The organism is Bacillus sp. RIT 809, assembly GCF_016892495.1.
Classification (GTDB): Bacteria; Bacillota; Bacilli; order Bacillales; family Bacillaceae_G; genus Bacillus_A; species Bacillus_A cereus_U.
Genome location: NZ_JAFEMR010000019.1, coordinates 1 through 57,671, shown reverse-complemented (window position 1 = coordinate 57,671; position 57,671 = coordinate 1). Strand labels below are relative to the sequence as shown.

Here is a 57,671-nt window from a genome sequence, read left to right as displayed (position 1 = left end):
TGTGGCGTTTGAAATTGGTGTAGGGCAAGGTGAAGATGTGAAAGCATTATTACAGGAAACTTTCCCGCGCGCTCAAGTTGAAGTTGTATTTGACATTAATGGAAAAGATCGCATGGTATTTGCAGAGATGGAGTAAGGTATAAGCCTTACTCTATTTTTTGTATGAAAAATTCGTAACTACTCAGCCATACATTTCATTTAGAATTTTGGTAAGGAGTATTATTCCAGTGAAAATACGCACCTTATTACCTATAGATTGCTGTCATAAAGATAAAAATGGACATACACTTTGTTACCTGTCTTTGTTTTAAAACTTTGTGCGTGGCAGGAAAAGGCCCTGACCGCTCCTATACATAGCCAGTCCCTCTCGCCAATTAAAAAAATCCTTTTCTATCGGTTTTTAATATAGATTTTGAATTTAATAGTTTAGAAAGAAGTAACTTTGTCCACACTGTTTCTAGAGGGGACGGTGGAGGAAATGAAAAAACAAGTTATTGCTTATTTTCTTTTACTATTAATTGGTGCACAGTTACTTGTGCAGTTTGGATATATGAAAGCTGATGCAAAAGGGCCTACTGTTATTCCGAAAGAGGCCGTTCGATTACGTATTTTAGCTAATAGTGATTCCGATAAAGATCAGGCATTAAAACGTAAAGTACGTGATGAAGTGAAAGCGCAAATTGATGGATGGGTAGCGGATTTAACGTCATTTGAAGAAGCTCGAAAAGTAATTCAAAATCATATTCCTGAAATTGAAAAGACAGTGGAGAATACGCTGAAAAGAGAAGGAAGTAAAGAGGCGTTTCAAGTGAAATTCGGTAAGAATGTGAAGTTTCCTACAAAGGTATATGGGAATTTTATTTATCCGGCAGGAGAATATGAAGCGGTACTTATTACAATTGGAAAAGGTGAAGGTGCAAACTGGTGGTGTGTATTATTTCCACCGATGTGTTTCTTAGATTTTTCAAGTGGTACAGCTGTAAGGAAAGAAGAACATGTTGTGAAAGCTGAATCTCCTGAAGAGGAGCAGGTGAGACAACCAGATGAGGAAGTAGTGGATGTACCGGAGAAGAAAGTGGATAAGGTGAAAGAAACGAAAGTAGTAAAGCCGGAAAAAGCTGAAAAAGTAAGAGCCCAGGAAAAGAAAGTAGTAAAACATGAAACGCAAGTAGAAGAACAGCCTGTAAAAAAAGTAGAAACAACAACTGTGGAAAAAGTGGAAAAACCTGTGGAGCAAAAACAAGAAAAGGAAAATGAGTATGTAACAGTAGAAGAGGAAGAAGAAAAACCAGAGGTTAAATTATTTATCGTCGAAGTTTTTACATCTTTATTCTCTAAATAGTACTATTACTAAATCCTTCCTCATATATATCAATGAGGAGGGATTTAGTATGAAGAACGTGTATTTTGCTACGAAAGCAGATGTAGAAAGATTGCATTCTTTTTTCGGACAAGCTAATAAGAAAGATGATAAAATAAATGAGTTGTACGCACAATTTATGATCTTGGAAGAGGCGGGAGAAATACGAGCGGTAGTTGGATATGAACAAGGTGGGGAAAATGCACTTATCCGTTCTTGTTTATTCACACCTAATGTGGATAAACAGACTTTCTTATATTTTTTTGAGATGTTTTTGCAGTATATGAAAGAAAAAGATATTCGACAATTGTACTTACTCACAAATCATCCACAATCTGTGACAATCTTTCAGTTTTTTAACTTTGTCATTATAGAGAAAGAGGAAGTGCCAGAGGAAATTCGACAGTTAGAACACTTTTGTAAAAATATAAAAGAGCTAAATGCAATAATACTAAATTGTCAGCTATTCACAAAGTTATCCACGGATTAACAAGGTTTATCCACATTTTGTGGATAAACCTTGTTTGTCTTTTGGATAAATCTCATAGTAAACTAAAAATAGACAAGTATTTCATGGTAGAAAAGGACGTGGGAAAAAATGCATACAAATATGTGGGTTGTGGATAATGTTGTGGAAAGAAAAAAATATTATCCACAATTAAAAGAAGCAGCGAGATTATTAAGAGAAAATGAAGCGGTGGCCTTCCCAACGGAAACGGTATATGGGTTAGGAGCAAACGCAATGGATGATGAAGCGATAGCGAAAATTTTTGAAGCGAAAGGGAGACCGAGCGATAATCCACTGATTGTCCACGTAGGAACAAAATCTCAGTTAGATGGTATCGTAAGAGAAATTCCGCCGGTTGCAGAAAAGTTAATGGAGCATTTTTGGCCAGGACCATTAACAATCATTTTACCGAGAAAAAAAGGGATTTCAGAGAGGGTTACGGCCGGACTTAATACAGTCGGAGTGAGGATGCCAGATCATCCAGTAGCGCTCGCTCTTATTGAAGAGGCAAACGTGCCTGTTGCGGCACCGAGTGCGAATCGTTCAGGACGCCCAAGTCCAACGTTAGCTTCTCATGTATATGAAGATTTAAATGGAAAAATTGCTGGTATTGTTGATGGCGGGGCAACAGGAGTAGGAGTTGAATCAACTGTAATTGATTGTACGAGCGAGGTTCCGACGATTTTACGTCCAGGTGGGATTACGAAGGAGCAATTAGAAGCAGTGATAGGAAGTGTTTCTTTAGATCCAGCTTTAAAGGATGAGAAAGAAAAACCGAAATCACCTGGAATGAAATATACACATTATGCACCGAAAGCGCCACTTAGTATTGTTGAAGGGTCCCGTGAGTTTATTCAACGTATTGTGGATGAGAAGAAGAAAGAAGGGTTTAAAGTAGGTGTATTAACGACAGAAGAGTATCAACATGTATATAGTGCAGATGTTGTATTGTCTTGCGGTGTGCGAAGCGATTTAGCCAGCGTTGCGACTAAGTTATATGATGTGCTTAGAACGTTTGATGCAAGTGAAGTAGATGTTATTTTTAGTGAATCATTCCCAAATGAAGGAATAGGAAATGCAATTATGAATCGTTTAACAAAAGCTGCGGGACATCAGATTATTATTGAATGATAATGTACCTTTAGCAAACAGAATATTTCTCCTTGGATAAGCATATTGTGAAGTAGCACGTCCGAGGGGGGATATGAATGACACTTGAACAATTAATACCTTTAATAATTATGGCATTCGCCCTGGGGATGGATGCATTTTCAGTGAGCCTCGGTATGGGGATGGTGACATTAAAGTTAAGACAAATCCTTTATATCGGTATGACGATTGGGATATTTCATATTATTATGCCATTTATCGGAATGGTACTAGGACGTTTTCTATCAGAGAGGTATGGGGATGTCGCGAATTTTGCAGGAGCTATTTTATTAATTGGGCTAGGGTTTTATATCGTATATTCGTCTATTTTAGAAGGGGAAGAGACTAGAACTGCTCCAATTGGAATTAGTTTATTTGTATTTGCATTTGGTGTCAGTATAGATAGTTTTTCAGTAGGTCTTAGTCTTGGAATTTACGGAGCAGAGACAATTATTACGATATTACTGTTCGGACTAATAAGTATGTTACTAGCTTGGATGGGTTTATTGCTTGGTAGCCATGCCAAAAATATGCTTGGTACATACGGTGAAATAGTAGGTGGTATTATTCTTGTTGGATTTGGATTGTATCTCCTTTTTCCTATATAATTTTATGTAAGGATAAATTGCTGAAAATGGTATGTAACATTTTTCCCAAGGTGGTGACGCCGACTTATCGTTTGGGGCGTTATTTTACAAATTGCGGTTCTCGGCTGGATTAAATTGATTCGTGAATGATGAGATATTTCCTTTTTGTACATAGTTGCGTTTGCGCTATATTCATTTAAATAAAAAAATCATTATATAGAAAGGATAAGATGAATGACGAGAGTAAAACAAGTTTTTGGTATTATTATTAGTTTTTTTGTTTTTTGGTTTAGTATGCTCGGTGTACAAATGTTTGCTGAGTTTTTAGATATCGAGTCATTAAAATTTGTTGCGGGAAAAACTGAGGCAGCGCGTGCGTTTTATTCACCGTATCCGTTTTTAATTGTTTTTCTTATTACGTTACTTTCCTTATATTTCTTTGTAATAAAGCTTAGTAGATCTAAAAAAGAGAAATTCCCGTCATTAGAGGAGAAGAACGAAGAATTACGATAAAAAATCCCCCGCTTTCAGCGGGGGTTATGTTTAGGTGATGGAAGTGAACGGGCCCCTTGCGCTTTTAGGGGATATATCCAGTTCCAGTGGCCAGCTAAGAACCTTCCCCACGAGAAGATAAAAAGCATCTTCTGTGAGGAAGAACCTTAGCCACCGGGCCTGGGCAGTCGGTTCCGCTTTTAAATGTATCCAGCTCCAGCGGCTAGAATGGTCGGTGGCTTCGCGTCTTCCTGCGAGGCAAAAAGCGCCTCTACGTCAGAAGATCCATCCCCCTCTCATTCTGAACGAGCCGCCTCCACTTTTAAATAGTATCCAGCTCCAGCGGCTAGAATCTCCGGCCATTTCGCTCTCTCACTCGAAGCAAAAAGCGCTTCAAGGTCGAGAGCTTGAAGTGTCCTGCGATTCTAAACGAGCCGCTTCCACCTTTAAATTGGCCTCACTAATTCAAATTGTTCTCCTAGTTTTGCGTAGTTGTGTCCTGCTAGGCGGCTTATTGGTTTTAGTTCTTCGGCGTGAATTCGACCGTTTTCGTATAAGTGTTCTGCGACGTGGAAGCGAACGACGCGGCCAATTAGTAGATCACAAGCTGGTGAGTCTTCGGTTCCGCCGAGCGGGATAGCGCGTTCTAATACGCATTCCATTCGAATGTTTGCTTCTTTCACCCCTGGTACTGAAATGACATCACTGTCGATTGGTGTTAGTTTTGCTAATTCGATTTCACTTTCATTAGGAGGTAGGTTGGCTGCTGTTTCATTGATCGCTTCTACGTAAGATTCATCAGAAATATGTACGACAAATTCCCCTTTTTCGATTGCGTTTCGGGAAGTGTCTTTCGGTTTTCCTTCTTTGCGTTGTACGGAAACCGAGATAAGTGGTGGATTGGCAGCGACGATATTGAAATAACTATATGGCGCACCGTTCAATACACCATCTTTAGTTACAGAAGTAACGAATGCAACAGGACGTGGAATGATACTTCCTGTTAGTAATTTGTAATTATCTTTTTCGGTTTGTTCGTTTGGATTAATGGATAACATGTTGTAATCCCCTTTCTAAATATGAATACTTATTGTTTGTTTACAAGATATCAATGGGAATCTCCTGCTGAAAATAATATTTTTTTGATGATGTAAAAAAGAGATTACCTCAATTTGAAGTAATCCCTTTTTTGGTAAATATCTCGAAATAGAGATAAATATTAAAGTAAAACGTAAGCACCAGGGCCGATTAAAGCTACACCAACTGCAACGGCGATTAACATTAAATTATACTCAAATCCGTTTTGTGTTACCCAGTAACCATTTTTTCCGTGAACTGTGAAGATTGCTACTAACATTGTTCCTACGATAAATAATGAACCAACTACAGTGAAAATACCTGCTGCGAATAAGAAACCACCTAATAGTTCAGTTGCGCCAGCCATAAATGCCATAAATACACCAGGGCGTAAACCGATTGATTCCATCCAGCCACCTGTTCCTTTCAGCCCGTAGCCACCAAACCAACCGAATAATTTTTGAGCACCGTGACCCATGAATGTAATTCCTATAATAAGACGAATAATAAGAAGACCGATATCCATCATTTCAAAAACCTCCTAAAAGTTATTAACTTATCTTATGTAAGTAATAATAAAATAGTTACTTACTTTAGTCAAGTTAATTTCAACGAAAATTCGAAAGAAATTTTACAAATTAACAACAAAAAATAAAATGTAGTAAAGACCTCTAGACAAGTAAGTGAAAAAAAGAGAAAATATAAGTAGAAGTTAACTTCTTATTGTTATTCAGACAATCAGAATTGACTGGAATTTTGTGAGGCGCTACAATAAGAGTCTAGTAGTAATGACATGATTTATTTCGAAAGCGTTTTTTCAGTATAACATTCGAAGTATGAAGTCTTACGTGTATTTCGATCTTGAATAGAGATTGCCCTATAAACTTTTAGGTAAATTATAAGGAGGACTATCCTATGTTTAAAAAATTATTCGGTTTTGGTTCAAAAACAAATGAAGAAACAATCGTAGCTCCATTAACTGGAGCAGTGAAAAATATTGAAGAAGTACCAGATCCAGTATTCGCTGGTCGTATGATGGGTGACGGTGTTGCAATCGATCCTACTGAAGGTGTAGTTGTATCTCCAGTTGATGGTGAAATCGTACAATTATTCCACACGAAACATGCTATTGGAATTAAAGCGAAAAACGGTACAGAAATTTTAATCCACGTTGGATTAGAAACTGTAAAAATGGAAGGTGAAGGTTTCGAAGCTCACGTTTCTGAAGGACAATCTGTAAAAGCTGGAGATAAATTAATCTCATTCGACTTAGAATTAATTCGTGAAAAAGCGAAAAGCACAATTACTCCAATCGTTATTACAAACACAGATGCAGCTGAGTCTATTAAGACAACTATAGGTGTAACAGCTACAAAAGGTTCAACAGAAGTAATGAAAGTTACAATGAAATAATTATTGTATGAAAGGAATCTGTTTCGTATGAAATGGATTCCTTATTTTGTTTCGTAGTGTGTTCATTATGTATGGTAAATACTTTGGGCGCTTGGAAATAGGGTTTCACATATATGTGGATAAGGCGCATTTTTCTTAGAAAAAATATAAGAGAAATGCGCCTTTCGTATATTCACATTTCTTTTGTTCTATTCTAATGTACGCTATGATAAAGTGAAACTTTAATCAGTGGAGGGTGTTCATCCCCTCCTGATTATTAGCCTTCATCAATCGGGGATAAATGGTAGGAAACAGAAAAAAAGGGGTGGGTTTGGATGAAACGGGTGTTATTTGTTTGCACTGGAAATACATGCCGTAGTCCGATGGCTGAGGCTTTGCTTCGTCATTATGGAGAAGGTAAATTTGAAGTGCAATCTGCTGGTGTTTTTGCCTATCCTGGAAGCGATGCGTCGGTACATGTAAAGGAAGCTTTAGCTGAAAAAGGAATTGTAATCGACCATGCTGCACAGCAGGTAAACGATACTTTAGTTGATTGGGCGGATATTGTAGTAACAATGACGGAAAACCATAAGCAAATTGTACTTGGGCATTATCCGAGTGTTGAAAAGAAATTGGATACATTATATGGATTAACTGAGGGTGTAAGTAAGGATATTTCAGATCCATTTGGTGGATCGCTTTCTATTTATAAAGAAACGTTAGAAGAGATGGAAAAACTTGTACAAACTTTACTGAAAAAACATTCAGAAGGTTGATGTTTCGTGTATAATACGATATTGGAGATCACTTCGTTCCATTAAGGTAGCGAGTGTGAAATGAAGATAATTGATTGAAACTTTGGAGGGGTAAAAATGAAAGTAGTGGTAGCATCTGATCACGGCGGTATGAATATCCGTAAAGAACTTGTAAGTTTATTAGAAGAGTTAAATATTGAATATATTGATTTAGGTTGTGAATGTGAAGCTGGTTCTGTTGATTACCCTGATTTTGCGTTTCCGGCAGCAGAAATGGTCGCAAATGGTGAAGTGGATCGTGGCATTTTAGTTTGCGGGACGGGCATTGGTATGTCAATCGCAGCAAACAAAGTAAATGGTATTCGTTGTGCATTAGTTCATGATACTTTCAGTGCGAAAGCGACGAGAGAGCATAATGACACTAACATGTTAGCAATGGGCGAGCGTGTAATTGGAGCTGGTCTAGCGCGTGATATCGCAAAAATTTGGCTAACAACTGACTATGAAGGTGGCCGTCACGAAAACCGCGTAGGAAAAATTAAAACGTACGAAACAAAGTAATAGATTCTAACTATAAGTAGTATGAAATATAATTTGGTGAACCAACTTGTGAAAGGAAGAGGCGTAATGACAGAAATCGTAAAGGTAAGAGAACAGCTGCAAATGTCGCTTTCTGATTTCCAAGAACAAGCTTCACTGCAAAGAGGCCAAATTTTTGTAGTGGGGTGTAGCACGAGCGAAGTGCTAGGTGAAAGAATTGGAACATCAGGAACGATGGAAGTGGCAGAGGCGATTTTTTCTGAATTTAAACAATTTCAAGAACGAACAGGTATTGAATTGGCGTTTCAATGTTGTGAGCATTTAAATCGTGCTTTAGTAGTTGAGAGAGATGTAGCGATGAAATATCAATTTGAAATTGTAACAGTTACGCCTGTTAGATCAGCAGGTGGTGCATTAGCGACGTATGCGTATCACAATTTTAAAGATCCGGTAGTAATTGAGTTTATTACAGCAGATGCAGGAATGGATATCGGTGATACATTTATCGGTATGCATTTAAAGCATGTAGCTGTACCGGTTCGTACAAGTGTGAAGGAAATAGGAAGTGCGCATGTAACGATGGCGAAAACACGTGGGAAACTAATAGGTGGAGCACGTGCTGTTTATGCGGCAAATGAAGAAGCTATTCCTTGTCGTTAAACATGAAAAATTATAAAGTCTTATAACAGCTTTATATCGAAAGGTAAAAGGTATGTAGTCTGACTTTATAATAGAAGAAAGAAAAGACCAATTTTGGTCTTTTTTTTTCTTTTATGATATAGAAAGTCATGTTAGAATGTAGTTGAAAACATGAAGGTTCGAAAGAATTACAACCTGAATTTTCGTTTTTTCTGAATAAATGAGAAAAAACTATTGGGAATTGATGTAATTCGTTCAGAAAAGGGGGATTTTGGTGAATCATTTAAAACGTCAAGATGAAAAGGTATTTGCTGCAATTGAGGCAGAACTAGGAAGACAGCGTTCAAAGATTGAGTTAATTGCTTCGGAAAATTTCGTAAGTGAAGCAGTAATGGAGGCGCAAGGTTCTGTTTTAACGAATAAGTATGCTGAAGGATATCCTGGAAAACGTTACTATGGTGGTTGTGAACACGTAGACGTAGTAGAAGATATCGCACGTGATCGCGCGAAAGAAATTTTTGGCGCAGAGCATGTAAATGTTCAACCACATTCTGGTGCACAAGCGAACATGGCAGTATACTTCACGATTTTAGAGCAAGGCGATACAGTACTTGGTATGAATTTATCTCATGGTGGTCACTTAACACACGGAAGCCCTGTTAACTTCAGTGGAGTACAATATAATTTCGTAGAATATGGCGTGGATGCTGAATCTCATCGCATTAATTACGATGATGTATTAGCAAAAGCGAAAGAACATAAACCAAAATTAATCGTTGCAGGTGCAAGTGCATATCCTCGTGTTATCGATTTCAAACGATTCCGTGAGATTGCAGATGAAGTGGGTGCATACTTTATGGTTGATATGGCACATATCGCTGGTTTAGTAGCTGCTGGTTTACATCCAAACCCAGTACCACATGCACATTTCGTTACAACGACAACACATAAAACATTACGTGGTCCACGTGGTGGTATGATTTTATGTGAAGAGCAATTTGCAAAACAAATTGATAAATCAATCTTCCCTGGTATTCAAGGTGGTCCACTTATGCACGTAATTGCTGCAAAAGCTGTTGCATTTGGTGAGACACTACAAGATGAGTTTAAAACATATGCACAAAATATCATTAATAATGCGAACCGCTTAGCTGAAGGTCTTCAAAAAGAAGGACTTACACTTGTTTCTGGCGGAACAGACAATCATTTAATCTTGATTGATGTTCGTAACTTAGAAATTACAGGTAAAGTAGCAGAGCACGTATTAGATGAAGTTGGTATTACAGTGAACAAAAATACAATTCCATTTGAAACAGCAAGCCCATTTGTAACAAGCGGCGTACGTATCGGTACAGCAGCTGTAACATCTCGTGGTTTCGGTTTAGAAGAAATGGATGAAATTGCGGCACTTATTGCTTATACATTAAAAAATCATGAGAATGAAGTTGCATTAGAAGAAGCAAGTAAGCGTGTAGAAGCGTTAACGAGCAAATTCCCAATGTATACAGATCTATAATAGATTGAAAAAGACTGCTGAAACGTAATTGTTTTGGCAGTCTTTTTTGTGGACATATATTATTTTTAAAGTATGTATACAAATGATGAATAAATTTTGGCGATATAATGAAGGATACAGCTCCCATAATTGGTAAAGATACTAGATAGATTCATTCTAATTCACGATTTTACCAAATTTGCCCTTGAATATTAGTAGCGTTTTCTTTACAATCGTAAATAGTGCAAAAAAGCGTGTAAACGCATGAATATCATCTAAAGGAGAGATTCACATGGGAAAACTGTATGTATTTGATCACCCGTTAATTCAACATAAGATTACATATATTCGCGATAAGAATACAGGTACAAAAGATTTTCGTGAATTAGTGGACGAAGTAGCAAGCTTAATGGCTTTCGAAATTACTCGCGACCTTCCACTTCAAGACATTGAAATTGAAACACCTGTAAGCAAAGCGACAACAAAAGTGATCGCTGGTAAAAAACTTGGTTTAATTCCGATTTTACGTGCAGGTTTAGGAATGGTTGATGGAATTCTGAAATTAATTCCAGCAGCAAAAGTAGGACACGTTGGTTTATACCGTGATCCTGAAACATTGCAACCGGTAGAATACTATGTGAAACTTCCAACGGATGTAGAAGAGCGTGACTTTATCGTACTAGATCCAATGCTAGCAACAGGTGGTTCTGCGGCTGAAGCAATTAATTCTCTGAAAAAGCGCGGTGCAAAGAACATTAAATTAATGTGTATCGTAGCTGCTCCAGAAGGAGTAAAAGTAGTACAGGAAGAGCATCCTGATGTTGATATTTATATAGCAGCATTAGATGAGAAATTAAATGACCATGGTTATGTAGTTCCAGGTCTTGGTGATGCTGGTGACCGTTTATTCGGAACGAAGTAAGACAACAGACGAGAGGGGGATTCCCCTCTCGTTTTTTTTCGCCCTTAGCGCACGGGGGAGGGGGAGATAAATATACAGGGTATATACAACATAAGTTATATACACATCACATATAATATAGAAGTCTTACGTCTAGAGAACACTATATTATGGAAGGAAAGCGCTATATCTTAAAAATATAATAGTGACAAACTTGTGAACATTTTCTTCTATTATAAAGAGAGAGCTGTTAGAAATTGCATATCTCTAACCAGTATTTAGAAGGGGAACGTTTTCATTTTTGGGAGGAAATGCCTAATACTCAAATTTTTTGATTTTTTACGATTTCTCGTTGACACTGTTAATACCCTATTGTATGCTAACAACGGGGATAGATGGTAGGGCTTTCAGTGACAAAAATGCATCTATTCCGTGACGAAAATGTAAACTTTTTATTTTGTATAGAATTTATGCAGAAAAATGAGTTATTATTAACACATCGTGAATGAGGGTTACATATTGGAGGGATGAATCCTTGCAAAAAAACGATCGCAGCCATATAAAAGCGTATGCTTTAATGTCAGGAATACTTGCTCAGTTAGTTGGTTCTATTCTTATTGGAATCTTTGGTGGGCAATGGATTGATAATAAGGTTGGAACGTTTCCGTTGTTTCTTATTATAGGGTTATTACTCGGGTTAGGAACAGGGGTATACGCAATGATTCGACTCATTCAACATTACTATTCGGGAGAGCAATGATGATAGACGTACATGGACTTGTCCAAAGACAAAAGAAATATATGTACTACTTGCTTGCGCTTCTAGTGCTAGGATGGGGAATTACCTCTTACAAGGATGTATTTCTTGGGCTGATTATCGGAACGATTTTCAGTTTTCTTAGTTTGCGCATCATTGCACGTAGAACAGACAAGCTATTAGATCGCGTAACAAATGGAGAAAACGTGAAGTTTAAGGCGACAGCGGTAAGTACATATTCAAGATTCGCCACGATTGGGTTATTAATTTTATTTGCAGCCAAATATCAAGAGTTAATTGCGATGTGGGGCTTAGGTGTAGGATTGCTGACAGGATACCTTGTCATGATCATAGATTTTCTTTATTTAGAGTATACGAGCAGGGAAGAGAGGTGAATTACTAGTGGAACACGGTAAATTAGTTAAATTTCTAGGTTTAACGTTCGATTTGTCATCAGTTATGATGGTTACTGTAGCAGCAGTTATTGTTTTCTTAATCGCTGTTATCGGAACTCGCAGCTTAGCGCTTCGCCCAACCGGAATGCAAAATTTCATGGAATGGGTGTTTGACTTCGTGAAAGGGATTATCAATAGTACGATGGACTGGAAAACAGGTGGACGTTTCTTAACGCTTGGCGTTACGCTTATCATGTTTATCATCGTATCGAACTTCCTTGGTTTACCATTCATGTATTCAACAGTTGAGGCTGGCGAACATATTGCATGGTGGAGATCACCAACGTCTGATCCAGCAGTTGCATTAACATTAGCCGTGATGGTAGTTACCCTCACCCATTATTATGGAATTAAGATGAAGGGTACGAAAGAATATGCTAAAGGTTATTTCCAACCTATGAAATTCTTATTCCCATTAAAGGTTATTGAGGAGTTTGCTAACACATTAACGTTAGGTCTTCGTTTGTTTGGTAACATTTATGCAGGTGAAATCTTATTAGGATTACTTGCTAAGTTAGGCGGAGCATCATTCCTTGGAGCATTAGGTGCACTTGTACCGATGTTAGCATGGATGGGATTCAGTGTATTCGTTGGATCAATCCAGTCATTTATTTTCGTAATGTTAACGATGGTTTATATGGCTCATAAAGTAAGCCATGACCATTAATATAATTTAAGTAAGAAAAAATTTATTTTTTTATAATACAAAGGAGGACAAATTAAATGAGTTTAGGTGTAATCGCAGCTGCAATTGCAATTGGTTTATCAGCATTAGGTGCAGGTATTGGTAACGGTCTTATCGTATCACGTACAATCGAAGGTGTTGCTCGTCAACCAGAATTAAAAGGCGCACTTCAAACAATTATGTTCATCGGGGTTGCATTAGTTGAGGCACTTCCAATTATCGGTGTAGTTATTGCTTTCATCGTAATGAACAAATAAGGGAGACTCCCCTTACATAGATGGCGAAGAGTGTTTTTCCGAACTTTCTTCGCCATTGCTTTATGAACGAAATGTATGTCTTTTTTTTTCATAGGATCAATTTAGATATTTTGAAGGGAGTGAATCCTTGTGCCAACTTTATTATTAGGTGCTTCCATTCCATTTGGAACGATTGCTTATACATTGTTCATTTTCTTACTTCTATTAGTAATGCTACGCAAATTTGCGTGGGGTCCTTTAATGGGAATTATGAAAGAACGTGAAGAGCATGTTACTAATGAAATCGACGCTGCAGAAAGAAGTAACATTGAAGCGAAGAAGTTAGTAGAAGAACAACGTGAAATGTTAAAACAATCGCGTGTTGAAGCACAAGAGTTAATCGAAAGAGCGAAAAAACAAGCTGTAGATCAAAAAGATGTTATTGTTGCTGCTGCGAAAGAAGAAGCAGAATCAATTAAAACATCTGCTGTACAAGAAATTCAACGCGAAAAAGAGCAAGCGATTGCTGCTTTACAAGAACAAGTCGCTTCTTTATCTGTTCAAATTGCTTCTAAAGTAATTGAAAAAGAGTTAAAAGAAGAAGATCAAGTGAAGTTAATTCGCGATTATATTAAAGAAGTAGGAGAAGCGCGATGAGCAATGGGATTGTAGCAAAACGTTATGCTGTCGCTCTTTTCAAAATTGCAAAAGAAAAACACGTATTAGAAATGTTTGAAGAGGAATTACGCCTTGTACAAAACGTTTATGTAAAGAACGGAGAACTACATAGCTTTTTAACGCAACCGAACATTTCAAAAGAGCAGAAGAAAACGTTTCTTGCAAACGTATTCGCATCTGTTTCTGAATCTATTTTAAATACGTTATATATTTTAATTGATAACAAGCGTATTGATATTCTACCTGAAATTGCAGATGAATATGTTGTTCTTGCTAATGAAGAACGTAACGTAGCGGATGCAACTGTATATTCTATTCGTCTTCTATCAGAAGAAGAAAAACTTAACGTTGCAGAAGCATTTGCAAAAAAAACAGGAAAAGATGCAATTCGCGTGAAAAATGTTGTAGATGAAGATTTACTAGGCGGCATTAAAGTACGTATTGGAAATCGCATTTACGACGGAAGCTTACAAGGAAAATTAGCACGTATTCAGCGTGAATTAATGAAGAATAGATAGGGGTGAAGCACATGAGCATCAGAGCTGAAGAAATTAGCGCACTGATAAAGCAACAAATCGAGAACTATCAGTCTGAAATCGAAGTTAGTGATGTTGGTACAGTTATCCAAGTTGGTGACGGTATTGCGCGTGCTCATGGTCTTGATAACGTTATGGCTGGTGAACTTGTAGAGTTCTCTAACGGCGTTATGGGACTAGCACAAAACTTAGAGGAAAACAACGTAGGTATCATTATTTTAGGACCTTACACAGAAATCCGTGAAGGTGACGAAGTTCGTCGTACTGGTCGCATCATGCAAGTACCAGTAGGAAAAGAACTAATCGGTCGTGTTGTAAACCCATTAGGTCAACCAGTTGATGGTTTAGGCCCAATCAATACAACAAACACTCGTCCAATCGAAAGTCCAGCACCAGGTGTAATGGATCGTAAATCTGTTCATGAGCCACTTCAAACAGGTATTAAAGCGATCGATGCTCTTGTACCAATTGGCCGTGGTCAACGTGAGTTAATCATCGGTGACCGTCAAACAGGTAAAACAGCAGTTGCACTTGATACAATCATTAACCAAAAAGATGAAGATATGGTTTGTATCTATGTAGCTATCGGACAAAAAGAATCAACTGTACGTAACGTAGTAGAAACACTACGTAAGCACGGTGCATTAGATTACACAATCGTTGTAACTGCATCAGCTTCTCAACCAGCTCCATTATTATACCTAGCTGCTTATGCTGGTGTAACAATGGGTGAAGAGTTTATGTACAATGGTAAACACGTATTAGTAGTATATGATGACTTATCTAAACAAGCAGCGGCTTACCGTGAGCTTTCATTACTATTACGTCGTCCTCCAGGTCGTGAAGCATATCCAGGGGATGTATTCTACTTACATTCTCGTTTATTAGAGCGTGCAGCAAAATTAAGTGATGCAAGAGGCGGCGGTTCTTTAACTGCACTACCTTTCATCGAAACACAAGCAGGGGACGTATCAGCTTACATCCCAACCAACGTAATCTCTATTACGGATGGACAAATCTTCTTACAATCTGACCTATTCTTCTCTGGCGTACGTCCAGCGATCGATGCGGGTACTTCTGTATCTCGTGTAGGTGGATCTGCTCAGATTAAAGCAATGAGTAAAGTATCAGGTACACTTCGTCTTGACCTTGCATCTTACCGAGAGTTAGAAGCGTTCGCTCAGTTCGGTTCTGACCTTGATAAAGCAACACAAGCGAAATTAAACCGTGGTGCTCGTACAGTTGAGGTATTAAAACAAGGATTACACAAACCGTTACGTGTAGAGAAACAAGTTATCATTCTTTACGCTTTAACACGTGGATTCCTAGATGATATCCCAGTAGTAGATATCACTCGTTTCGAAGAAGAATTCCATGCTTGGTTAGATTCAAATGCAGCTGACTTATTAAGCGAAATTCGCACAACTAAGAAACTTGCGGATGACGACAAATTTGCAGCAGCAATTAACGGATTTAAAAAAGTATTCGTAGCTTCTGAATAATAAATAAAAGCGGAAGCGGCTCGTCCTGAATGTGAGGGGGATGGAGCTTCTGACGAAGAGGCGGTTTTGCCCCGTAGGAAGAAGTGAAGCCACCGAGCATTCAAGCCGCTGGAGCTAGATCATATAAAAGGCATCTCAGCTTTTGAGATTGCTGACGGTTATGTAAAGGAAAAGAGTAGGTGCACCTATTCTTTTCCTTCAATCATGAGCAAGAATATCTTGCAACGTAGATTAGGAAGAGGATTCTTACTAATCGTGCCAACTTCCGGAAAAAAGGTGGTGAAAACTGTGGCATCTTTACGCGATATAAAAGCGAAGATTAACTCGACAAAGAAAACGAGTCAAATTACGAAAGCGATGGAGATGGTATCTGCATCTAAGTTAAACCGTGCAGAGCAAAATGCTAAATCTTTCGTTCCGTATATGGAAAAGATTCAAGAAGTAGTAGCGAGCATTGCGCAAGGAAGTAAAGGGATTAATCATCCAATGCTAAATGCGCGTCCTGTAAAGCGTACAGGATACATCGTTATTACATCTGATCGCGGACTAGCAGGTGGTTATAACAGTAACGTATTACGTACAGTAAGTAACGTAATTCGTGAACGTCATAATATGGATTCAAACCAATATTCAATTATTGTGCTTGGACGACTAGGACGTGATTATTTAAAACGTCGCGGCTTTAACATCATTGATGAAGTAGTTGGATTATCTGACCACCCATCATTTATTGATATTAAAGATATTGCTTCTCGAGCAATTGCGATGTTCGCAGATGGTGCTTATGATGAGCTGTACATTTACTACAATCATTATGTAAGTAAAATTTCACAAGAAGTAACGGAGAATAAAATTTTACCGCTTACGGATGTGGCGTCTGACAAACCGACGACAGCTTATGAATTCGAACCTTCTGAAGAAGAAATTTTAAAAGTATTATTGCCACAATACGCAGAAAGCTTAGTGTACGGTGCATTACTAGACGGTAAAGCAAGTGAGCACGCGGCGCGTATGACAGCAATGAAGAGTGCTACAGACAACGCAATGGAAGTTATCGATTCACTTACACTTTCATTCAACCGTGCACGTCAAGCAGCGATTACGCAAGAAATTACGGAAATCGTTGGTGGAGTAGCAGCGTTAGAATAGTAATAAAAAGCGTAGGCGGTTCGTTCAGAATGAGAGGGTGATGGAGCTTTTGACGTAGAGGCGATTTGTGCCTCGCAGGAAAAAGCGAAGCCACCGAACATTCTAACCGCTGGAGCTAGATTCAATAAAAAGCGTAGGCGGCTCGTCCAGAACAGGAGAGTCGCGTAAGCTATAAACTAATAAAAATTAAAAGCCGACTTCTCTTAGAAAGCTGGCTAATTAAAAGAAAGCTAGGAGGGAACCCGATGAATAAAGGGCGCGTTACGCAAATCATGGGTCCGGTTGTAGACGTTAAGTTTGATGGCGGAAAGCTACCAGAAATCTACAACGCCCTTACGGTAAAACAAAGCAACGAAAACGGAGCAAGCATTAACTTAACATTTGAAGTTGCACTTCATTTAGGTGATGACACAGTTCGTACAGTTGCGATGTCTTCCACAGATGGACTTGTTCGTGGCACAGAAGTAGAAGATACTGGTAAAGCAATCTCTGTACCAGTTGGTGATGCAACACTTGGTCGTGTATTTAACGTATTAGGTGATGCAATTGACTTAGATGGTGAAGTTCCTGCCGATGTACGTCGTGATCCAATTCACCGTCAAGCGCCTGCATTCGAAGAATTATCTACTAAAGTAGAAATTCTTGAAACTGGTATTAAAGTAGTAGATTTACTTGCCCCTTACATTAAGGGTGGTAAGATCGGTCTATTCGGTGGTGCCGGTGTAGGTAAAACAGTATTAATTCAGGAATTAATTAACAACATCGCACAAGAACACGGTGGTATCTCTGTATTCGCTGGTGTAGGTGAGCGTACTCGTGAAGGTAACGACTTATACCACGAAATGAGCGATTCTGGCGTAATTAAGAAAACTGCGATGGTATTCGGACAAATGAACGAGCCACCTGGAGCACGTCAACGTGTTGCATTAACAGGCTTAACAATGGCTGAACATTTCCGTGATGAGCAAGGACAAGACGTACTATTGTTCATCGATAACATCTTCCGTTTCACGCAAGCAGGTTCTGAAGTATCTGCCCTTCTTGGTCGTATGCCATCTGCGGTAGGTTACCAACCAACACTTGCAACAGAAATGGGTCAATTACAAGAGCGTATTACATCTACAAATAAAGGATCTATCACGTCTATCCAAGCGGTATATGTACCAGCCGATGACTATACGGATCCAGCACCAGCTACAACATTCGCTCACTTAGATGCAACAACAAACTTAGAGCGTCGTTTAACACAAATGGGTATTTACCCAGCCGTAGATCCATTAGCATCTACATCTCGTGCACTTTCTCCAGAAATCGTAGGAGAAGAGCATTATGGAGTAGCTCGTCAAGTACAGCAAACTTTACAACGTTATAAAGAGCTTCAAGATATCATCGCTATCTTAGGTATGGATGAGTTATCTGAAGAAGATAAGTTAGTTGTACATCGTGCTCGTCGTATTCAATTCTTCTTATCTCAAAACTTCCACGTAGCTGAGCAGTTTACAGGTCAAAAAGGTTCTTACGTACCTGTAAAAAATACAGTTAGTGGTTTCAAAGAAATTCTAGAAGGAAAATATGATGACCTTCCAGAAGATGCATTCCGTCTTGTTGGTAGCATTGAAGATGTTATTGAAAACGCGAAGAAAATGATGGCGTAAGGCCTTAGGAGGGACGAATTATGAAGACATTTCCAGTCAGTATTGTAACTCCTGATGGACCGGTTTACGAAAAAGAAGTAGAAATGGTAAGTGTAAAAGCAGAGAGTGGGGAAATGGGGATCTTACCAGGTCACATTCCAACTGTTGCACCGTTAAAAATTAGTGCAGTTCGTCTGAAACATGATGGGCACACTGATTATGTAGCAGTAAGCGGTGGCTTTATCGAAGTTCGTCCAGATAAAGTAACTGTATTATCATCATCTGCTGAAGAAGCAAACCATATCGACATCCATCGTGCAAATGAATCGAAACGTCGCGCTGAGCAACGTATGCAAGAGAAACAAGCACATGTTGACTTTAGACGTGCAGAAATGGCCTTACAGCGTGCTGTGAACCGTTTAAACGTTTCTGATATGAAGTAAAAAAATCCGTAAGGGCTCTTGCCTTTACGGATTTTTTGTTATGGATATAAATTAAAAGAGGAAAAGACGCCTTTTTTTAGGTAGGAGAGAGCATCTAGCCATGCATAGAAGCGGTCAGGGCTTTTTTCTGCCCCATGCCAGGTGAAAATCAAGAAATAAAAAGAACTGCAGGTTAGTTATTTGTTATGCATAGCTGTGTTTTATTTAAATGTCGAAACTGGAACTGAATTTAATGGATGGAATAAATTTGAAAAATCGGTATAATTATATTGTTGTTCGTATAAGTAGAGAATGTACAACAATTTATATTTCATAAAGGAGATGAATCAATGATCGGTGAAATGAAACGAGAAGCGTTGCACTCTTTAAAGGGAAAATGGGGACTAGGTGTTGGATCAACGATTTTATATTTTATTTTAAGTTATGTTGTTTCAATGGCCGCAATGCTTATACTTTTAATTCCAGGACTTATTATATTTTTCTTATTTGCTGGTTTAACAGGCTCACTTGAAGAGGAAACAATATCAATCGGAGCAGGTGTTACATTTGGGATCTTTTATTGCATAATGATCATTTTGAGTAATGCATCTTATGGTATTACATCGTACGGTTATACGAATGTGTTGCTACAAATTAGTAAACGAGAAGATGCTAGAGTAGATTATTTATTTGAAGGATTTCGCGGCTTTAAAAGAATGATGAAAACAATGTGGGCAATGCTTGCGATTTTGTTATATACAGGTACATGGATTCCGATGTTGTTACTAGGTTTATTCGCGTTTTTGGGTGAAGAAGGGAATACGTCGTTTGCAATTGCTTTCTTCGTACTATTAGCTATTTCGATTGTTGTAATGATTGTGATGTATTTTTCTTATGCGATGACGTATTATGTGATGATTGAAAATCCAGATTATAGCGTTTCACAGGCGATGAAAGAAAGTAAGAATCTTATGAAGGGACATAAACTAGATTTATTTCTTCTATGGCTTAGCTTCATAGGGTGGGCTATTTTAGCGATTCTTACTCTTGGAATAGGGTTTCTTTGGCTTAGTCCATATGTAGGTACAACGACAGCACATTTTTATCGCTATATTGCAAAAGGTGAATTGCAGTAGGAACATGCTATACTAATGGAATTGTTACGTATAGGAGGCTAATTATGATTAGTGATTTAAAAGGAGAAGCGCTAGATTCACTAGAAGGAAAATGGGGCTTAGCTGTTGGGGCAACATTACTTATTTCGATTCTTACTTCAGTTTTTAGTTTTAGTATTCAGTTCATTCTCTCTCAGGTTTGGGAGTGGAAAGAAGTGAATAGCTCACTTTCAATAGAGGTTATTACAATATTGCTGTTGGGGCCTTTAACGCTAGGGGGTTATTGTTTAGCGCTACATATAATTCGTGAAAAAGAAGCGCGTATTGGGCATATATTCAGATGGTTTACAGAAGGAAGTAAGTTTATAAAGTCATTTTTATTATATATAGTAGTAAACATTTATATTTTCTTATGGTGCTTACTATTTATTATTCCAGGCATTATTAAATCATTTTCTTATGCGATGACGTATTTTATTATAAATGATCATCCTGAGTATTCAATAAATCAAGCTATTACAGAAAGTCGTCGTATGATGGCTGGACATAAGATGGAGTATTTCATTTTATGTTTAAGTTTTATTGGTTGGTTTATATTAAGTTGTATTACATTAGGGATTGGATTTTTATGGTTGATTCCATATTTTTATACAACGGCAGCAGCTTTTTACGAAGAGATTGCAGAGGAATATTACGAAAAAAAAATTCCAACACTTTAAAAAAACACCCAGTGTGAACTATTGGTTCATACTGGGTGTTTTTTGTAAAAATTTTATAAACTGTTTACTCGTTAGAGGTTTACTGAAATAGTAACCTTGCATGTATTTACAGTTGTTTTTTTGCAGAAACTTAAGCTGTTTTTCTGTTTCAATTCCTTCAGCAACGACAGAGAGATTTAAAGTATTTGCAAGAGAAAGGATAGTGGAAACGATGGCTCTCTCTTCAGGTCGATGATCGGCTAGTTGTGTAAATTCTTTTGGTACCTTTAATGTATCGATAGGGAAAATTGATAAATAAGCAAGAGAAGAGTAGCCGGTACCGAAGTCATCAAGGGACGTTTGAATACCATATTCTTTTAATTGCTTTAGTCTCGATAATGTTTCCTTTTCATCAATCATCGCAATTCGTTCTGTTAGTTCAAGTGTTACATCTTTCGGGTCAATCTTTACGTCCTTTAGTATTCGTGAAATATTTTCGATGAATTGATTTTGTGTAAATTCTTTCGCTGATAAATTGACACTCATTTTTAAGTCTGTGTATCCAAAACTTTGCCATATTTTTAGTTGACGACAGGATTCTTGTAGCACCCAATGTCCAAGTGGGATGACCTGCGGAGTCTCTTCCACAATTGGAATGAACTCACATGGTGAAATGTCACCTAATAGTGGATGTTTCCAACGTATTAATGCTTCAGCACCGATAATTTTATTTGTTGTCGTATCAATTTGTGGTTGATAGACGAGATAAAATTCGTTGTTTACTAAAGCGAGTGGCAAATCTTTTTCGATTCGAGCTTTACGTTCCATTTTCTTATATAGTTCTTTCGTGTAAAGAGAGCTACGATTTTTCCCTTTATTTTTTGCCTCATACATGGCCATATCGGCATGTTGTAAAATAGACAGTGGGTCTTCTCCTGCTTCAGGGTATATGGCAATCCCGATACTCGGTGAGATTCGTAAATGTTGATTTTCGATTTCGAATGGTTCGTTCATGGCTACTACAATCATATCAGCTATCCTTTTTACATCTGTCCTTTTTTGATAATTTTCGATAAGGATTGTGAACTCATCCCCAGCTAGTCGAGCAAGTTTCATATTCTGTGTTGATATTCGTTCGAGCCTTTTTGCTACTGCAATTAATAAGAGATCTCCTACCCGGTGACCGAGTGTATCATTAATAACTTTAAAGCGATCTAGGTCTAGAAACATAACAGCAAAAGGTCTTTTCGATATTTTTGCTCGTGCAAGTGCTTCTTCTAACTGCTGATGAAATGAACGGCGATTTGCAAGTTCCGTTAAAGTATCGTGATATGCTAGGAAATTAATTTGTTCTTGTTGATGCTTGCTTTCTGTAATATCTTTAATCATTAAATAGGCCCCAGAAATATGTTCCTTTAAAAAGATGGGAACAGCTGTAACATGCAAGTAGTAAATATCTCTATTTTTATGATATGCCCGTATTTCTAAAGAAATAGATTTCCCTTTTTTAACGTGACGAAAGGCATTAATGATCTCTTCCAAATCTTCTTTATACATAAGTGAATAGTATGGTTGGTTTAATAATTCATTCGTTTGATAACCGAGTAAAGTAGTTCCAGCGTTGTTCACATTGAGGAAATTACCGTACAAATCTAATGTGAAAATTGGATCTGGATGATGCTCGTATAAAGATTTAAACATTTGTTGGTTATGATATAACTCATTTTTTTGTTCTACTAAATCTTCTGTACGTAGTTCGATTTGTTTCTCGAGTTCTAAGCTGAATTGCATTTGTGCTAGCAATAATATTTTATTTTGTCTTCGAACTAACATATGGCGTATGAGAACGAAGGCGAAAGTTACTATAAGTCCAATTACTACGATAGGTGCAAAAACATTTTCGACCAATATAAAAACAATAAGCATCACTACAGAAATATACGGTAATGATAATCGGATTGATTCACCGAGTTGAGGTGTTAGTAATACTTGTTCTTGTTTTTCAGGCTCTTTTGTGTGAAGTATACAAGCGATTGCTACTAATACTAGGGTTACTTGATATAATGGGGCAACTGTGAACATAGAGTGCTCGGGCTGGAAGTATTTGATATAAGCATAAATAGCATCCGTAGTAGCATACAAAATTAAAGAGCTGCCAAGAAGAGCGCCAACTTGTTTTGGTAGTAAGAATAATGGCCTGAATAAGAGGTTGATTCCTATTAAAAGAAAGAGTAAATCAGCCATGGGATACGTGAGTTGAACAAACATGTCGATATATGATGTTGTAAAAATATGAATGGTTCTTTCAATAAGCAAATAGTAGCTTAAAGTAAATTGAGCTGTAACAATAATACAAATATCACATATCGTAAAAAGCTGCTCCAATAAGTCTCGGCCATAAATAATTTCATATAGAAAGGCAAATGTAAAGCTAATTAAAAATAATAAGTAAAAAAAGTCTGATGGATCAACGAATGTATAGTAGTCATGCAAAATTAAGCGTTGATAAGCAACTACTATATCGCCGATGAAATAAGAGAAAGATCCGATAGTTAATATCATCCAAAATAAACGAGCTAACCCTTGTTTCATATTGGAAAAGTAAAATATATAACTACAAATTGTAATATCAATTAATATGGTACTTATTCCAGTTAATATTTGAAATGGAAGTGCGTATTCATATAAAAAGGGCATTGATACGTAATGAATAGTTATATACAACAATGCAATGCTTATTAGAATACTTACATGTGTTTGTTTTTTCATTTATATCACCCACTGTATATACATAAGAACCACCTTTTTGTAGTTTATGTTTTTTAGGATTGCTTGAAAAACATATAGAACTTCTATATTTATTTTACACATTTATTATGAGTTGTAAAAATAGATTTGCTCAGTAAGTATTAATTGTTGTTTCTGTTCCCAATATATCGACATAGGAATTTGAAGTTTGCTATAATGGACTAAATAGTTGCATTATTTAGAAAAATTTAAAAATAATAAATAATGCAAGTAAGACATATTGTTTACTATGTGAACTTGTTCTTAATTCAGGGGGGAGGGTTTCACAATGGCAAGTGTATATGAAAATAGTTATATGATCGTTTTGATTTTCTTGCTATTAGGTATATTGCTGCCGGTAGTGGCTCTTACATTAGGAAAAATGCTGCGTCCAAATAAACCGAGTGCAGCGAAAGCGACGACGTATGAGAGTGGAATTGAGCCTTTTCATGATGCAAATATTCGGTTTCATGCTCGTTATTATATTTTCGCTTTATTGTTCGTCATCTTTGATGTAGAAACTTTATTTTTATACCCATGGGCTGTTGCATATGACAAGCTGGGTTTATTTGCACTGATTGAAATGCTCATTTTTGTTGTGATGTTGCTAGTTGGATTAGCGTATGCTTGGAAAAAGAAGGTGTTACAATGGTTATAAATTTTGAGGAATTACACCCGCGGGATCGAGCGGAATTAGAAAGAAATATCTTTTTTTCTACATTGGAACAGTTGAAGGGATGGGCGCGGAGCAACTCTTTATGGCCGATGACATTTGGACTGGCATGCTGTGCGATTGAAATGATGGGAGTAGGCTCATCACATTACGATTTAGATCGATTTGGGTCATTTTTTCGGACTTCACCAAGACAATCGGATGTCATGATTGTGTCAGGAACGGTAACGAAGAAAATGGCGCCTATTGTTCGGCGCTTATATGATCAAATGCCTGAACCAAAGTGGGTAATTGCGATGGGGTCTTGTGCAACAGCCGGTGGTCCGTATGTGAATTCGTATGCTGTTGTGAAAGGTGTAGATCAAATTGTACCAGTTGATGTGTATATTCCTGGATGCCCTCCAAATCCTGCTGCTTTAATTTATGGAATTAATAAATTAAAAGAAAAAATTCGTTACGAGGCGAGGACCGGGAAGCAGGTGACGAATAAATGAGTGATCCAAATAAAGACTTAGAAAGTATGAAAAGAGAAGCAGCCCGTCATGCGAAAGAGGAAGCGCGAAAACGTCTTGCTGCGAAACATGAGGCGGAAATGTCTAAACTTGAAGAACATCGAGAAGAAGAGAAAGCGCTACCAAAAGATAAGGGGATTAATGTAGAAGAAGCGAAGGCGAAAGCCGCAGCAGCAGCCAAAGCAAAAGCGGCGGCACTAGCGAAGCAGAAGCGAGAAGGAAACGAAGAAGTAACGGACGAAGAAAAAGTCAAAGCGAAGGCGAAAGCCGCAGCAGCCGCCAAAGCAAAAGCGGCGGCACTAGCGAAGCAGAAGCGAGAAGGAAACGAAGAAGTAACGGACGAAGAAAAAGTCAAAGCGAAGGCGAAAGCCGCAGCAGCCGCCAAAGCAAAAGTAGCGGCACTAGCGAAGCAGAAGCGAGAAGGAAACGAAGGAGTAACGGACGAAGAAAAAGCAAAAGCGAAGGTGAAAGCCGCAGCAGCCGCCAAAGCAAAAGCGGCGGCACTAGCGAAGCAGAAGCGAGAAGGAAACGAAGAAGTAACGGACGAAGAAAAAGCAAAAGCGGCGGCACTAGCGAAGCAGAAGCGAGAAGGAAACGAAGAAGTAACGGACGAAGAAAAAGCAAAAGCGAAGGCAAAGGCTGTAGCAGTTGCAAAAGCAAAAGCGGCAGCGTTGGCGAAAGTGAAATCCTCGCAAGGTGATGGGGATTCTGGAGATGAGAAAGCAAAAGCAATTGCAGCCGCAAAAGCGAAAGCCGCAGCAGCGGCAAGGGCAAAGGGAGCTGTAAATAAGATAGAAGATGAACCGCAGCAGGAAGAACCATCAGTTAACCAACCATATTTAAATCGCTATGTGGAGATTGTTAAGGAGAAGATAGGGGAATATGCATTAGTAGATTCCTATATTAATAAGCTTTCAAAAGATGTTCCAACGCTTGTGGTGGAGCCTTCAAAATATTATGAAGTGATGGAATTGCTACGATCCCATGAGGGACTTGCTTTTGATTATATGTCAGAGCTACATGCGACGGATTTTGTGACACATATGGAAGTGTATGTTCATTTATTTTCATATGGAAAGAAACAGTCAGTAGCAGTGAAGGTAAAGCTGGATAGGGAAGCGCCGCAAGTAGAATCGGTGACGCCGCTTTGGAAAGGGGCAGATTGGCCGGAGCGTGAAGCGTATGATTTGCTCGGTATTGTATTTGAAGGTCATCCTAATTTATCTCGCATTTTAATGCCAGATGATTGGGTAGGGTATCCGCTTAGGAAAGATTATGAACCGTATGATGTGGAGGTGTAGCTTGTGATCCGTACGGAAGAGATGCTCTTAAATGTAGGACCGCAGCACCCGAGTACACATGGTGTGTTTCGGCTTGTAATTAAGATTGACGGGGAAATTATTAAAGAGGCTACACCGGTTATCGGATATTTGCATCGCGGAACAGAAAAGATCGCTGAGAGCTTACAATATACGCAAATTATCCCGTATACAGATCGAATGGACTATCTATCAGCGATGACGAATAATTACGTCCTTTGCCATGCTGTAGAGACGATGATGGATCTTGAGATTCCAGAGCGTGCTGAATATTTACGGGTGCTTGCGATGGAGCTTGGGAGAGTTGCGAGCCATCTCGTCTGGTGGGGAACGAACTTGCTTGATATAGGAGCGGTTAGTCCATTTTTATATGCCTTTCGTGAACGAGAGATGATTATAAATTTATTAAGTGAATTGTGCGGTGCAAGGCTTACTTTCAACTATATGAGAGTCGGCGGCGTGAAGTGGGATGCGCCAGACGGTTGGATTGAAAAGGTGAAAGAGTTTGTTCCGTATATGAGAGAGCAATTGGCAGGTTACCACGACCTCGTTAGCGGAAATGAAATTTTCTTAAATCGTGTGAAGGGCGTTGGCGTATATAACGCCGAAGAGGCAATTTCATATTCTTTAAGCGGAGCGAATTTACGGTGCACGGGGGTAAACTGGGATCTTCGTAAAGATGAGCCGTATTCTATTTACGATCGTTTTGACTTTGATGTTCCTGTTGGGAGCACGGGAGATGCTTGGGATCGTTACGTTTGCCGGATGGAGGAAATTGAGGAGTCATTGAAAATTATTGAGCAAGCAGCCGAGCAGTTCCCGAAAGACGGCGCTGTGCTGGCGAAAGTCCCGAAAATTATTAAAGCACCTAAGGGAGAAGCGTTCGTCCGTATAGAGTCACCGCGTGGAGAGATTGGCTGTTATATTGCTAGTGATGGAAAGAAAGAGCCGTACCGTTTGAAATTTCGTAGACCGTCTTTTTATAATTTGCAAATCCTACCGAAATTATTGAAAGGTGAAAATATCGCCAATTTAATTACGATTTTAGGTGGGGTTGATATTGTACTTGGGGAGGTTGACGGCTAATGATTGAGACGCTCTTACAATCACCTTCAAGCTGGACGAATTTCTTCATTTTTTTCGGGTTAGCGGTGCTTCTATTATTTGCAGTCCTTGGCTTCGTTACATACGGTATTTTGGCAGAACGGAAAGTGATGGGATTTATGCAAGGACGGATTGGGCCAAACCAAGTTGGGGGCCGGTTCGGTTTACTCCAAACGGTAGCTGATGTTTTGAAACTGTTATTAAAAGAAGATAGCATTCCGAAAGCTGCTGATAAACCGTTGTTTATATTAGCGCCTGTTATTGCATTTGCACCAGCATTTATGGTGCTTGCGGTTATCCCGTTTACCGATAAATTTCAGTTCGCGGATATTGGCGTAGGGTTACTGTATTACATTGCTGTTTCTGGGATTACGACGATCGGCGTCGTAACTGGGGGATGGGCATCAAATAATAAATATTCCCTTTTAGGAGGGATGCGAGCGGCGGCACAAATGATTTCTTATGAGATTCCACTTGTGATGAGTGTAATTGGTGTCGTTTTGTTAGCTGGTAGTCTTAACTTGAATGAAATTGTAGCGGCGCAGGAGAAGGTATGGTACATTTTCGCACAGCCAATCGGTTTCGTCATTTTCTTAATCGCGGCAGTTGCAGAGTTAAATAGGACGCCGTTTGATTTACCAGAAGCGGAGTCAGAACTTGTTTCAGGATACCATACGGAATACTCAGGGTTTCGCTGGGCGTTTTTCATGCTTTCAGAGTATGTATATTTCTTCGGAATGGCATCTTTAATTACAGTACTCTTTTTAGGCGGATGGAATCCAGTTATGTTCCTTGGATTTATTCCAGGAGCCGTATGGTTTGCTTTGAAATTTAGCAGTGTGGTCTTTCTATTGATTTGGTTCCGCGTTACGTTCCCTCGTATAAGAGGTGACCAGTTAATGGAGTTTGGATGGAAAGTATTATTACCAATCGCACTTGCAAATATTTTCTTAACGGCATTGATTAAGGAGCTATTCTTCTAATCTATGAAGGGGGTGCCAGCAAGAGATGAAAGGACTATTTAAAGGGTTAAAATATACGCTTAGTAATTTGAGTAAGAAAAAGGTGACGTATGATTATCCAAATCAACCGTTGCCATTACCAGACCGCTTTCGAGGTATTCAAAAGTTTTATCCAGAGAAATGTATTGTTTGTAATCAGTGTTCCAACATTTGTCCGACAGATTGCATTCAATTAACAGGAAAAAAACATCCTGATCCTACAAAAAAAGGAAAAATTATCGACACGTATGATATTAATTTTGAAATTTGTATTCTTTGCGATTTATGTACAGAAGTTTGCCCGACAGAGGCGATTGTAATGACAAATAACTTTGAACTCGCAGAGTATTCACGTGATGATTTATTTAAAAATTTGCAGTGGCTTGACGAGAACGACGAGAACGTCAGGAAGGAGAATAAAGCATGAATGGCGAGTTTGTAGCTTTCTTTATATTATCCTTGTCTGCGATTATCGGCGGCGTTCTTATGCTGAATTTAACGAAAGTAATGCATATGATGCTGGCCCTTGTGCTTACGTTCCTTAGCATTGCGGGTTTGTACTTTCTCTTATCAGCCGAATTTATCGGAGTTGCACAAATTTTACTTTACTCTGGTGCGATCACTATTATTATGATTTTTGGCATTATGTTAACGAAACATAACGCGGAAAATGAATCGCGCCTTACTCTTCGAAAATGGATTATCTTCTTTGCGGTTGTAGCATTTGGAGCAGTTATGTATTTCGCTGTTAATAGTATCGATTTTTCAAATCAAAGCACACAAGGAAGTTTACCTCTCCATGAAAACAACACACTTCAAATCGGTACACTTCTCTATTCAAAATATATTATTCCATTTGAGTTAACCTCAGTTCTTTTACTTGTAGCACTTGTAGGAGCGATTATCCTTGCGAAGAAGGATGAGGGAGAGGAGGATTCCCATGAGTAGCGTTCCAGCTTCTGCGTATTTAACACTTGCGATTATTTTGTTTTGCATCGGCTTATTTGGAGCTTTAACAAAGCGAAATACAGTAATTGTATTAGTTTGTATCGAATTGATGCTAAACGCCGCCAATTTAAATTTAGTAGCGTTTAGTAAATTAGGCTTGTTTCCGAATTTAACAGGACAAATTTTTTCGCTGTTTACGATGTCTGTAGCGGCAGCGGAGGCAGCGGTAGGTCTTGCAATTTTGATTGCTTTGTACCGTAATCGCCCGACAGTTCATGTAGATGAGATGGATACGCTCAAAGGATAGCATTGTGACCGAAAAGGGGGAAGGAAACAATGATTGATTATGCATGGCTCATACCGCTTTTCCCGCTTGTTTCATTTTTGTTACTTATTGTGTTCGGGAAGAAAATTAGAGAGGGAAGTAGTGTACTAGGTATTTTCTTTACCTTTCTTTCCTTTATATCCGCGGTAGTGGTACTAATAGAACGGTTTTCATCCGAGGCAGTGAAGCATAAGTGGGTATGGCTTAGGGTAGGAGATATAGATATATCATTTGGTTTTGAAGTTACCGCATTAGGAGCTTTAATGTTGTTTATCGTTACGCTTGTGAGTTTTCTTGTACATGTGTACTCAAAAGGTTATATGAAAGGTGACACCAGATTATCAACCTTTTATGCATATTTAGGGCTCTTTACCTTTGCGATGCTTGGGCTAGTTATATCGACGAATTTATTACAGCTTTATATATTTTGGGAGTTAGTCGGCCTTGGTTCGTTTTTACTTATCGGTTTTTATTTCTTTAAAGAAGAAGCGAAAGCTGCTGCGAAAAAGGCTTTTATTATGACACGCATTGGGGATGTTGGGCTATTTGTTGGGATGATTTTAATTTTTTGGCACGCAGGTAGTTTTGAATATGACGCGATTTTTAAAGCGATTCATACGGGCGACCTCTCTCCTTCTATGATTACAATAACGGCGATATTAATTTTTATCGGTGCGATGGGGAAATCGGGTCAGTTCCCGCTTCATACATGGTTGCCAGATGCAATGGAAGGACCGACGCCTGTTTCAGCGCTTATTCACGCGGCAACGATGGTTGCGGCCGGCGTATATTTAGTAGCAACGATGTTTCCGCTATTTTCAGCAAGTGCGGTAGCGATGCAAACTGTGGCAATCGTTGGGGCTTTCACCGCAATCTTTGCGGCCTCTATTGGTCTAGTGCAAACAGATATTAAGAGGGTTCTTGCTTATTCTACAGTTAGTCAGCTCGGGTATATGATGCTTGCGCTAGGCTCTGCTGGTTATGTAGCTGGTATCTTTCACTTAACGACACATGCCTTTTTTAAAGCATTATTGTTTCTGGCAGCAGGAAGTGTAATTCATGCAGTCCATACGCAAAACATTAATAAAATGGGCGGTTTACAGAAAAAGATGAAAGTAACCGGTACACTATTTTTAATAGGCACACTTGCAATTAGTGGTGTTCCTCTTCTTTCCGGATTTTTTAGTAAAGATGAAATTTTAGCGGCGGCTTGGATGAATGGTAATTACTTTCTATTCGTTTTAGCAGTAATTGCGGCATTTCTAACAGCATTTTATATGTTCCGTCTATACTTTCTTGTCTTTACAGGGGAAACAAAGACGAAGGAAGAGGTGCATGAATCGCCTCGCACCATGACGTATCCGATGATTGTCCTTGGTGTTCTTGCGGTAGTGGCAGGCTATATAAATACACCGTGGTTCGGGACGTTTCTTGGGGATTGGCTGACGAAGGATATAGGATTCAAGGTGAAGGAAGTGCATGGACCTGTTTGGATTATGGTTGTTGCGACACTCGTTTCATTTGCTGGAATTGCCCTCGCATATTTCATATATGGTAAGAAATCTATCTCTAGAGATTGGGCCGGCGGAGAAGGGACGCCACTTTATAACCTTTTGAAAGAAAAATATTATGTGGATGAACTATACAATGTGACGGTGCTTCCTATTACGAAAGGAATCGCTCATGTGCTTCGCTTATTTGAAGTATACGTTGTAGAAGGAATCGTAGTTTTAATTGCTGGACTCGTTAAAGGTATGAGTGGCCTAGGATCACGGCTTCAAAACGGGAATGTACAAGTGTATGGAACTGTAACAGCAGTTTCGCTCGCAGTGCTCCTAATTATTTTGTTATATACGGGAGGGGATTTACGTTGAGTGGATTGCTATTAACGTTCTTCATTTTTTCCCCACTTTTAGGAATTCTCTTGCTTTTATTAACGCCGAAACGAGAATCGCGTACAGTGCAGGCGCTTGGTTTATTCGGAACGGCGCTTCCATTTGGAATTGCTATCGTCCTCGCTTGTACATACGCTTCAGGAAAGAGTTTATCGATATTTGATGAAAAAGTGAAATGGATTAAATTTGGGGATTTCACAGCAGTGGACAAAAGGTGGTTTTCAATTTATTACGAGCTTGGTATTGATGGTTTATCGCTTGTAATGATGGTGCTCACAGCCCTTCTAGCGATGCTCGCAGCTATTGCGGCATTTTCTATTAAAAGAAATTTGAAAGCATTCTACATGCTGTTACTCATGTTAGAAATAGGCATGCTCGGTGTCTTCGCTGCTCAAAATTTAATACTGTTCTTCATCTTCTTTGAAATTACGTTGCCGCCAATGTTTTTATTAATTGGCAAGTGGGGGAAATTGTCGAGTGAAAAGGCTGCATATAGTTATTTAATATATAACGGTATTGGATCAGCTATTTTACTTATCGTTTTCTCGGTTTTATTTGCGAAAACAGGTACGACAAATATTACGGAGCTTAAAGAAATATTAACGAGTGTAGGTGCTGGGGGAGGAATGGCCGTCTCAAGTAGCTTACAGTTCGGCTTGTTTCTTGCCATAATGATTGCTTTTGCGATTAAACTCCCTGTTTTCCCTTTGCATCGCTGGATGGTCAATGTACACATAGAAGCGCATCCTGCTGTAGTTATGCTTCATGCGGGGGTTTTGCTGAAGATTGGCGCATACGGTATTGTTCGCTTCGGGAAAGGATTATTCCCAGAATATTTTCGTGATTTTGCAACGCTAATCGCGATTTTAGGAGTCATTAATTTATTGTACGGGGCCTTTCTAGCACTCATCCAAACGGACTTTAGAAAGGTACTTGCTTACTCTAGTATTTCGCATATGGGCATTGTATTAATGGGTCTTGCGGCGTTAAATGCACCAGGTACACAAGGAGCGCTGTTCCAAGTTGTGTCTCACGGTTTAATTGCGGCCTTACTCTTCTTCTTGCTTGGCATTATTGAAGAGCGTTTCGGGACTTCGGATATTACAGCACTTGGTGGACTTGCAAAAAGTGTTCCGGTGCTTAGCGGTTTCTTCCTAGCGGGCGGTATGGCATCGCTTGGAATGCCAGGGATGTCTGGATTTATTAGCGAATTCCTTGCCTTTCTCGGTTTATTCCAAGGAAAACCGGTTATCGCTGCCGCAGGTGTACTTGGGATTATTTTGACCGCTGTATACGTATTAAGAGCGACACTTCAAGTGACATTTGGTAAGAAAGAATGGGAAGCAAAATCTGATATACACGGATGGGAATACGTTCCTGTTATAGTGCTTATCGTTTGTATTATTGCAATTGGGGTAATGCCAGAACTACTAGGGGATCCGCTTCAAACTACATTGAAAACATTGGGGGTGAAGTAGGATGGATATGAACACATTACTTAGCTTATCATGGCATTTCATGGTACCAGAATTCATTATTCTCGGGGCAGCCATCCTTCTTTCCGTATGTGATTTGTTTTTTAAGCTGAACCATAGGTACGTTGCGATTGGTGCAATTGCCGCTGTCTTGTTAGCGATAGTGTCATTAATTTCGCTATACAGCGAACCGGCAGGAGATATTTTAAATGGGTCGTTTGTGTTAGATGGATTTTCAAAAGGATTTAAAACGTTGTTATTAATCGGAGCAGCTCTCATTTTATGTATGGCAATGAGCGATGATGAGAAGGAGCCTATTCAAGATAAGGGAGAATATTATTATTTAATTTTAATGGCGCTTCTTGGAGCGATGTTCATGGCTTCAAGTGTTGATTTCATCACACTATTTGTAGGTTTAGAGTTGCTTTCGCTTTCTTCCTATATTTTAGTAGGAATCCGAAAAAGAAACCGCGCATCGAATGAGGCTGCAATGAAATATGTCATTAACGGAGGAATTGGAACAGCAATTACACTCTTTGGAATGAGTTATTTATACGGTATTACAGGGTCGACCAACATAGTGGAAATGCAAAAGGCATTTACGCAAGGATTGGCCGGGGGCATTCAATTATTGTTAGCTCTCGCATTTCTACTTCTGCTCGTTGGACTCTCATTCAAAATTGCAACAGTGCCATTTCATATGTGGGCACCAGATGTGTATGAGGGAGCGGCTACACCTGTCACTGCTTTCCTCGGAACGATTTCTAAAATTGCTGGATTTCTACTCATTACGCGTTTGTTTCTTATGGTGTTTGCAGGCGTGGCAGTCCAAGGAGACGCACAATCTTTGTACGGGCGTATGAGTATATACATTGCTGTACTAGCTAGTATTACGATGATTGTTGGGAATGTAGTAGCACTAAAGCAATACAACGTAAAACGTCTATTTGCCTATTCAGGTATCGCGCATGCTGGGTATTTGCTAGTCCCCCTTGTAGCGCTATCACAGTTTACGATGGATAGTATGTGGTTTTATATGCTTGCATATATGCTTATGAATATAGGAGCATTTGCAATCATCCACGGATTAATCTTACAAAATGATAAGGAAAATATGACGATTTTTACAGGGTTATATAAGCGATCTCCCTTTACAGCTATAGTGATGACGATCTTTATTTTATCGTTAGCTGGAATACCGGGGACAGCAGGTTTCATCGGGAAAATTAACATCTTTTTAGGAGCACTTCATGTTGAACCTGCTCATTACGTATTAGTTTCTATTATGATGGGGACAACAGTTATTTCATTCGTATATTACTTCCGGATATTACAGCAAATGTTTTTCCGCACGGGAGAGACAGAAGAAAAGCTTCGGTTACCGTTAAATATAAAGATTGTCATGAGTCTTTGCGCAATTTCAATTGTAATACTGGGGATTATGCCGATGATTGGTTACAATTTCTTCTATGAATATTTTCCATTAATGAAAGATTTCTTCTTCTTAGGGAACGTGGTACAATAGTAAAAATAAAGGGTGTAGAGTCCGTACTCTACGCTTTTTATTTTGGAGTAACAGCAAATGAAAACACCTATAGGTATATGTTTTTTAACAGAAAATTACGATGTAAAATGTAAGATGCTTATTTGCGTGTGAAAAAGTGTGGCTCCTACTTATTTATGGTATCGTTTTTTACATTTTGCGTAAGTAGTAGCCAAGCAAAAAAAGGGGTCGATTTTTTGGCACATCTTTTAGGGCAACAAGCACTGATTGCCATTGTTTCACATTTATTATTTATTACCATTACGTGGTGGGCCTTACAAGGTATTCACATTGAGCGCTTAATGAAATCTGGGAAAGTGATGCAGACGAGAGTATTACTCATCCTAATTACAATTACAATTGGGACATCTGTAAGTAACTTTTTCCTTGATTATTTAGGCTATTCAAAGAGTTTAACGTATTTAGTAAAGTAAGTGTATAGAACCTCATATCTCCGTTAACAATGGGGATAGGAGGGGATGAAATTGAAGTTTAAAGCCATTCTTATCGTTATCGTAAGTGTTGTTTTATTTTTGGTTGGATATAAAGAGATGAAACCTATAAGCGATGAACAGAAAATGGAGAGCATGATTGCAGCTTTAGAGAAGAACGATGCAAAAGTAGAGCGGTGGTCATGGTTAGCGCGAGAAACGAAAACAATTTCTAATATACATACGTTTCAAAAACTGTTAAACGATGTGAAGGAAGAGGCAAACATCGAAAGTTGGGAATTAGAACAATCTCCAGATGGATATAAGGCTACATCCTATAAAAAATCTTCTTCACATGAAGAACGAATAGTAGTAACTTGGAGTAAGGAAAATACTAAAGAAAACACTTTTATTATTTTTGAAGTGAGCGGGGCGAAATGGGACCCAAAGTATGTTCAGAGAATGAATGGGATTTTTAGCGAAAAACCTATAATTTACACTTGTGTTCAAGGTGTATTGAATGATAAGATTGAAGGTGTTTTGCAAAATAAAACCAATCAGGTTTTGAAAGATCTTTCAGCAAGAGCGATCGAGCAGATAGAAGAAAGAGCATTTGTATCAGTCTCCGCATATAATAAAAAGTGGAATGACGCTCTTTCAACAAATAGAGAGAAAATAAATGTGCAAATAGCAATACGTTCTACAAACAACAAAGATACAATTGTGGTTGGCACACCGATCATAACTTCTGAGTATTGAGTGAATAGATACTGAAAAAAGGACACGGAGGGGAATAATTTGGAAAAGATCATCGTCCGTGGCGGAAAGCGGTTAAGCGGCACAGTGCGTGTTGAGGGCGCAAAAAATGCTGTATTACCTATAATCGCTGCAGCCCTATTAGCGAGTGACGGAAAGAATGTACTATCTGAAGTACCAGTATTATCTGATGTATACACAATTAACGAGGTATTACGTCATTTAAATGCTGAAGTCGTATTTGAAAATAACCAAGTAACAATCGATTCTTCTAAAGAATTAAACATTGAAGCACCATTTGAGTATGTACGTAAGATGCGTGCATCTGTTCAAGTAATGGGACCATTATTAGCACGTAACGGTCGTGCTCGTATTGCACTTCCTGGTGGATGTGCAATTGGTTCACGTCCAATTGACCAACATTTAAAAGGCTTCGAAGCAATGGGAGCGAAAGTAAAAGTTGGTAACGGATTTGTTGAGGCACACGTAGAGGGAGAACTAAAAGGAGCTAAAATTTATTTAGACTTCCCAAGCGTAGGCGCAACAGAAAACATTATGTCTGCAGCTACATTAGCAAAAGGGACAACAGTCCTTGAAAACGCAGCGAAAGAGCCAGAAATCGTTGACTTAGCTAACTTCTTAAATGCAATGGGAGCGAAAGTACGCGGTGCTGGAACTGGAACGATTCGTATTGAAGGCGTTGAGAAATTATATGGTGCAAACCACCCTATTATTCCTGACCGTATTGAAGCAGGAACATTCATGGTTGCAGCGGCAATTACAGGTGGAGACATCTTAATTGAAAATGCTGTGCCTGAACATTTACGCTCAATTACAGCGAAAATGGAAGAAATGGGTGTTAAAATTATTGAGGAAAATGAAGGTGTGCGTGTTATCGGCCCAGATAAGTTAAAAGCGGTTGATATTAAAACTATGCCTCATCCAGGTTTCCCAACAGACATGCAATCACAAATGATGGCATTATTACTACATGCTGATGGAACAAGTATGATTACAGAAACGGTATTCGAAAACCGCTTTATGCACGTTGAAGAATTCCGTCGTATGAATGCTGATATTAAAATCGAAGGTCGTTCTGTAATTATGAACGGTCCAAGTAGCTTACAAGGTGCTGAAGTAGGCGCAACTGATTTACGTGCTGCAGCAGCATTAATCTTAGCTGGTTTAGTATCAGAAGGTTATACTCGTGTAACAGAGTTAAAACATCTTGACCGTGGTTATGTAGATTTCCATAAGAAATTAGCTGCATTAGGTGCAACTATTGAACGTGTAAACGAAAAAGTAGAAGAAGTGAAAGAACAAGAAGTTTCTGATCTTCACGCTTAATTGAAGTAGTCTCTATGTCTTTTGACGTAGAGGCTATTTTTTTTTGGGTTATTACTGTTATAGTCAATAAATTCTATACTTATGCACGTCTCAGTGAAAATATTTAGAAAATTTTCTTTTTATCCCGCTATTTGTGTTCATTAAGACTCCCACCTCAAAACTCCACCTCATTAAAGTTTCACTTTATATCGATACCTCCAAGTATGTTCTAAAAAATCCCGTAGTTCCATAAGAATGAAAGGAATCCAACTTTATATTGGGGGAATAGGATGAAATTTTCAAAGCCACTTTTCATTACAGTAGCGCTCCTAATAGCGCTCGTTATCATTGTACCTGCTGCTCTTGTTATTCCGTTTGCGAAAGCAAAAGTAGGGGAAGAAGCAGCTTCTAAAACTCCTCCAGCGATAGAAAGTATACCAGCTCCAGGGAAAGTGGATACAGCGGTTCAAGTTGCTGTATATCGTGATCAGCAGAAGAAGGTAGAAACATTACCTATGGAGGAGTATGTGACCGGTGTAGTAGCTTCTGAGATGAATGCCAGCTTTGAAATAGAGGCGCTAAAGGCGCAGGCATTAGCAGCAAGAACATTTGTAGTGCAGCGTATGCTAAGCGGTGGTAAGAAAAACAATGCGGACGTGACAGATACGGTGAAAGATCAAGTGTACAAAAGTAAAGAGGAATTGAAGAAACAATGGGGTAATAACTACGAAAGTAATTTAAAGAAAATTGAGGAAGCCGTTTCGAAAACCGCAGGACAAGTTTTAACGTATGAGGGAAAACCAATTTCAGCATCCTTCTTCTCAACGAGTAACGGTCGAACAGAAAATGCAGCTGATTATTGGGGGAATGATTATCCGTATTTGAAAAGCGTAGATAGTCCGTGGGATCAAGCCTCTCCGAAATTTACGAGTGAACAAACATTCACAGTAGCTGACTTTCAAAAACGCCTCGGTGTGAAGGTGCTGGCAGACGGAAAGGTTGGAAACATTAAGGACCTTACGGAAGGAAAGCGTGTAAAGGATGTAGCATTTCAAGGGAAAACATTAACGGGAAAGCAAGTTCGTGAAAAGTTAGATTTACGCTCCTCAGACTTTACGTGGAAACAAGAAGGAGATAACATCATCGTTAAGACGAAAGGTTTCGGTCACGGCGTTGGTATGAGCCAGTATGGTGCGAATGGTATGGCACAAGAAGGTAAGAAATATACAGATATCGTCGCTCATTATTATAAAGGAATCGAAATTAAAACGATGAACGATTATGAAGGGAAATTGATGGTGAAAAAATAGAGATGATGATGCACATACACCTTTATTATATAGGTTGCTACTATTGTAAAACTTTGTCGGTAAATCGATATTCCTCGTCGAATCGTTGATATATTGTGAGTAACGATAGATATATTTAAAAAATCGTTGATATATTGTAAGTTATGATAGATATATTCGAAAAATCGTTAATATAATTTCAGTTGCTATGGTATTGTTCAGCAAGGAGAAAATATAAAGGGTTGTCGCCTAGTCGGAAAGTTCGACTTATGGGGCACCCCTTTTGTCATTATTTATAGAAAAAAATGGAAGGTACTCTTTATGTCAGATGATATTTTATTCGTAAATGAAATTCCGAAAACATCTGTAGGGAAATTCTTAAAAAGAGCACTTCGTGATCAGTTGAAAACTTATATGGTGGAGCAGAAATAGAGAAGAAGGCTATCCTTTAACATGGATGGCCTTCTTTGTTGACGTATTTTAAGTGACGTTGTATAAAATATCATAATTTTCCATTAATTGTTTGGTATAATAAGATAAAAAACATTTGGGGGAGACAGAATGGCGTTACTGGAGTTGAAACAGTTAGGGAAGACGAACCAGTTACCGGCAGTTGAACTGGAGGTTGAAAAAGGACAATGTGTTGTTTTGCAATGCAATAATCATACAGCTAAAGTGTTGCATCGCATTATTATCGGAGAAGAAGAGGCTTCTTCGGGCAGTGTGTTATTTGAAGGGGAGCCGATTGGAAAGAAAGTATATTCACGCATCGGTTTTTGTTTTTTGAAAGATGAAGCATACGACCGTTTGAAGGTGAAGGAGTACTTCAAGTTTATATTAGGGCTTTATGAATCTAACATGAGTATGGAAGAAGTAGTACAATATGTCGGTCTCCTAGATAAGTTGAACGTTAAAATAGAAAAATTGTCATTTTCAGAGAAACGCCGTCTTCATCTTGGGCGAGTTATGATTCATAATCCGGATTTAGTTATTTTAGAAGAGCCAGAGCAAAATGTGGATACAGAGAGTACGATCATTATTCGAAAAGCGATTATGAAAATGAAAGAGCAAGGAAAGGCAATCTTTATTACGTCCTCCTTTTTATCAGATGCCCTTTCGCTGACAGAAGATGTGTACATATTAAACAACGATGGTGTGAAAAAGATAGAAATAGAGCAAGAGGAAGTTGAAGAAGTCGATGAAGAAAAAGTAGTTCAAATGATTCCGCAAGTGAAACTTGAAAGAATTCCAGCGAAAGTGAATGATAAAATCATTTTACTGGATCCGATGGAAATCCATTTCATTGAAACACAAAATGGAGTGACACATATTCATGTGCGCGAAGGGGATTTCGTATGCGCATTAACATTAAGTGAACTAGAAGTGAAATTAACAGGATTTGGATTCTTTAGATGTCATCGCTCGTACCTCGTCAATTTACAAAGAGTACGAGAAGTTATTACGTGGACACGTAATAGTTTTAGTTTAATTTTGGATGACGAAAGAAAAAGTTCAATCCCGCTTTCAAAAGGACGAATGGATGAATTAAAAGGTGTAATTGGGCTATAAAAATGCTCCGATAAGCTCAAAATACGATTCATTCACCGGTAAAAATACTCCTTTTACCGGTATTTTACTGCGTAACCCCTTTGTTTTTCATATGATTGAGTCAAGAAAAGCGAAACAACCAAATCGAAACTTGCGAAAGCAAATTTCATCTATATAAGAAAAACAAAGGGGATGACGAAATGACATTGGCAATTGAAATGAAAGATGTAATGAAAAGTTTTAACGAAAAAACAGCACTTCGAAATGTAAATATTGAGGTGAAGCAAGGAGAAATTTTCGGATTCCTCGGACCGAGTGGATCTGGGAAAACGACAACAGTAAAAATATTAACTTCTCAATTGCTTCATAGCGTTGGAACCGTAAGAGTATTAGGTAAAGACATTACAGGACCAAGCAGCATCGATTACAAACGAATCGGTATTTTAACAGACAATAGCGGCTTATATGAAAGACTTAGCATTTATGATAACTTACTACTATTTTGTGACTTATACGATTGCAAAAAAGAACGAATTGATGAAGTGTTAGCACAAGTGAACTTATTGGATGATAAAAAAACACAGGTGAAAAAATTATCAAAAGGAATGAAGCAGCGCGTCACATTAGCGAGAGCAATTCTTCATAAACCAGATATCCTCTTCCTAGATGAACCAACATCTGCACTTGATCCAGTAAACGTACAAAACATTCATAAAATCTTAAAAGACTTAAATAAAGAAGGAACAACCATTTTCTTAACGACGCACAACATGGACGAAGCAGAGACGCTTTGTAACCGTCTTGCCTTTCTATGCGGCGGAGAAATTGTAGCGCTTGATACACCAGAAAACCTTCGCCTACAATACGCGAAAGATCAAATACAAGTCGTATTAAAAGATAAGCAAAAAGAAGTAGTGCAAAAAGACGAATTAGGTGCAAAACGTATTTCAGAATGGATGAAAAAAGGTGAATTACTATCCATTCATTCACACGAACCAACGCTAGGCGATATCTTTATTGAAGTTACTGGGAGGGGATTATAATGACATTTTCAATGAGACGTGTATCAGCTATTTTTAGGAAAGAAGTACAAGATTTTAAGACAAATTCGCAAGTGTTGTTAATGGCATCTTTACCACTTATATTCTCGGTTATATATAGCAAATTTGGAGTGGGCAAGCAAGTGTTGGGTACTACTACTATAATGTCTCTCCTGTTTGTCGCAGGTTTTGTTCAATCTATGGTAATTGCAGAAGAAAAAGAAAAACATACATTACGTGTGTTAATGTTATCGCCAGCATCTTCTGTTGAAGTTCTTCTTGGAAAGAGTTTATTAACAGCGGGCCTGACGATGGTCATTTGCGTTGCGAATTTATTCATTTTAGATCAATTAAATATAAATCTTCCATTGGTAGGATTGATATTCTTATGTGGAATTATTTTATTTATCGCGATGGGAACAATGATTGGATTACTTGCATCTTCTGTGCCGCAAACATCATTAATTGGAATGCCTATTTTAATGACGATGTATTTAGCTGTACAATTTGAGGCATTTGTTGAAAATACAACAATTAAGACGATGATTGGATATCTCCCAACATCTCATATTACAAAAGCGATGAACGGTTTAGTAGATGGAGCAGGCTTTAGTAGTATGGGTGGTCATGTGTTGAACATTACAGTTTGGTTTATCATTTCGCTTGTTGTATGTTTAATCGTATATAAGAAGAAACAATTAGACTAAAAACTGAGCTGAAACGCTCAGTTTTTTCCTTTTTCTATCATTTCCTCGGAAATTTTGCAATTCCTATACATATTTTTACAGATTTTGTCGAAAAGTAATTAGTTATAGGTTGTATAGGATGAGTGAATATTGTTCAAAATGATTGCTGAGGTGATGATGGAATGCGAGGAAGAAATAGTAAAAAGTCACAAAAGGTAGTACATTTATTTCAAAAAAGATGGGTGTTTCCGGCACTATACATTGCTTGTGCGGCGGTAATCTTAATGGTTGCGCTATGGTTCCAGGGGGCTAATCCAAAGAAAGCTCCGAACCAAGATCAAGCAACACCGTATACACAATCGGAAGATCCAGCAGTACCGGTAACAAAATCTTCAGAAGTAGTGAAAATGCCAGCTGCAGTAAATGCAGAAGTAGTAGTACAGAAGAAATTCTATGAAGATGCAGCATCAGAGGCGGAACAAGAAAAAGCACTTGTCTTTTATAACAACACATATTCCCCGAATAAAGGAATTGACATTGCTGCGAAAAACGGAAAAGAATTCGATGTTACAGCTGCTTTAAGTGGTACAGTAACGAAAGCTGAAAAAGATTCACTTCTTGGTTATGTTGTAACGGTAGATAGCGGAAATGGTGTAGCAGCATCTTATCAAAGCTTAGGCAGTGTGAAAGTAGAAAAAGGTGCAAGAATCACGCAAGGTGAAGTGTTAGGAAAATCAGGTCTAAATGCAATGAATAAAGAAGCTGGTTCTTACGTTCACTTTGAAGTACGTAAAGACAATGTGGCTGTGAACCCTGAGCGTTACTTAAATAAATCAGTAGCAGAAATTAAAGCTGATGCAGGTGCTGCAAAGGCGACAAATGCTTCTGGTAAAAAAGCTGATGACAAATCTCAAAAAGAAGAAAAGTCAACAAGCACGAAACCAGAAAGTAAAACAGAAGATAAGTCTCAAAAAGAAGAGAAATCGACAAGCGGCTCGACTAGTGATAAAGAGACGAACGGCAAACAAGGTGAGAAATCTCAAAAAGAAGAGAAATCAACAAGCGGCTCGACTAGTGATAAAGAGACGAACGGTAAACAAGATGAGAAATCTCAAAAAGAAGAAAAATCAACGAATGGTTCTACAGAATCATCTAACGGTTCTTCTTCACAAGAATAATAAAGTAAAAAAATCAGTTCTCATTAGGAGAGCTGATTTTTTTATTTTCACCCCGCATTAACGGGCAGTAAGACCCCCACCTCAAAATTCAGCGAAAGCAAAGAAGTTAGGTGGGGATCAACTGTCCGTAAAAGCCCGATTGGTTCAACTAATAATCAGTGGGGGTGAAGAGAACCCCCACTGATTAAAGTTTCACTTTATATAAAAATAATCAATTTCGAGAAAAAAGTTGCAATAACAAGGAAAAATGACGAGATTCTCGAATATATATTACAAAAGGGAGGGGATACTGTGTCATTTTTATCTGTTCTGTCGATTGCTATCATTTTATTGTTTGTTTTATTCGCTTTATATTATTATATTGCCGGTAAGAAAGAAGTCCCCCACCATCAGTTGTTAGAAGAAGAGTATGAAAGAGAAGAGTGACACCTTTTATAAAGAGGTGTCACTTTTTTTCGCCATAATTGTCATTGTTAACGTATTTCTCACAAAAAAACGTAATTTTTCTTAACTTAGTCCGCAAAAATAGTGAACATGTAGCATATATCAGTAGTGCGGGCAATACAATGGTATAAACCAATGCAAAGAGAGTGTTTGAGGTGAGAAATCGTGAATCATTTCATTATAAATCCAAGAATGTTTAACGCTTACAAACAGCACTCACATTTACTTCATAGTCGTATGCAGCGAGTCTCATTTCACACTTCTCACATCCAATTTAGGGAGGCGAGTGGTGTGCACGATTACATCAAAGAGAGAACTATCAAGATTGGCAAGTATATCGTGGAGACAAGAAAGACAGTGCGTGTAATCGCAAAGGAGTTTGGGGTATCAAAGAGTACAGTCCATAAAGACTTAACAGAACGTTTGCCAGAAATTAATCCAGAGCTCGCAAATGAAGTGAAGGAAATTCTTGATTATCATAAGTCTATTCGTCATTTAAGAGGAGGAGAAGCAACAAAGCAGAAGTATCGAAAAGAAGATACAGAAAACCCTGTGCGCCAATAAATCTAAAATAGCAAACATTCCTTGCGAATTCGGTAATAATTTTCAGAAGAATTCTTTTTGCGAATATTACGTTTCTGTTAAATTTATGATAAAATCAGAAATTAGGTGTAAAAGAATTCGGGTGTAACCTGATTTTGAATATCGAGGAGGAAATGACGGGAATGTTTGCGCGAGATATCGGAATTGACCTAGGTACGGCTAACGTATTAATTCATGTTAAAGGTAAGGGTATTGTATTAAATGAGCCATCTGTTGTGGCAATTGATCGTAATAGTGGAAAAGTATTAGCAGTAGGTGAAGAAGCAAGAAGTATGGTGGGACGTACACCTGGTAATATTGTGGCAATTCGTCCACTTAAAGATGGTGTAATCGCAGATTTCGAAATTACAGAAGCAATGTTAAAGTATTTCATTAACAAATTGGACGTGAAGAGCTTCTTTTCAAAACCTCGTATTTTAATTTGCTGTCCAACAAATATCACATCTGTAGAGCAAAAAGCAATTCGTGAGGCTGCTGAACGTTCAGGTGGTAAAACAGTATTTTTAGAAGAAGAACCAAAAGTAGCCGCAGTTGGTGCTGGTATGGAAATCTTCCAACCAAGCGGAAACATGGTTGTTGATATTGGTGGAGGTACAACAGATATTGCCGTACTTTCTATGGGTGATATTGTTACCTCTTCCTCTATCAAAATGGCTGGCGATAAGTTTGATATGGAAATCTTAAACTACGTTAAACGTAAGTATAAGTTATTAATTGGAGAACGTACTTCAGAAAATATTAAAATTAAAGTTGGTACAGTATTCCCAGGTGCACGTAGTGAAGAGCTTGAAATTCGCGGACGTGACATGGTAACAGGTTTACCACGTACAATTACAGTATGCTCTGAAGAAATTACAGAAGCACTAAAAGAAGACGCAGCTATCATTGTACAAGCTGCAAAAGGCGTACTAGAGCGTACACCACCAGAACTATCTGCGGACATTATCGACCGCGGTGTTATTCTAACAGGCGGTGGAGCTTTATTACACGGTATCGACATGCTTCTAGCAGAAGAATTAAAGGTACCAGTATTAATCGCTGAAAACCCAATGCAATGTGTTGCTATTGGTACAGGTATTATGTTAGAGAATATCGATAAATTACCACGTCGTGCATTGAAATAAAGTGAAACTTTAATCAGTGGGAGGTTCATCCCCCGCTGATTATTAGCCTTCACCAATCGGGATAAAGTGAGAAGGACTAAGGTATCAAACCTTGGTCCTTTTTATTTTTTTATATCTTTATATTTTTTTAATTTATTAAGAAAATAGAAGAAAAATAAAGAAAAATAGAGAAAACAGGTAAAATATTCATATATATGGTTAAATTTAATATTTTCATATTTGAAAACGTTTGTAATATAATGAGTCGAATACGACATTAAGGCAAAAAATGTTCGAATACATATTGCCTTTCCCTAATTTGGGCATACACTCTTTTCTACCTCCGTGTCAGTTGCTGAGAAGTGCAACTATTTTAATGGAATAGAGTGTGTGCATTTTTTTATAATAGGAAGTAAAGTATTAGTTTATCCCGCTATTTGCCGGGCAGTAAGACTCCCACCTTAAAATTCGGTGAATACAAGGGAGTTAGGTGGGAGATCAACTGCCCGTAAAAGCCCGATTGGTTCAACTAATAATCAGTGGGGGATGGCCCCCCCACTGATTAAAGTTTCACTTTATAATGACAAATAATAAACTAAATGGGATAATAACAATATGTCCAAGTGGTAAGACCAATATTGCAAAAGGGGCGATTGTTACATGCTAAATATAGAACAAATTAAAGAAATCATTCCTCACCGCTATCCATTTTTACTTGTTGATAAAATATTAGAGGTGGATGAGGGGAAAAGAGCAGTTGGAATTAAAAATGTATCTGCAAACGAGGAGTTCTTTAATGGACACTTCCCAGACTATGCGGTTATGCCTGGTGTACTTATTGTAGAAGCATTAGCACAAGTTGGTGCAGTTGCTGTATTAAAGAAAGAAGAAAACCGCGGCAGACTTGCTTTCTTCGCAGGCATCGACAACTGTCGTTTCAAAAAACAAGTACGCCCAGGTGATCAACTTCGTTTAGAAGTAGAAATGACGCGCGTACGTGGTCCAATCGGAAAAGGAAAAGCAATCGCAACAGTGGATGGTGAAGTTGCGTGCGAAGCTGAAATTACATTTGCAATTGGTGATAAAAAAGAATAGATAGAATAGAAAAATCTTCTTGTGAAAATACAGGAAGATTTTTTTATTTACCATATATATCGATATAAACAGAAAAACACAAACTAGTCAGAAAATTAGTTGTGAACTGATTTTAATTACCATATAATTACTTTATCATTTATCTCGATTTTGAGATAAATGATAAAGGCATAAAAGAAGTGAAGATATTGTCATATTGTTACGGTTTTTACATAGGACAAAATAGAATGGCATGGAGTATGGTGGGATATGGGAGAGAGTGGACGGATTTACCAGTGGAAATAAGTGGGGAATAAGCGTAATATATCGATCATGAATGAAATAGGCGTGTATATCGATCATATAGAAATAGGCGTAAATGGTCGCGTTTGAAAAAAGGAGACTAGAACATGTTCGGGAGAAAAAAAAGAAATTCATTAAAACAATTAATTACACATAAAGAGCCTAAATCGCGTATTGCAGAACAATACCGTAACATTCGTACAAATATTGAATTTACATCTGTAGATACTCATATTCGTTCTCTTATTGTTACTTCAGCAGATCCAGGTGACGGAAAAACGACGACAGTTGCAAACTTAGCAGTTGTTTTCGGTCAACAAGGAAAGAAAGTTTTAGTAATCGGAGCTGACTTACGTAAGCCAACGATACAAAACTTATTTGCAATTCATCATTCAAATGGATTAACGAACGTATTATTAGGACAAGCAAAATTAATGCAATGCATTCAAAAAACAGAGATAGAGAATGTATACTTAATGGCGTCAGGTCCAATACCACCAAACCCAGCAGAACTGTTAGGAAATCGAGTAATGGACGAGGTATTACTAGAAGCATATAACATGTTTGATATTATTTTAATAGACACACCGCCTACTCTTGCGGTTACCGATGCACAAATACTGGCGAACAAATGTGATGGAGTCATACTTGTCGTGCGCAGTGAAAAAACAGAAAAAGATAAAATAGTAAAAGCAAAACAAATTTTAGAAAAGGCGTCTGGTAAACTACTTGGTGTCGTTTTAAATGATAAAAGAGAAGAAAAAGAGCAGTATGGCTATTACTAAAATAACAATAAAATGAGTCGATAAGGAATACTTATTGGCTTTTTTTGAATTTTTCAAAAGAATCGCATTGCATTATACGGAAATCGTAATATAATGAAAAATTTGGGAAATTGATGGAATGTGTTGTCATATTTAAGATTATTTTGTAAGATTATATATGTTTTTAAATAACAACCATACATAGATATTACTAAAATAAAAAAATATAAGATTATATGTTATAATTTTTCTTATGTGCAAATTTTAGAAAGTTGGAGGAACTTATGGAAGAAACAATTAGTTTAAAAGAGTTATTTCATATTTTAAAAAAACGTTTAGCAATGATCCTCGTAATTGCCTTTGGTGCGGCTATAGTAAGTGCTGTCATTAGCTTCTTCTTCATGACACCAATCTATCAATCTTCAACGCAAATTCTTGTGAATCAGAAGAAGCAAGAAGGGACAATGATTCAAGCAGGTGAAATACAAACAAATATTCAATTAACGAATACATATAAGGTTATTATTAAAAGTCCAGTAATCTTAGATCAAGTGAATGAAAAATTAAATTTAAATATGACAGCGCAAGCTTTAACAGGAAAAATTAATGTTGCAAATGAAAAAGATTCACAGGTCATTTCGGTAACAGCTGAGGATAAAGATCCGAAAGTAGCTCGTGATATCGCAAATGCAACTGCAGATGTATTTAAAGGTGAAGTTGCAAAAATTATGAATGTCGATAACGTAACGGTATTATCGAAAGCAGAAGTTGGAGAAAATCAATCTCCAATTAAACCACGCCCGATGTTAAATGTAGCAATTGCTTTTGTTGTTGGTTTAATGGCTGCAGTTGGTCTTGCATTCTTACTAGAATACTTAGATAACACAGTGAAAAAAGAAGAAGATGTAGAAAACTTACTTGGCTTACCAGTATTAGGTATTGTAGCTCGTATGGATGAAGAAACAACGAACGTGAAATCACATGCTCCATCATCAAGAAAAGTGAGGGGACAAACAATTGGCTCTTAATAGTTTATTTAAAAAGAAAAAAAATCAACGTCAACGTCGTCAATTAATTGCTCATCAACAACCGAAATCACCAATTTCAGAACAATATCGTAATATTCGAACAAACATTGAATTTGCGTCTGTGGATACAAATTTACATTCATTGATAGTAACGTCAGCGAATCCAAGTGAAGGGAAAACGACAACGACAGCGAATATGGCAGTTGTTTTCGCTCAACAAGGAAAGAAAGTATTATTAATTGATGCAGATATGCGTAAACCGGCGATGCATCAAATGTTCCAAGTTGATAATATTTTCGGATTAACGAATGTACTAACACATAGTGAACGTTTAGAGAAGTGTGTACAAACGACATCAGTTGAGAATTTGCACTTCTTACCGTGTGGTCCAATCCCGCCTAATCCAGCGGAATTGTTAGGTTCAAAATCAATGCAGGAACTTCTTGCACAAGCATATAGTATGTACGACTTAGTTATTTTTGATTTACCACCAATTTTAGCTGTAACAGACGCACAAATTATGGCGAATGTATGTGATGCATCCATTCTTGTCGTTCGTAGTGAATCGACAGAAAAGGAAACAGCGGTAAAAGCAAAAGGATTATTAGAATCTGCAAAAGGTAAATTATTAGGCGTTGTTCTGAATGATCGTGAAAGCGAACAAGGCTCATATTATTACTACGGTGCAAACTAATTAATAGAGTGAGATATGGTAAGAACATATCTCCTTTTTTCCCTTGAATATGAGATTTATCTCATATTCAAGGGAAAAAAGATTTGTATACGAGAGGGAGGATGAGAAGAATGATTGATTTACATTGTCACATTTTACCTGGCATCGATGACGGTGCACAAACAGTAACAGATAGTTTAGCGATGGCACAAAAAGCTGTTCAAGAAGGAATTCATATAATTGTCGCAACACCACACCATCAAAATGGAAAATATGTAAATGAACGTACTTCTATTATTCATCAAGTGAAACAATTAAATGATGAATTACAACAAAATGAAATTCCACTCAAAATTTTACCAGGGCAAGAGGTCAGATTATATGGTGACTTACTTGAAGACTATGAGGCTGGTAAAATCGTTACTTTAAACGAAACGAATAAATACATATTAATTGAGTTTCCATCTAATCATGTACCTCGCTATGCAGAACAACTATTATATGAACTACGCGTTAAAGGAATGATCCCAATTATAGTTCATCCAGAACGCAATGCCGAGTTAATCGAGCGGCCAGATAAGTTATACAATCTTGTAAGTAAAGGTGCATTAACACAAGTAACGGCAGGAAGTTTACTGGGGAAATTCGGCAAAAAGATAAAAAAATTCTCACTACAACTCGTTGAACATAATTTAACGCATATGATCGCATCAGATGCACATAACACAACAACAAGAGGATTTCATTTGGCAGAAAGCTACGAATTAATCGAAAAAGAATTTGGAATAAACGTGATGAGTGATTTAAAAGAAAATCCGTATGTATTAATTAGCGGAAAAGCAATTTATAAAGAAGATCCAGAACAAATTCGTCGTAAAAAATTGTTCGGTATTTTTTAATTTAAGAGCCTTGGTGATGTCTCCTAACCGTTATCAACGGGGGCACTCGGTTGTGCTGTGGGTAGAAATTATATTTCAACCTACCTTAGATGCTTGTCGTCGGGAGTGTGACGTGAGGATGGGTTAGATGCCCACCAAAAATATAAAATTTAGATGAAAACAATGTTGAAAAGGTGGTATTGTCATGAATAATAAAGTTTGTGTAATAGGTTTGGGATATATTGGATTACCGACAGCCGGTCTCTTAGCTGCAAAAGGTTTTGATGTGGTTGGAGTGGACGTTAATAAACAAGCTGTGGAAAAAATTAATAACGGGAAGGTACATATATATGAACCGGACCTAGATGTATTGGTAAATAAGACGGTTAAAGAAGGAAATTTAAGAGCAGCTATTGAACCTGTCGAAGCAGATGTATATATTATTGCTGTTCCGACACCATTTCAGGAAAATAATAAACCAGACTTGAAATTTGTTGAATCTGCGACAAGATCTATAGCTCCTTATGTAAAAAAAGATTCCTTAATTATTTTAGAATCAACAAGTCCAGTGGGAACAACAGAAAAAATAGAAAAGTGGATTTTGGAAGAACGATCAGATTTGAAAAATGAAACGAACTTATACTTTGCTTATTGCCCAGAAAGGGTATTACCAGGGAAAATTTTAAAAGAGTTAATTGCAAATGATAGAATTGTTGGTGGCTTGAATGTAAGGTCAGTGAAAAAAGCAGCAGAATTTTATCGGAAATTTGTAAATGGGGAAGTTCTAGAAAGTAATTCGAGAACAGCTGAAATGGCTAAACTTACAGAGAATGCATTTAGAGATGTTAATATAGCATTCGCTAATGAACTCTCTTTAATATGTGATCAGCTAAATGTAGATGTTTGGGAACTAATAAATTTAGCAAATCATCATCCAAGAGTTAATATATTAAGTCCAGGACCTGGTGTTGGTGGACATTGTATAGCTGTTGATCCATGGTTCATTGTAGATGCTGCACCTGAGTATTCAAAACTTATACGTACGGCAAGGAATGTTAATAATTATAAACCACAATATGTTATAGAACAAATTGTTAAACAGGCAAAAAAAATAAACAACCCTAAAATTGCTTGTTTGGGATTAGCTTTTAAAGCGAATATTGACGATTTACGTGAAAGTCCATCAGTGGAAATCGTGAAAAATTTAGCAGATTTAAATATTGGGGATGTTTATGCAGTGGAACCTAATATTGGAACATTACCTAAGGAATTAGAAGCAAAAAACATAATTTTAGTTGATACAGATCAGGCTATTAATCAAGCTGATATTGTAGTCTTTTTAGTAGAGCATGACGCTTTTAAATCAATTGATAAGATGATATTAAAGAATAAAGTCATTATAGATACGAAAGGGATTTTTAAGGAATTATCATGTAATGAAAATTTGTTGCAAGTGTAGTATTGAGGGAATTTTATGGACACTAATCAGAAACAAGGATTTTTAAATAGTATATTAACAATGATGACGGGTACTGTGCTAGCACAGATTATCACCTTACTATCTACTTTTCTTTTAAGTAGATTGTATGGACCTGCTGATTTCGGAGAGTTGGCATTATTTGTAAGTTTATCGGGTATTGTGGGTATAATTTCAAGTTTTAGTTATGAATTAGCGATTGTTATACCTAAAAAAGATGAAGAAGCATTTTCAATAGTTTTTATAGGTTTTATTATATTGATAATTGTAACGGTAATGACAAGCTTAGTAATAGGCTTGTCATATTTTTATTATGGACAGGATCGAAGTTGGAATAGTATTTGGTTAATTATGTTCCCTATAAATGTATTTTTTATGGGCCTATACCAAATTTTAAATTACTGGTCTACAAGACAAAAAAGATTCCATTTATTATCAAAAAGTAAAATTGTACAATCGTTTAGTATAGTAGGTATTCAATTACTAATAGGTATGTATGTCATTAAGGATTCAATAGGATTAATAGTAGGACAAACAGTGGGACAATCTTTAGGAGTATTTGTGATAATAGTATTTACTTTAAAGAAGGATATGCTTTTCTTGAAAAAGGAAGTTAATTGGGAAGCGATAAAAGGGATATTAAAAAAATATAAAGATTTTCCTATCTATAGCACACCATCAAATCTATTAAATTATTTTTCTCAACAATTACCCATATTAATACTAAGCTTCTTTTTTGGGAGTGTAGTTAGTGGATATTATTCTATGGCGTATAGGTTACTAGCAGCACCGATGAGTTTAATAGGGAGTTCAGTAGCTCAAGTTTTCTTCCCGACAGCTAATGCAATTAAAAATAAAAAGAGTCTGGGGGAATTATCTTTCGGAATATTCAAAACATTGTTCGCGATAGGGCAACTGCCGTTTTGTATACTCATTATTATTGCTCCAGAGTTACTCTCTTTATTCTTAGGAGATAAATGGGAAGTTTCCGGGGAATATTTACAATGGTTATCTTTATGGTTATTATTCGTCTTTATTACTTCACCTATATCACAATTGTATGCTATTTTAGCAAAGCAAAGAATGGCATTGATCTTTAATGTATGTACATTTACATTAAGATTTTTAGTATTAGTTTTTGGAGGTTTGTTAAATAACCCGAATATTAGTGTGGGGTTATTTGGCTGTATAGGGGCCCTTTCTATGTTTGTACAATGTGTCTATTTGCTGAAATTGGTTCAAATTGAAATAGGTATAGTTATTAGATTTTTTATTAGTAAAATGTTAATGACAATACCCATTTTAGTTGTAATAAGTACATTAAAGATTGTTTTTTCTATTAATATAGTTGTATTAACCATTATTTCAATAATACTTATTTTATTGTCGTATGGAATACACTTTAAAGAAAAAATTAAAAATAGTATTTTAAAGAATGAGGTGTTAAATAAGTGATTTACACTTATATTTCTAGGGATTCAAATTCTTTTAAAAACACAACGGAGGATTTTATCTATACTCATGGGTATTGTTATTATAAAAATAATTTAATTGAAAATAATATAGATTTTTGGTCCATCTCAGATTGGAAATCTTCTAATGAGTGGATTTCCAATTTAAATGAACTTAACGGATGCTACAGTTTGATTAAGAAAATTGGAAAACGACTATATGCAGCAGTGGATCGAATAAGAAGTTATCCACTATTTTACGCTGTAAAAGACAAGGATTTCTTTATAAGTGATGACATTAATTGGATTATTAGTCATTTTAAAGGGATAGAGTATGATGAACTAGCACAAAAAGAGTTTTTACTAACGGGCTATGTGACAGGTGCAGAAACATTATATAAAGATATAAAGCAACTACGGGCAGGGGAATTATTAGTTGTTGAGGGTTCTAACGATGATATAGAACTTGAAGTTCATAATTATTTTATTCCATTTAGTGAAGAAGAAAAGCTGAAAACAAAAGAAGTACACTACGAACTAGAAATTATGCTGGAAAAAGTTTTTAGAAGATTAGTAGATTCTATTAAAGGAAAAAAGGTTATTTTACCTTTAAGCGGCGGTTATGATTCTCGGCTATTAGCGTTGATGTTAAAGAAATTCGGTGTTGACAATGTATTATGCTATACATATGGAAAAAGAGATAATTGGGAGGCTAAAATATCTTATGAAGTTGCAAAGCAATTAGGATATGAATGGGTATTTGTTGAATACAATTCTCAAAAATGGAAAGAAAACTTTGGCTCTAAAGTAAGAGAGGAATATTATCAATACGCTGATGGTGAATGTGCTATACCGTGTATACAGGATTTTCCGGCTGTTTGGGAGCTAAAGGAGCAAGGTTTATTACCGGAGGATTGTATTTTTATTCCAGGTCATACGGGTGATTTCTTAGCTGGTAGTCATATACCTAAGGAATTATTAAAAGATAATGAATACTCTTTGGGACAATTAACCAATTTAATAATAAAGCATCATTACATTCTCCAAAATTATCATCTATATAATAAGGAGACAAAGGAAGAACTTCAGATTAAAATAAAAAATGAATTAGAAAATGTGGGGTTTTTTAGAAAAGAAAAGGCGATTAATGCTTTTGAAAGATGGGACTGGAAAGAAAGGCAAGCTAAATTTATTGTGAATTCTGTACGTGTCTATGAGTTTTTTGGATTTGATTGGAGATTGCCTTTTTGGGATTATGAATTTATACAATATTGGTCTAAAGTTCCATTAGAATTTAGAATAGATAGATGGTTTTATAATGAATATATCAAGAAAATTGGTTCTGATTTAGAAATTCCAGAACCTAATCCAACTCCAAAAGTTCCAATGTTGAAAGAAGTTGGTAAAAAAATCTTAAGTATTCCAATTATAAGTACGTATGAGGAAAAGGTAAAAAGAAAATACAGAGTAGCAAAATATTATGAAATTTATACCAATCATTTTCTAGATTGGTACTCTATTATTCCAATAGAAGTATTTAAAAACAACTATTCCGGGATTGAAAATATAAATTCGTTTTTAGTAAAACAAAGATTAGGAAAAATTGAATTTTGAGCGCATAAGGGAGAAATAATACATGGGAGTTAAAGGGATTATAAAGTCAAAGGTTCGAGATTTAAGGTTTTTTAAGGAGTATTTTGATATAGTTGAGACGAAAATCCCATTAAGTTTTAAACAATATATAAAATATAAACTGAAAAAGAAACGAAGTAATATTTACTGGCCGGTACATAAAAATTCAATTGTAAGTGGAAATGTGAAAATAGGTATTAATAGTTCAGTAGGGGCTACACCAGGATGCTATATTCAGGGGATTGGTGAGGTTATTATTGGTGATTATACTATTCTTGCTCCAAATGTAGGGATTATAAGTTCTAATCATGATTTTTATGATTATCGAGTTCATCATAAAAATAAGGTTGTTATAGGGAATTATTGTTGGGTAGGTATGAATGCAGTTGTATTACCAGGCGTTGTCTTGGGTAATCATACTATAGTTGCTGCAGGTGCCATTGTAACCAAAAGCTTTGAAGAAGGATACTGTGTAATTGGAGGTAATCCAGCTAAAATAATTAAGAGGTTAGATAGGGAATTAACGATAGACTATAAGGATGAATACGAATACTATGGTTATATCCCTAAAAGTAAATTTGAAGAAATACATTAATAATAAATGTATTTCTAGCTTAATGAAGCAGGAGAGACGACATGAAAGTAGGATATTTAATAGTTGGTATGGATGTTGGAAAAGTTAATGGGGTTAATAAAAAAATATTATCTACTATAAGAGAGTGGAAAAAACAGGGGAAAGATGCTCGGTTAGTAAATATATGTAAAACACCTCAGGAAATACATCCAGATTTTAAAGATTTAGAGGGAAATATTTTAAATGTATTTATAAAGTCTAATGTTGAGAGGTTATTTTCAAAAACATTATTTAAAGAAGTATATCAGTGGAATCCGGATGTGATTTATGTGAGAGGGGTTCAATATGGAGGTCCCTTTTTTAAATTATATAGAGATTTTACTGTAATTCAAGAAATGAATACAAATGATTTAATGGAAATGAGAAAGTTCTTTATAGAATCTATGAAAAATCTTAATTTCCAAAAAATAATATCCGCAGGTATGTATTTATCGCTAAGAAACATATCTTTAAAGAAAATGTCTGGATTTGTACTTTTAAATCATGAATTAAAAAAAATAATTCCTAATAATAAACCATATACAGTGGTAGGAGATGGAATAGATTTAAGTAAATATCAATCAATTGAAAGAAAAAATAAAATAAAAAAGCATAAGGATATTGTTTTTATGTGTACAGCTACTCATAAATGGTATGGTCTGGATAAATTATTTGATATAGCTAATAAAAATAATATGCATAAATTTCATATTATTGGCTTGAAAAAAGAAGATGTTACGTATAAAGAAATTCCATCTAATATAGAATTTCATGGTTTTTTACCCGAAAAAGAATACAAAGAAATTTTATTGACATGTGATGTAGCAATTGCTAGTTTGTCGTTACACGTCATCGGCATGACGGAAGGATCGCCACTTAAAGTGAGAGAGTATTTAGCTTATAGATTACCTGTAATCACTGGTTTTTTTGATACTGATTTCATGCATCGGAAGGATACGTTCATGTTACAGTTACCTAGTGAAGAAAATAATGTACATGAGAATGGAGAAAAAATTAAAAAATTTATAGATAACAGCGATCAACTAAAAGTAAATTTAAAAGACATAGAGCATTTAGATTATGAATATAAAGAATCAAAAAGGTTACAGTTCTTTAAAGAAGAAAATTGTAAAAAGATGGTGTAATAGATGCTAATACAGTTACTAATTTTTTTAGTATATTATTTTTTAGGGATGGCTTTTGTATATAAAATGACAAATGGTTTAAAAAAACAAAGGGCTATGATTATCTGTTACTATTCTCTATATTCTATGATGATTATATGTAACTACTATTTTCATATATTTGATAGTTTTTTGTTAGATCCAGACTTTTTCTCTAAAAGATCAAATGAATTATTGGAGATTATAATTAATCCTAATGTTAGTATTTTTGAAGAGCTTTCAAAACTAAATGCAGCTAACATAGGGGCAAATTTATATATGATTATCATAATAATCCCATTGATGTGTCTCACTTTCAATTATCCCCCTTCGATAATCTTAATCCTATTTGTTTTGTTTGTATTTGCAGTAATTAAATTAATAGAACTGCATAGGGACCGACTAAGTGATAAAGGAATAAATATTTTATTACTACTTTTATTTATGTACCCAGCACTATTTTTACATAATATGGTGTTGATGAGGGAGTCTATAGGGGTGAGTGTGACGATCCTATTAATATACTCTCTATTAAATTTAACAAAATCAATAAAATATAAAATAGGTTTTTTGATTAGTTTATTCCTATTGACAATGATAAGGTCTCAAAACTTTCCAGTTGTGATTGTATTACTAATAATATATATATTCTTATTTCAAGGTATTAGAAAAAATAAAATTTTATTCTCTTTATTAGTAATAGGGATTATATTGGCATTGGAAACTGAGTATGGATATTATTTGGGGAATATTGATGTGCGATATATATCTAACTACAGAATTGGGAATGCTAATTTACCGCAAGCTTACCTTACAAATATTAATTTAAGTAGTTGGTGGGACGTTATTAAGTATTTCCCAATGTTATTGTTTTATTACGTATTTTCTCCGTTTCCTTGGCAAATTGAGAATTTTAGGTTTTTATTTAATACAACAGATTCTTTATATATCACTATAATTTCCTTGTTATTTATCAAATATACATTGAATGCTAAATTAGATAAAAGGGATTACTTTATATTTATTTTTGTATTTATATTCCTGGGAAGCTACAGTCTATTGGAAGTTTATCATGGTGGAGCAGTGAGACATAGAATGCCTCAGATTATATTACTAATACCATATGCAGCTATGAGTTTCAAAAAAGCTAGTATGAATAGAGAGAAGTGATTACATGAAATATTCTATTATAATTCCAACACTAGGAGATAGGGAAGAGGAGTTAGAAAGATTATTAGATAGTTTATTAGCACAAGGCAGTGTAGAGCTTGAGATTATTATTGCATTGCAAGATAGTGATTCTAAATATGTAAAATCAGTAATGGAAAAATATAATCGATTAGATATTATATTATTAGAATTAGAAAAAAGAGGTTTATCTTATGCGCGAAATAAGGCTATTCAACATGTAACTGGAGATGTTTTAGTGTTTGCAGATGACGATTGTTGGTATCCGCCAAATAAGTTTATTGAAATTCAAACTCTGGTAGAAGAAACTGAAATTACTACGTTTAAAATATACGATCCTAATACAAATAGATATTTTAAAGAAAATTACCTAAAAGAATCAAAAAACCTAAGTAAGTATGAATTATTTAAAGTTTCCTCAATTGAAATTTTTATTAACTTAAAAAGGGTTAAGATAGAAGATATTATATTTGATGAGAGGTTTGGAGTAGGGGCTCAGTATGAATTAGGAGAAGAAAATACATTATTATTAGATTTATATAAGAAAGGGTATAAATCTAAATTTATTAATGATATTGTAACTTTCCATAGGGTAATGAAACCAAGGATAGATAAAAAAGGAATTTATGAAAAAAGTATATTTTTTAAAAGGAATTTTAATACCTTAGAAGCATTCTGT

General features: G+C 36.8%; 62 protein-coding genes (1 of these 62 running past the window's edge). 59 read left to right on the top strand and 3 right to left on the bottom strand.

Going from position 1 to position 57,671, the window contains the following annotated elements:
* The 6 genes from prmC to JTF23_RS19765 form a co-directional block, all read left to right on the top strand.
* Window positions 1–136, top strand: the 3' portion of a protein-coding gene (gene prmC / locus JTF23_RS19790; protein WP_204209450.1) for a peptide chain release factor N(5)-glutamine methyltransferase. The gene continues 716 nt to the left of window position 1, outside the view; only the last 136 of its 852 coding nucleotides appear in the window; its start codon lies off the left edge, out of view; its stop codon occupies window positions 134–136.
* A gap of 342 nt (window positions 137–478) precedes the next feature.
* On the top strand, window positions 479–1,342 hold the full coding sequence (gene spoIIR / locus JTF23_RS19785; protein WP_199709264.1) for a stage II sporulation protein R: 864 nt from the start codon (window positions 479–481) through the stop codon (window positions 1,340–1,342).
* A gap of 49 nt (window positions 1,343–1,391) precedes the next feature.
* Window positions 1,392–1,850 (top strand): GNAT family N-acetyltransferase, encoded by a 459-nt coding sequence (locus JTF23_RS19780; RefSeq protein WP_002123774.1) that lies wholly within the window; start codon window positions 1,392–1,394, stop codon window positions 1,848–1,850.
* Window positions 1,851–1,958: 108 nt separating this feature from the next.
* Window positions 1,959–2,999 (top strand): L-threonylcarbamoyladenylate synthase, encoded by a 1,041-nt coding sequence (locus JTF23_RS19775; protein WP_204209449.1) that lies wholly within the window; start codon window positions 1,959–1,961, stop codon window positions 2,997–2,999.
* A gap of 77 nt (window positions 3,000–3,076) precedes the next feature.
* Window positions 3,077–3,625: a manganese efflux pump MntP gene (locus JTF23_RS19770; protein ID WP_002159774.1), complete on the top strand. Its 549-nt coding sequence runs from the start codon at window positions 3,077–3,079 to the stop codon at window positions 3,623–3,625.
* A 213-nt stretch (window positions 3,626–3,838) separates the two neighbouring features.
* Complete coding sequence (locus JTF23_RS19765) at window positions 3,839–4,117, top strand: DUF3935 domain-containing protein (protein WP_204209448.1); 279 nt, start codon at window positions 3,839–3,841, stop codon at window positions 4,115–4,117.
* 425 nt (window positions 4,118–4,542) lie between these two features.
* On the opposite strand, the gene JTF23_RS19760 is transcribed toward JTF23_RS19765, so the two are convergent.
* Window positions 4,543–5,154, bottom strand: a complete 612-nt coding sequence (locus JTF23_RS19760) for a flavin reductase family protein (RefSeq protein WP_016106716.1) — start codon at window positions 5,152–5,154, stop codon at window positions 4,543–4,545.
* 161 nt (window positions 5,155–5,315) lie between these two features.
* A complete protein-coding gene (locus JTF23_RS19755; RefSeq protein ID WP_002144734.1) occupies window positions 5,316–5,702 on the bottom strand; it encodes a DoxX family protein in 387 nt (128 codons plus the stop codon).
* A 386-nt stretch (window positions 5,703–6,088) separates the two neighbouring features.
* Between JTF23_RS19755 and JTF23_RS19750 the strand changes: the two genes are divergently transcribed.
* The 19 genes from JTF23_RS19750 (at window position 6,089) to JTF23_RS19660 (ending at window position 20,783) form a co-directional block, all read left to right on the top strand.
* On the top strand, window positions 6,089–6,586 hold the full coding sequence (locus JTF23_RS19750) for a PTS sugar transporter subunit IIA (protein WP_002159778.1): 498 nt from the start codon (window positions 6,089–6,091) through the stop codon (window positions 6,584–6,586).
* Between the two features lie 314 nt (window positions 6,587–6,900).
* Window positions 6,901–7,341, top strand: a complete 441-nt coding sequence (locus JTF23_RS19745; RefSeq protein ID WP_016106715.1) for a low molecular weight protein arginine phosphatase — start codon at window positions 6,901–6,903, stop codon at window positions 7,339–7,341.
* 96 nt (window positions 7,342–7,437) lie between these two features.
* Entirely contained in the window at window positions 7,438–7,881 is a 444-nt protein-coding gene (rpiB, locus tag JTF23_RS19740) for a ribose 5-phosphate isomerase B (protein ID WP_000869917.1), read from the top strand.
* A gap of 66 nt (window positions 7,882–7,947) precedes the next feature.
* On the top strand, window positions 7,948–8,520 hold the full coding sequence (locus JTF23_RS19735) for a TIGR01440 family protein (protein WP_204209447.1): 573 nt from the start codon (window positions 7,948–7,950) through the stop codon (window positions 8,518–8,520).
* Window positions 8,521–8,773: 253 nt separating this feature from the next.
* On the top strand, window positions 8,774–10,015 hold the full coding sequence (gene glyA, locus JTF23_RS19730) for a serine hydroxymethyltransferase (protein ID WP_204209446.1): 1,242 nt from the start codon (window positions 8,774–8,776) through the stop codon (window positions 10,013–10,015).
* Between the two features lie 271 nt (window positions 10,016–10,286).
* A complete protein-coding gene (upp, locus tag JTF23_RS19725; protein WP_002198769.1) occupies window positions 10,287–10,916 on the top strand; it encodes a uracil phosphoribosyltransferase in 630 nt (209 codons plus the stop codon).
* A gap of 374 nt (window positions 10,917–11,290) precedes the next feature.
* Window positions 11,291–11,404 (top strand): DUF4024 domain-containing protein, encoded by a 114-nt coding sequence (locus JTF23_RS19720; protein ID WP_000232963.1) that lies wholly within the window; start codon window positions 11,291–11,293, stop codon window positions 11,402–11,404.
* Window positions 11,405–11,430: 26 nt separating this feature from the next.
* Entirely contained in the window at window positions 11,431–11,655 is a 225-nt protein-coding gene (locus JTF23_RS19715) for an AtpZ/AtpI family protein (RefSeq protein WP_002089742.1), read from the top strand.
* The gene (locus tag JTF23_RS19710; protein WP_002016288.1) at window positions 11,655–12,047 is read left to right on the top strand and encodes an ATP synthase subunit I; all 393 of its coding nucleotides are present in this window, start codon (window positions 11,655–11,657) and stop codon (window positions 12,045–12,047) included. Before JTF23_RS19715 ends, JTF23_RS19710 begins: the two co-directional genes overlap by 1 nt.
* 7 nt (window positions 12,048–12,054) lie before the next feature.
* Complete coding sequence (gene atpB, locus JTF23_RS19705; RefSeq protein WP_193655859.1) at window positions 12,055–12,774, top strand: F0F1 ATP synthase subunit A; 720 nt, start codon at window positions 12,055–12,057, stop codon at window positions 12,772–12,774.
* 56 nt (window positions 12,775–12,830) lie between these two features.
* Window positions 12,831–13,049 carry a F0F1 ATP synthase subunit C gene (gene atpE / locus JTF23_RS19700; protein ID WP_000052064.1) on the top strand — a complete coding sequence of 73 codons (219 nt, stop codon included), beginning with the start codon at window positions 12,831–12,833 and terminating at the stop codon, window positions 13,047–13,049.
* Between the two features lie 129 nt (window positions 13,050–13,178).
* A complete protein-coding gene (atpF, locus tag JTF23_RS19695) occupies window positions 13,179–13,685 on the top strand; it encodes a F0F1 ATP synthase subunit B (RefSeq protein ID WP_002144739.1) in 507 nt (168 codons plus the stop codon).
* Entirely contained in the window at window positions 13,682–14,224 is a 543-nt protein-coding gene (atpH, locus tag JTF23_RS19690) for a F0F1 ATP synthase subunit delta (protein WP_002198770.1), read from the top strand. The genes atpF and atpH overlap by 4 nt, the downstream gene beginning before the upstream one ends.
* Before the next feature lie 11 nt (window positions 14,225–14,235).
* Window positions 14,236–15,744, top strand: a complete 1,509-nt coding sequence (gene atpA, locus JTF23_RS19685; protein ID WP_002113043.1) for a F0F1 ATP synthase subunit alpha — start codon at window positions 14,236–14,238, stop codon at window positions 15,742–15,744.
* A 288-nt stretch (window positions 15,745–16,032) separates the two neighbouring features.
* The gene (atpG, locus tag JTF23_RS19680) at window positions 16,033–16,893 is read left to right on the top strand and encodes a F0F1 ATP synthase subunit gamma (RefSeq protein WP_002159783.1); all 861 of its coding nucleotides are present in this window, start codon (window positions 16,033–16,035) and stop codon (window positions 16,891–16,893) included.
* 245 nt (window positions 16,894–17,138) lie between these two features.
* Window positions 17,139–18,548: a F0F1 ATP synthase subunit beta gene (gene atpD, locus JTF23_RS19675; protein WP_002089736.1), complete on the top strand. Its 1,410-nt coding sequence runs from the start codon at window positions 17,139–17,141 to the stop codon at window positions 18,546–18,548.
* A gap of 20 nt (window positions 18,549–18,568) precedes the next feature.
* The gene (atpC, locus tag JTF23_RS19670; RefSeq protein ID WP_002113040.1) at window positions 18,569–18,970 is read left to right on the top strand and encodes a F0F1 ATP synthase subunit epsilon; all 402 of its coding nucleotides are present in this window, start codon (window positions 18,569–18,571) and stop codon (window positions 18,968–18,970) included.
* A 329-nt stretch (window positions 18,971–19,299) separates the two neighbouring features.
* Window positions 19,300–20,085, top strand: coding sequence for a DUF975 family protein (locus JTF23_RS19665; protein ID WP_204209445.1), 786 nt, complete (start codon window positions 19,300–19,302; stop codon window positions 20,083–20,085).
* Window positions 20,086–20,129: 44 nt separating this feature from the next.
* A complete protein-coding gene (locus JTF23_RS19660; RefSeq protein ID WP_204209444.1) occupies window positions 20,130–20,783 on the top strand; it encodes a DUF975 family protein in 654 nt (217 codons plus the stop codon).
* 18 nt (window positions 20,784–20,801) lie between these two features.
* Here the strand turns inward: JTF23_RS19660 and JTF23_RS19655 are convergent, their stop codons facing one another.
* Window positions 20,802–23,531 (bottom strand): putative bifunctional diguanylate cyclase/phosphodiesterase, encoded by a 2,730-nt coding sequence (locus JTF23_RS19655; RefSeq protein ID WP_204209443.1) that lies wholly within the window; start codon window positions 23,529–23,531, stop codon window positions 20,802–20,804.
* Window positions 23,532–23,838: 307 nt separating this feature from the next.
* On the opposite strand from JTF23_RS19655, the gene nuoA reads away from it, so the two are divergent.
* The 34 genes from nuoA to JTF23_RS19485 form a co-directional block, all read left to right on the top strand.
* Window positions 23,839–24,207 (top strand): NADH-quinone oxidoreductase subunit NuoA, encoded by a 369-nt coding sequence (nuoA, locus tag JTF23_RS19650; protein ID WP_000179270.1) that lies wholly within the window; start codon window positions 23,839–23,841, stop codon window positions 24,205–24,207.
* Window positions 24,198–24,716, top strand: coding sequence for an NADH-quinone oxidoreductase subunit NuoB (gene nuoB / locus JTF23_RS19645; protein ID WP_002113032.1), 519 nt, complete (start codon window positions 24,198–24,200; stop codon window positions 24,714–24,716). The genes nuoA and nuoB overlap by 10 nt, the downstream gene beginning before the upstream one ends.
* Window positions 24,713–26,035, top strand: coding sequence for an NADH-quinone oxidoreductase subunit C (locus JTF23_RS19640; protein WP_204209442.1), 1,323 nt, complete (start codon window positions 24,713–24,715; stop codon window positions 26,033–26,035). Before nuoB ends, JTF23_RS19640 begins: the two co-directional genes overlap by 4 nt.
* Window positions 26,036–26,038: 3 nt before the next feature.
* On the top strand, window positions 26,039–27,139 hold the full coding sequence (gene nuoD, locus JTF23_RS19635; protein ID WP_078179514.1) for an NADH-quinone oxidoreductase subunit NuoD: 1,101 nt from the start codon (window positions 26,039–26,041) through the stop codon (window positions 27,137–27,139).
* Window positions 27,139–28,140 carry an NADH-quinone oxidoreductase subunit NuoH gene (nuoH, locus tag JTF23_RS19630; protein ID WP_002144750.1) on the top strand — a complete coding sequence of 334 codons (1,002 nt, stop codon included), beginning with the start codon at window positions 27,139–27,141 and terminating at the stop codon, window positions 28,138–28,140. The genes nuoD and nuoH overlap by 1 nt, the downstream gene beginning before the upstream one ends.
* A 25-nt stretch (window positions 28,141–28,165) precedes the next feature.
* Window positions 28,166–28,585: an NADH-quinone oxidoreductase subunit NuoI gene (nuoI, locus tag JTF23_RS19625; protein WP_000677191.1), complete on the top strand. Its 420-nt coding sequence runs from the start codon at window positions 28,166–28,168 to the stop codon at window positions 28,583–28,585.
* Complete coding sequence (locus JTF23_RS19620; protein WP_204209441.1) at window positions 28,582–29,106, top strand: NADH-quinone oxidoreductase subunit J; 525 nt, start codon at window positions 28,582–28,584, stop codon at window positions 29,104–29,106. Before nuoI ends, JTF23_RS19620 begins: the two co-directional genes overlap by 4 nt.
* Window positions 29,099–29,413, top strand: a complete 315-nt coding sequence (gene nuoK, locus JTF23_RS19615; protein WP_000100081.1) for an NADH-quinone oxidoreductase subunit NuoK — start codon at window positions 29,099–29,101, stop codon at window positions 29,411–29,413. Before JTF23_RS19620 ends, nuoK begins: the two co-directional genes overlap by 8 nt.
* 29 nt (window positions 29,414–29,442) lie before the next feature.
* Complete coding sequence (nuoL, locus tag JTF23_RS19610; RefSeq protein ID WP_204209440.1) at window positions 29,443–31,305, top strand: NADH-quinone oxidoreductase subunit L; 1,863 nt, start codon at window positions 29,443–29,445, stop codon at window positions 31,303–31,305.
* Window positions 31,302–32,804: an NADH-quinone oxidoreductase subunit M gene (locus tag JTF23_RS19605; protein WP_204209439.1), complete on the top strand. Its 1,503-nt coding sequence runs from the start codon at window positions 31,302–31,304 to the stop codon at window positions 32,802–32,804. The genes nuoL and JTF23_RS19605 overlap by 4 nt, the downstream gene beginning before the upstream one ends.
* Window positions 32,805–32,811: 7 nt before the next feature.
* Window positions 32,812–34,326, top strand: coding sequence for an NADH-quinone oxidoreductase subunit NuoN (gene nuoN / locus JTF23_RS19600; protein ID WP_374100904.1), 1,515 nt, complete (start codon window positions 32,812–32,814; stop codon window positions 34,324–34,326).
* A gap of 215 nt (window positions 34,327–34,541) precedes the next feature.
* Window positions 34,542–34,778: a DUF1146 family protein gene (locus JTF23_RS19595; RefSeq protein WP_002113021.1), complete on the top strand. Its 237-nt coding sequence runs from the start codon at window positions 34,542–34,544 to the stop codon at window positions 34,776–34,778.
* Window positions 34,779–34,829: 51 nt separating this feature from the next.
* A complete protein-coding gene (locus tag JTF23_RS19590) occupies window positions 34,830–35,534 on the top strand; it encodes a YwmB family TATA-box binding protein (RefSeq protein ID WP_002159793.1) in 705 nt (234 codons plus the stop codon).
* A 39-nt stretch (window positions 35,535–35,573) separates the two neighbouring features.
* Window positions 35,574–36,878, top strand: coding sequence for a UDP-N-acetylglucosamine 1-carboxyvinyltransferase (gene murA, locus JTF23_RS19585; RefSeq protein ID WP_002068497.1), 1,305 nt, complete (start codon window positions 35,574–35,576; stop codon window positions 36,876–36,878).
* Between the two features lie 269 nt (window positions 36,879–37,147).
* Window positions 37,148–38,167, top strand: a complete 1,020-nt coding sequence (spoIID, locus tag JTF23_RS19580; protein WP_204209437.1) for a stage II sporulation protein D — start codon at window positions 37,148–37,150, stop codon at window positions 38,165–38,167.
* Window positions 38,168–38,707: 540 nt separating this feature from the next.
* Window positions 38,708–39,715, top strand: coding sequence for a LytTR family transcriptional regulator DNA-binding domain-containing protein (locus JTF23_RS19575; protein WP_204209436.1), 1,008 nt, complete (start codon window positions 38,708–38,710; stop codon window positions 39,713–39,715).
* Between the two features lie 179 nt (window positions 39,716–39,894).
* On the top strand, window positions 39,895–40,737 hold the full coding sequence (locus tag JTF23_RS19570) for an ABC transporter ATP-binding protein (protein ID WP_204209435.1): 843 nt from the start codon (window positions 39,895–39,897) through the stop codon (window positions 40,735–40,737).
* On the top strand, window positions 40,737–41,441 hold the full coding sequence (locus JTF23_RS19565; RefSeq protein WP_204209434.1) for an ABC transporter permease: 705 nt from the start codon (window positions 40,737–40,739) through the stop codon (window positions 41,439–41,441). Before JTF23_RS19570 ends, JTF23_RS19565 begins: the two co-directional genes overlap by 1 nt.
* A gap of 161 nt (window positions 41,442–41,602) precedes the next feature.
* The gene (gene spoIIQ, locus JTF23_RS19560; protein WP_204209433.1) at window positions 41,603–42,598 is read left to right on the top strand and encodes a stage II sporulation protein SpoIIQ; all 996 of its coding nucleotides are present in this window, start codon (window positions 41,603–41,605) and stop codon (window positions 42,596–42,598) included.
* 291 nt (window positions 42,599–42,889) lie between these two features.
* Window positions 42,890–43,024, top strand: a complete 135-nt coding sequence (locus JTF23_RS19555) for a hypothetical protein (protein ID WP_002016211.1) — start codon at window positions 42,890–42,892, stop codon at window positions 43,022–43,024.
* Window positions 43,025–43,333: 309 nt separating this feature from the next.
* On the top strand, window positions 43,334–43,606 hold the full coding sequence (gene spoIIID / locus JTF23_RS19550) for a sporulation transcriptional regulator SpoIIID (protein ID WP_002089714.1): 273 nt from the start codon (window positions 43,334–43,336) through the stop codon (window positions 43,604–43,606).
* Window positions 43,607–43,767: 161 nt separating this feature from the next.
* Complete coding sequence (gene mreB, locus JTF23_RS19545) at window positions 43,768–44,769, top strand: rod shape-determining protein (protein WP_002130035.1); 1,002 nt, start codon at window positions 43,768–43,770, stop codon at window positions 44,767–44,769.
* 639 nt (window positions 44,770–45,408) lie between these two features.
* Window positions 45,409–45,843 carry a 3-hydroxyacyl-ACP dehydratase FabZ gene (gene fabZ, locus JTF23_RS19540; RefSeq protein WP_000931959.1) on the top strand — a complete coding sequence of 145 codons (435 nt, stop codon included), beginning with the start codon at window positions 45,409–45,411 and terminating at the stop codon, window positions 45,841–45,843.
* A gap of 389 nt (window positions 45,844–46,232) precedes the next feature.
* Window positions 46,233–46,910: a CpsD/CapB family tyrosine-protein kinase gene (locus tag JTF23_RS19535; RefSeq protein WP_204209432.1), complete on the top strand. Its 678-nt coding sequence runs from the start codon at window positions 46,233–46,235 to the stop codon at window positions 46,908–46,910.
* A gap of 263 nt (window positions 46,911–47,173) precedes the next feature.
* Entirely contained in the window at window positions 47,174–47,917 is a 744-nt protein-coding gene (locus JTF23_RS19530; protein ID WP_204209431.1) for a YveK family protein, read from the top strand.
* Window positions 47,907–48,611 (top strand): CpsD/CapB family tyrosine-protein kinase, encoded by a 705-nt coding sequence (locus JTF23_RS19525; RefSeq protein ID WP_204209430.1) that lies wholly within the window; start codon window positions 47,907–47,909, stop codon window positions 48,609–48,611. The genes JTF23_RS19530 and JTF23_RS19525 overlap by 11 nt, the downstream gene beginning before the upstream one ends.
* Before the next feature lie 110 nt (window positions 48,612–48,721).
* Window positions 48,722–49,489: a tyrosine-protein phosphatase gene (locus JTF23_RS19520; protein WP_204209429.1), complete on the top strand. Its 768-nt coding sequence runs from the start codon at window positions 48,722–48,724 to the stop codon at window positions 49,487–49,489.
* A 184-nt stretch (window positions 49,490–49,673) separates the two neighbouring features.
* Window positions 49,674–50,927: a UDP-N-acetyl-D-mannosamine dehydrogenase gene (gene wecC, locus JTF23_RS19515; protein WP_204209428.1), complete on the top strand. Its 1,254-nt coding sequence runs from the start codon at window positions 49,674–49,676 to the stop codon at window positions 50,925–50,927.
* Between the two features lie 15 nt (window positions 50,928–50,942).
* Window positions 50,943–52,400, top strand: a complete 1,458-nt coding sequence (locus JTF23_RS19510) for an oligosaccharide flippase family protein (RefSeq protein ID WP_204209427.1) — start codon at window positions 50,943–50,945, stop codon at window positions 52,398–52,400.
* Entirely contained in the window at window positions 52,397–54,010 is a 1,614-nt protein-coding gene (locus JTF23_RS19505) for an asparagine synthase C-terminal domain-containing protein (RefSeq protein ID WP_204209426.1), read from the top strand. Before JTF23_RS19510 ends, JTF23_RS19505 begins: the two co-directional genes overlap by 4 nt.
* Window positions 54,011–54,032: 22 nt before the next feature.
* Entirely contained in the window at window positions 54,033–54,623 is a 591-nt protein-coding gene (locus JTF23_RS28145; RefSeq protein ID WP_204209425.1) for an acyltransferase, read from the top strand.
* 41 nt (window positions 54,624–54,664) lie between these two features.
* The gene (locus JTF23_RS19495; protein ID WP_204209424.1) at window positions 54,665–55,786 is read left to right on the top strand and encodes a glycosyltransferase; all 1,122 of its coding nucleotides are present in this window, start codon (window positions 54,665–54,667) and stop codon (window positions 55,784–55,786) included.
* Window positions 55,787–55,789: 3 nt separating this feature from the next.
* Entirely contained in the window at window positions 55,790–56,974 is a 1,185-nt protein-coding gene (locus tag JTF23_RS19490; RefSeq protein ID WP_204209423.1) for a hypothetical protein, read from the top strand.
* A 4-nt stretch (window positions 56,975–56,978) separates the two neighbouring features.
* The coding region (locus JTF23_RS19485; RefSeq protein ID WP_204209422.1) for a glycosyltransferase family 2 protein at window positions 56,979–57,671 on the top strand (693 nt) is incomplete at its 3' end.

Excerpts from the sequence above, each read along its gene's own strand:
- spoIIR (WP_199709264.1), top strand. The coding sequence starts at position 479 with ATGAAAAAACAAGTTATTGCTTATTTTCTTTTACTATTAATTGGTGCA.
- JTF23_RS19780 (WP_002123774.1), top strand. The coding sequence starts at position 1,392 with ATGAAGAACGTGTATTTTGCTACGAAAGCAGATGTAGAAAGATTGCAT.
- JTF23_RS19775 (WP_204209449.1), top strand. The coding sequence starts at position 1,959 with ATGCATACAAATATGTGGGTTGTGGATAATGTTGTGGAAAGAAAAAAA.
- JTF23_RS19770 (WP_002159774.1), top strand. The coding sequence starts at position 3,077 with ATGACACTTGAACAATTAATACCTTTAATAATTATGGCATTCGCCCTG.
- JTF23_RS19765 (WP_204209448.1), top strand. The coding sequence starts at position 3,839 with ATGACGAGAGTAAAACAAGTTTTTGGTATTATTATTAGTTTTTTTGTT.
- JTF23_RS19760 (WP_016106716.1), bottom strand. The coding sequence starts at position 5,154 with ATGTTATCCATTAATCCAAACGAACAAACCGAAAAAGATAATTACAAA.
- JTF23_RS19755 (WP_002144734.1), bottom strand. The coding sequence starts at position 5,702 with ATGATGGATATCGGTCTTCTTATTATTCGTCTTATTATAGGAATTACA.
- JTF23_RS19750 (WP_002159778.1), top strand. The coding sequence starts at position 6,089 with ATGTTTAAAAAATTATTCGGTTTTGGTTCAAAAACAAATGAAGAAACA.
- JTF23_RS19745 (WP_016106715.1), top strand. The coding sequence starts at position 6,901 with ATGAAACGGGTGTTATTTGTTTGCACTGGAAATACATGCCGTAGTCCG.
- rpiB (WP_000869917.1), top strand. The coding sequence starts at position 7,438 with ATGAAAGTAGTGGTAGCATCTGATCACGGCGGTATGAATATCCGTAAA.
- JTF23_RS19735 (WP_204209447.1), top strand. The coding sequence starts at position 7,948 with ATGACAGAAATCGTAAAGGTAAGAGAACAGCTGCAAATGTCGCTTTCT.
- upp (WP_002198769.1), top strand. The coding sequence starts at position 10,287 with ATGGGAAAACTGTATGTATTTGATCACCCGTTAATTCAACATAAGATT.
- JTF23_RS19720 (WP_000232963.1), top strand. The coding sequence starts at position 11,291 with ATGGTAGGGCTTTCAGTGACAAAAATGCATCTATTCCGTGACGAAAAT.
- JTF23_RS19710 (WP_002016288.1), top strand. The coding sequence starts at position 11,655 with ATGATAGACGTACATGGACTTGTCCAAAGACAAAAGAAATATATGTAC.
- atpE (WP_000052064.1), top strand. The coding sequence starts at position 12,831 with ATGAGTTTAGGTGTAATCGCAGCTGCAATTGCAATTGGTTTATCAGCA.
- atpH (WP_002198770.1), top strand. The coding sequence starts at position 13,682 with ATGAGCAATGGGATTGTAGCAAAACGTTATGCTGTCGCTCTTTTCAAA.
- atpA (WP_002113043.1), top strand. The coding sequence starts at position 14,236 with ATGAGCATCAGAGCTGAAGAAATTAGCGCACTGATAAAGCAACAAATC.
- atpD (WP_002089736.1), top strand. The coding sequence starts at position 17,139 with ATGAATAAAGGGCGCGTTACGCAAATCATGGGTCCGGTTGTAGACGTT.
- atpC (WP_002113040.1), top strand. The coding sequence starts at position 18,569 with ATGAAGACATTTCCAGTCAGTATTGTAACTCCTGATGGACCGGTTTAC.
- JTF23_RS19665 (WP_204209445.1), top strand. The coding sequence starts at position 19,300 with ATGATCGGTGAAATGAAACGAGAAGCGTTGCACTCTTTAAAGGGAAAA.
- JTF23_RS19660 (WP_204209444.1), top strand. The coding sequence starts at position 20,130 with ATGATTAGTGATTTAAAAGGAGAAGCGCTAGATTCACTAGAAGGAAAA.
- JTF23_RS19655 (WP_204209443.1), bottom strand. The coding sequence starts at position 23,531 with ATGAAAAAACAAACACATGTAAGTATTCTAATAAGCATTGCATTGTTG.
- nuoA (WP_000179270.1), top strand. The coding sequence starts at position 23,839 with ATGGCAAGTGTATATGAAAATAGTTATATGATCGTTTTGATTTTCTTG.
- nuoB (WP_002113032.1), top strand. The coding sequence starts at position 24,198 with ATGGTTATAAATTTTGAGGAATTACACCCGCGGGATCGAGCGGAATTA.
- JTF23_RS19640 (WP_204209442.1), top strand. The coding sequence starts at position 24,713 with ATGAGTGATCCAAATAAAGACTTAGAAAGTATGAAAAGAGAAGCAGCC.
- nuoH (WP_002144750.1), top strand. The coding sequence starts at position 27,139 with ATGATTGAGACGCTCTTACAATCACCTTCAAGCTGGACGAATTTCTTC.
- nuoI (WP_000677191.1), top strand. The coding sequence starts at position 28,166 with ATGAAAGGACTATTTAAAGGGTTAAAATATACGCTTAGTAATTTGAGT.
- JTF23_RS19620 (WP_204209441.1), top strand. The coding sequence starts at position 28,582 with ATGAATGGCGAGTTTGTAGCTTTCTTTATATTATCCTTGTCTGCGATT.
- nuoK (WP_000100081.1), top strand. The coding sequence starts at position 29,099 with ATGAGTAGCGTTCCAGCTTCTGCGTATTTAACACTTGCGATTATTTTG.
- nuoL (WP_204209440.1), top strand. The coding sequence starts at position 29,443 with ATGATTGATTATGCATGGCTCATACCGCTTTTCCCGCTTGTTTCATTT.
- nuoN (WP_374100904.1), top strand. The coding sequence starts at position 32,812 with ATGAACACATTACTTAGCTTATCATGGCATTTCATGGTACCAGAATTC.
- spoIID (WP_204209437.1), top strand. The coding sequence starts at position 37,148 with ATGAAATTTTCAAAGCCACTTTTCATTACAGTAGCGCTCCTAATAGCG.
- JTF23_RS19575 (WP_204209436.1), top strand. The coding sequence starts at position 38,708 with ATGGCGTTACTGGAGTTGAAACAGTTAGGGAAGACGAACCAGTTACCG.
- JTF23_RS19570 (WP_204209435.1), top strand. The coding sequence starts at position 39,895 with ATGACATTGGCAATTGAAATGAAAGATGTAATGAAAAGTTTTAACGAA.
- JTF23_RS19565 (WP_204209434.1), top strand. The coding sequence starts at position 40,737 with ATGACATTTTCAATGAGACGTGTATCAGCTATTTTTAGGAAAGAAGTA.
- spoIIQ (WP_204209433.1), top strand. The coding sequence starts at position 41,603 with ATGCGAGGAAGAAATAGTAAAAAGTCACAAAAGGTAGTACATTTATTT.
- mreB (WP_002130035.1), top strand. The coding sequence starts at position 43,768 with ATGTTTGCGCGAGATATCGGAATTGACCTAGGTACGGCTAACGTATTA.
- fabZ (WP_000931959.1), top strand. The coding sequence starts at position 45,409 with ATGCTAAATATAGAACAAATTAAAGAAATCATTCCTCACCGCTATCCA.
- JTF23_RS19535 (WP_204209432.1), top strand. The coding sequence starts at position 46,233 with ATGTTCGGGAGAAAAAAAAGAAATTCATTAAAACAATTAATTACACAT.
- JTF23_RS19530 (WP_204209431.1), top strand. The coding sequence starts at position 47,174 with ATGGAAGAAACAATTAGTTTAAAAGAGTTATTTCATATTTTAAAAAAA.
- JTF23_RS19520 (WP_204209429.1), top strand. The coding sequence starts at position 48,722 with ATGATTGATTTACATTGTCACATTTTACCTGGCATCGATGACGGTGCA.
- wecC (WP_204209428.1), top strand. The coding sequence starts at position 49,674 with ATGAATAATAAAGTTTGTGTAATAGGTTTGGGATATATTGGATTACCG.
- JTF23_RS19510 (WP_204209427.1), top strand. The coding sequence starts at position 50,943 with ATGGACACTAATCAGAAACAAGGATTTTTAAATAGTATATTAACAATG.
- JTF23_RS28145 (WP_204209425.1), top strand. The coding sequence starts at position 54,033 with ATGGGAGTTAAAGGGATTATAAAGTCAAAGGTTCGAGATTTAAGGTTT.
- JTF23_RS19495 (WP_204209424.1), top strand. The coding sequence starts at position 54,665 with ATGAAAGTAGGATATTTAATAGTTGGTATGGATGTTGGAAAAGTTAAT.
- JTF23_RS19490 (WP_204209423.1), top strand. The coding sequence starts at position 55,790 with ATGCTAATACAGTTACTAATTTTTTTAGTATATTATTTTTTAGGGATG.